General features: G+C 41.1%; 41 protein-coding genes, 4 tRNA genes and 1 rRNA gene (1 of these 46 cut by a window edge). 11 read left to right on the forward strand and 35 right to left on the reverse strand.

The window, feature by feature from the left end; translation table 11 throughout:
* Nucleotides 1-60: the 3' portion of a heme oxygenase gene (locus ACQKIC_RS03830; RefSeq protein WP_402869999.1), read on the forward strand. 273 nt of this gene lie to the left of the window's left edge; only the last 60 of its 333 coding nucleotides appear in the window; the start codon falls outside the window, past its left edge; it ends in the stop codon at nucleotides 58-60.
* 138 nt (nucleotides 61-198) lie between these two features.
* Here ACQKIC_RS03830 and rlmN read toward each other — a convergent pair whose 3' ends face one another.
* From rlmN to ACQKIC_RS03955, 25 genes are all read right to left on the reverse strand, one after another.
* Entirely contained in the window at nucleotides 199-1,266 is a 1,068-nt protein-coding gene (gene rlmN / locus ACQKIC_RS03835) for a 23S rRNA (adenine(2503)-C(2))-methyltransferase RlmN (RefSeq protein ID WP_402869997.1), read from the reverse strand.
* 77 nt (nucleotides 1,267-1,343) lie between these two features.
* Complete coding sequence (rlmH, locus tag ACQKIC_RS03840; RefSeq protein ID WP_402955073.1) at nucleotides 1,344-1,823, reverse strand: 23S rRNA (pseudouridine(1915)-N(3))-methyltransferase RlmH; 480 nt, start codon at nucleotides 1,821-1,823, stop codon at nucleotides 1,344-1,346.
* A 323-nt stretch (nucleotides 1,824-2,146) separates the two neighbouring features.
* Entirely contained in the window at nucleotides 2,147-2,308 is a 162-nt protein-coding gene (locus tag ACQKIC_RS03845; RefSeq protein WP_402869992.1) for a CxxH/CxxC protein, read from the reverse strand.
* 169 nt (nucleotides 2,309-2,477) lie between these two features.
* Nucleotides 2,478-3,686 carry a S1C family serine protease gene (locus ACQKIC_RS03850; RefSeq protein WP_402869987.1) on the reverse strand — a complete coding sequence of 403 codons (1,209 nt, stop codon included), beginning with the start codon at nucleotides 3,684-3,686 and terminating at the stop codon, nucleotides 2,478-2,480.
* A 255-nt stretch (nucleotides 3,687-3,941) separates the two neighbouring features.
* Complete coding sequence (locus ACQKIC_RS03855) at nucleotides 3,942-4,736, reverse strand: MBL fold metallo-hydrolase (protein WP_402869984.1); 795 nt, start codon at nucleotides 4,734-4,736, stop codon at nucleotides 3,942-3,944.
* Nucleotides 4,737-4,742: 6 nt separating this feature from the next.
* Nucleotides 4,743-5,537, reverse strand: coding sequence for a two-component system regulatory protein YycI (locus ACQKIC_RS03860; protein ID WP_402869982.1), 795 nt, complete (start codon nucleotides 5,535-5,537; stop codon nucleotides 4,743-4,745).
* The gene (locus ACQKIC_RS03865) at nucleotides 5,524-6,849 is read right to left on the reverse strand and encodes a YycH family regulatory protein (protein ID WP_427591670.1); all 1,326 of its coding nucleotides are present in this window, start codon (nucleotides 6,847-6,849) and stop codon (nucleotides 5,524-5,526) included. The genes ACQKIC_RS03860 and ACQKIC_RS03865 overlap by 14 nt, the downstream gene beginning before the upstream one ends.
* Nucleotides 6,846-8,678 carry a cell wall metabolism sensor histidine kinase WalK gene (walK, locus tag ACQKIC_RS03870; protein WP_402869978.1) on the reverse strand — a complete coding sequence of 611 codons (1,833 nt, stop codon included), beginning with the start codon at nucleotides 8,676-8,678 and terminating at the stop codon, nucleotides 6,846-6,848. The genes ACQKIC_RS03865 and walK overlap by 4 nt, the downstream gene beginning before the upstream one ends.
* A 5-nt stretch (nucleotides 8,679-8,683) precedes the next feature.
* Entirely contained in the window at nucleotides 8,684-9,391 is a 708-nt protein-coding gene (gene yycF, locus ACQKIC_RS03875) for a response regulator YycF (RefSeq protein WP_402869975.1), read from the reverse strand.
* A gap of 274 nt (nucleotides 9,392-9,665) precedes the next feature.
* Complete coding sequence (locus tag ACQKIC_RS03880; RefSeq protein ID WP_427591669.1) at nucleotides 9,666-11,087, reverse strand: peptidoglycan DD-metalloendopeptidase family protein; 1,422 nt, start codon at nucleotides 11,085-11,087, stop codon at nucleotides 9,666-9,668.
* 421 nt (nucleotides 11,088-11,508) lie between these two features.
* A tRNA-Phe gene (locus ACQKIC_RS03885) sits at nucleotides 11,509-11,581 on the reverse strand.
* Between the two features lie 45 nt (nucleotides 11,582-11,626).
* Nucleotides 11,627-11,702: transfer RNA gene (locus ACQKIC_RS03890), tRNA-Asp, on the reverse strand.
* Between the two features lie 26 nt (nucleotides 11,703-11,728).
* Nucleotides 11,729-11,800: transfer RNA gene (locus tag ACQKIC_RS03895), tRNA-Glu, on the reverse strand.
* 8 nt (nucleotides 11,801-11,808) lie between these two features.
* Nucleotides 11,809-11,884: transfer RNA gene (locus ACQKIC_RS03900), tRNA-Lys, on the reverse strand.
* A gap of 221 nt (nucleotides 11,885-12,105) precedes the next feature.
* Nucleotides 12,106-13,398 carry an adenylosuccinate synthase gene (locus ACQKIC_RS03905; protein ID WP_402869971.1) on the reverse strand — a complete coding sequence of 431 codons (1,293 nt, stop codon included), beginning with the start codon at nucleotides 13,396-13,398 and terminating at the stop codon, nucleotides 12,106-12,108.
* 333 nt (nucleotides 13,399-13,731) lie between these two features.
* Entirely contained in the window at nucleotides 13,732-15,096 is a 1,365-nt protein-coding gene (gene dnaB / locus ACQKIC_RS03910; protein ID WP_402869969.1) for a replicative DNA helicase, read from the reverse strand.
* Nucleotides 15,097-15,252: 156 nt separating this feature from the next.
* Nucleotides 15,253-15,702 (reverse strand): 50S ribosomal protein L9, encoded by a 450-nt coding sequence (gene rplI, locus ACQKIC_RS03915; protein WP_402869967.1) that lies wholly within the window; start codon nucleotides 15,700-15,702, stop codon nucleotides 15,253-15,255.
* Nucleotides 15,699-17,669: a DHH family phosphoesterase gene (locus ACQKIC_RS03920; protein WP_427591668.1), complete on the reverse strand. Its 1,971-nt coding sequence runs from the start codon at nucleotides 17,667-17,669 to the stop codon at nucleotides 15,699-15,701. Before ACQKIC_RS03920 ends, rplI begins: the two co-directional genes overlap by 4 nt.
* A 33-nt stretch (nucleotides 17,670-17,702) precedes the next feature.
* Nucleotides 17,703-18,644, reverse strand: a complete 942-nt coding sequence (locus ACQKIC_RS03925) for a YybS family protein (RefSeq protein ID WP_402955085.1) — start codon at nucleotides 18,642-18,644, stop codon at nucleotides 17,703-17,705.
* A gap of 335 nt (nucleotides 18,645-18,979) precedes the next feature.
* Nucleotides 18,980-19,219 carry a 30S ribosomal protein S18 gene (gene rpsR, locus ACQKIC_RS03930; protein WP_053348323.1) on the reverse strand — a complete coding sequence of 80 codons (240 nt, stop codon included), beginning with the start codon at nucleotides 19,217-19,219 and terminating at the stop codon, nucleotides 18,980-18,982.
* 45 nt (nucleotides 19,220-19,264) lie between these two features.
* Complete coding sequence (gene ssb, locus ACQKIC_RS03935; protein ID WP_427591667.1) at nucleotides 19,265-19,795, reverse strand: single-stranded DNA-binding protein; 531 nt, start codon at nucleotides 19,793-19,795, stop codon at nucleotides 19,265-19,267.
* A gap of 68 nt (nucleotides 19,796-19,863) precedes the next feature.
* Nucleotides 19,864-20,148, reverse strand: a complete 285-nt coding sequence (rpsF, locus tag ACQKIC_RS03940; RefSeq protein WP_402869958.1) for a 30S ribosomal protein S6 — start codon at nucleotides 20,146-20,148, stop codon at nucleotides 19,864-19,866.
* 172 nt (nucleotides 20,149-20,320) lie between these two features.
* The gene (gene ychF, locus ACQKIC_RS03945; RefSeq protein ID WP_402869955.1) at nucleotides 20,321-21,421 is read right to left on the reverse strand and encodes a redox-regulated ATPase YchF; all 1,101 of its coding nucleotides are present in this window, start codon (nucleotides 21,419-21,421) and stop codon (nucleotides 20,321-20,323) included.
* A gap of 167 nt (nucleotides 21,422-21,588) precedes the next feature.
* Nucleotides 21,589-21,786: a DUF951 domain-containing protein gene (locus ACQKIC_RS03950; RefSeq protein WP_402869952.1), complete on the reverse strand. Its 198-nt coding sequence runs from the start codon at nucleotides 21,784-21,786 to the stop codon at nucleotides 21,589-21,591.
* A 22-nt stretch (nucleotides 21,787-21,808) separates the two neighbouring features.
* Nucleotides 21,809-22,648: a mechanosensitive ion channel family protein gene (locus ACQKIC_RS03955; protein WP_402869949.1), complete on the reverse strand. Its 840-nt coding sequence runs from the start codon at nucleotides 22,646-22,648 to the stop codon at nucleotides 21,809-21,811.
* Nucleotides 22,649-23,040: 392 nt separating this feature from the next.
* Here ACQKIC_RS03955 and yyaC point away from each other — a divergent pair, with 392 nt between their 5' ends.
* On the forward strand, nucleotides 23,041-23,673 hold the full coding sequence (yyaC, locus tag ACQKIC_RS03960; protein ID WP_402869946.1) for a spore protease YyaC: 633 nt from the start codon (nucleotides 23,041-23,043) through the stop codon (nucleotides 23,671-23,673).
* Nucleotides 23,674-23,766: 93 nt separating this feature from the next.
* On the opposite strand, the gene ACQKIC_RS03965 is transcribed toward yyaC, so the two are convergent.
* The 10 genes from ACQKIC_RS03965 to rpmH all read right to left on the reverse strand — a co-directional run bounded on the left by ACQKIC_RS03965 (nucleotide 23,767) and on the right by rpmH (nucleotide 33,386).
* The gene (locus ACQKIC_RS03965) at nucleotides 23,767-24,627 is read right to left on the reverse strand and encodes a ParB/RepB/Spo0J family partition protein (RefSeq protein WP_402869943.1); all 861 of its coding nucleotides are present in this window, start codon (nucleotides 24,625-24,627) and stop codon (nucleotides 23,767-23,769) included.
* Complete coding sequence (locus ACQKIC_RS03970; RefSeq protein WP_402871289.1) at nucleotides 24,620-25,381, reverse strand: ParA family protein; 762 nt, start codon at nucleotides 25,379-25,381, stop codon at nucleotides 24,620-24,622. Before ACQKIC_RS03970 ends, ACQKIC_RS03965 begins: the two co-directional genes overlap by 8 nt.
* 232 nt (nucleotides 25,382-25,613) lie before the next feature.
* On the reverse strand, nucleotides 25,614-26,480 hold the full coding sequence (gene noc, locus ACQKIC_RS03975; RefSeq protein ID WP_402869940.1) for a nucleoid occlusion protein: 867 nt from the start codon (nucleotides 26,478-26,480) through the stop codon (nucleotides 25,614-25,616).
* Between the two features lie 351 nt (nucleotides 26,481-26,831).
* Nucleotides 26,832-27,548 carry a 16S rRNA (guanine(527)-N(7))-methyltransferase RsmG gene (rsmG, locus tag ACQKIC_RS03980; RefSeq protein WP_427591666.1) on the reverse strand — a complete coding sequence of 239 codons (717 nt, stop codon included), beginning with the start codon at nucleotides 27,546-27,548 and terminating at the stop codon, nucleotides 26,832-26,834.
* A 31-nt stretch (nucleotides 27,549-27,579) separates the two neighbouring features.
* A complete protein-coding gene (gene mnmG / locus ACQKIC_RS03985; protein ID WP_427591665.1) occupies nucleotides 27,580-29,466 on the reverse strand; it encodes a tRNA uridine-5-carboxymethylaminomethyl(34) synthesis enzyme MnmG in 1,887 nt (628 codons plus the stop codon).
* 21 nt (nucleotides 29,467-29,487) lie between these two features.
* The gene (gene mnmE, locus ACQKIC_RS03990) at nucleotides 29,488-30,873 is read right to left on the reverse strand and encodes a tRNA uridine-5-carboxymethylaminomethyl(34) synthesis GTPase MnmE (protein WP_402869932.1); all 1,386 of its coding nucleotides are present in this window, start codon (nucleotides 30,871-30,873) and stop codon (nucleotides 29,488-29,490) included.
* A 376-nt stretch (nucleotides 30,874-31,249) separates the two neighbouring features.
* Complete coding sequence (gene jag, locus ACQKIC_RS03995; protein WP_407406703.1) at nucleotides 31,250-31,870, reverse strand: RNA-binding cell elongation regulator Jag/EloR; 621 nt, start codon at nucleotides 31,868-31,870, stop codon at nucleotides 31,250-31,252.
* The gene (gene spoIIIJ, locus ACQKIC_RS04000) at nucleotides 31,867-32,655 is read right to left on the reverse strand and encodes a YidC family membrane integrase SpoIIIJ (protein WP_402869925.1); all 789 of its coding nucleotides are present in this window, start codon (nucleotides 32,653-32,655) and stop codon (nucleotides 31,867-31,869) included. The genes jag and spoIIIJ overlap by 4 nt, the downstream gene beginning before the upstream one ends.
* Nucleotides 32,656-32,816: 161 nt before the next feature.
* Nucleotides 32,817-33,170, reverse strand: coding sequence for a ribonuclease P protein component (rnpA, locus tag ACQKIC_RS04005; protein ID WP_402955098.1), 354 nt, complete (start codon nucleotides 33,168-33,170; stop codon nucleotides 32,817-32,819).
* A gap of 81 nt (nucleotides 33,171-33,251) precedes the next feature.
* Nucleotides 33,252-33,386 carry a 50S ribosomal protein L34 gene (gene rpmH, locus ACQKIC_RS04010; protein WP_402869919.1) on the reverse strand — a complete coding sequence of 45 codons (135 nt, stop codon included), beginning with the start codon at nucleotides 33,384-33,386 and terminating at the stop codon, nucleotides 33,252-33,254.
* Between the two features lie 963 nt (nucleotides 33,387-34,349).
* Between rpmH and dnaA the strand changes: the two genes are divergently transcribed.
* The 9 genes from dnaA to ACQKIC_RS04055 all read left to right on the forward strand — a co-directional run bounded on the left by dnaA (nucleotide 34,350) and on the right by ACQKIC_RS04055 (nucleotide 46,665).
* Nucleotides 34,350-35,699, forward strand: a complete 1,350-nt coding sequence (gene dnaA / locus ACQKIC_RS04015; RefSeq protein ID WP_402869917.1) for a chromosomal replication initiator protein DnaA — start codon at nucleotides 34,350-34,352, stop codon at nucleotides 35,697-35,699.
* A 191-nt stretch (nucleotides 35,700-35,890) separates the two neighbouring features.
* Nucleotides 35,891-37,027 (forward strand): DNA polymerase III subunit beta, encoded by a 1,137-nt coding sequence (gene dnaN, locus ACQKIC_RS04020; protein WP_402869915.1) that lies wholly within the window; start codon nucleotides 35,891-35,893, stop codon nucleotides 37,025-37,027.
* Nucleotides 37,028-37,239: 212 nt separating this feature from the next.
* Nucleotides 37,240-37,452, forward strand: coding sequence for a S4 domain-containing protein YaaA (gene yaaA / locus ACQKIC_RS04025; protein ID WP_402869913.1), 213 nt, complete (start codon nucleotides 37,240-37,242; stop codon nucleotides 37,450-37,452).
* Between the two features lie 21 nt (nucleotides 37,453-37,473).
* Complete coding sequence (gene recF / locus ACQKIC_RS04030; RefSeq protein WP_402869912.1) at nucleotides 37,474-38,592, forward strand: DNA replication/repair protein RecF; 1,119 nt, start codon at nucleotides 37,474-37,476, stop codon at nucleotides 38,590-38,592.
* A 12-nt stretch (nucleotides 38,593-38,604) separates the two neighbouring features.
* Nucleotides 38,605-38,856 (forward strand): extracellular matrix regulator RemB, encoded by a 252-nt coding sequence (gene remB / locus ACQKIC_RS04035; RefSeq protein ID WP_402869910.1) that lies wholly within the window; start codon nucleotides 38,605-38,607, stop codon nucleotides 38,854-38,856.
* A gap of 73 nt (nucleotides 38,857-38,929) precedes the next feature.
* Nucleotides 38,930-40,855, forward strand: a complete 1,926-nt coding sequence (gene gyrB, locus ACQKIC_RS04040; protein WP_402871286.1) for a DNA topoisomerase (ATP-hydrolyzing) subunit B — start codon at nucleotides 38,930-38,932, stop codon at nucleotides 40,853-40,855.
* A gap of 95 nt (nucleotides 40,856-40,950) precedes the next feature.
* Complete coding sequence (gene gyrA, locus ACQKIC_RS04045; RefSeq protein WP_402991096.1) at nucleotides 40,951-43,530, forward strand: DNA gyrase subunit A; 2,580 nt, start codon at nucleotides 40,951-40,953, stop codon at nucleotides 43,528-43,530.
* Between the two features lie 278 nt (nucleotides 43,531-43,808).
* A complete protein-coding gene (locus ACQKIC_RS04050) occupies nucleotides 43,809-44,804 on the forward strand; it encodes an HD-GYP domain-containing protein (protein WP_427591664.1) in 996 nt (331 codons plus the stop codon).
* Nucleotides 44,805-45,114: 310 nt separating this feature from the next.
* Nucleotides 45,115-46,665 (forward strand): 16S ribosomal RNA (locus ACQKIC_RS04055).
* The last annotated feature ends 61 nt before the right edge of the window (nucleotides 46,666-46,726 follow it).

Here is a 46,726-nt window from a genome sequence, read left to right on the forward strand (position 1 = left end):
ATTATCGGTAGCGAAATTGTCACATATGAAATCGCTTCTGTAAAAGAAATCGCTAAATAATCAACTTCTCATTTAAATGAGGCTGTATCCTTACAGCCCCATTTTTCTTGTTTTTAGAAGCATGGCCGTTCATCTTTCAGCATAAAAAAACAGTATGTGTGCAAAAACATACTGTTTTTTCTATACATGGGGCCTTTCTCAGTTGGCCTCTGCTTTTTTGATTTGTTTACTTCTTAACTGACCACAGGCAGCATCTATATCCGTACCATGTTCCTGACGGATTTTACAATTCACGCCTCGTTTTTTCAGCGTATCATAAAATGCTAGCACTGACTCCTTCTCGCTTCTTTGATATTGACTGTGTTCATCTACAGGGTTATATGGAATCAAGTTTACATATAAACGATGTTTCTTGTCATCAAGCAATTCGGCAAGTTGTTCGGCTTCTTCTCGATGATCGTTGACGTCCCTCAATAGGATATACTCAATCGTAATTCTACGATTCGTTTTTTCCAAGTAATAATCCAATGACTTCATTAATTTTTCGATTGGAATGCCACGATTTATTTTCATGATTCTCGTTCTTAGTTCATTATTCGGGGCATGTAAAGAAATGGCCAAATTAACCTGTAATTGAGTATCGGTGAATTCATAGATTTTATTAGCCAGCCCACTCGTGGAAACAGTAATGCGTCTTGCTGCAATAGCCAACCCTTTATGGTCCATGATGACCTTCAAAAAGTCGATCATATTATCGAAATTATCAAAAGGCTCGCCAATCCCCATTACGACTACATGACTGACGATATCCCCTTGTCCCAACTGATCAAGATGGAGTTGAACATTCATGATCTGTTCCACTATTTCTCCAGCAGTTAAGTCACGGCTCTTCGCTAATAAACCGCTTGCGCAAAAACTACAGCCTATATTACAGCCTACTTGGGTAGTGACACAAACGGATATCCCATACTTATGGCGCATCATGACCGTTTCAATCAGGTTACCATCCAGTAATTTGAATAGAAACTTGATTGTCCCATCCGCCGACTCCTGTTTAACATGTTCAGTCAAAGTCTGGATGACAAAGTTTTCTTCCAGCAGTTGAATGCACTCTTTATTAACATCTGTCATATCAGAGAAATCCGTAACGCGCGTCCGATAAAGCCATTCCCAGACTTGGGTTGCCCGGAATTTTTTATGGCCATGCTCCAAAAGCCAAGCTGTCAATTGTTCAAATGTTAATCCATAAATGGACTCTTTATTCATATGGTTACCCTCTTTTCATAACGTTAAGATTAAATTCTTTACCTAGCTAACGCTACCACCCATCATCGATTGGGTGATTATTTATGGTATGGCTCATTTCTATTTATCCGAAACGCCCGATAGATCTGTTCCAACAAAACTAACTTCATGAGTTGATGCGGAAAGGTCATTTTAGAAAAAGAAAGGGCATAATCGCTTCTAGAAATCACATCGGCACTAAGCCCCAGTGAACCACCAATAATAAAGGCAAGTTTGCTTTTTCCATAAGTGGCAAGTTGGTCAATATGGGTCGCAAGTTGCTCAGAAGTGAGCTGCTTCCCATTGATTTCAAGCGTAATCACATAAGTATCCTGGCTGATTTTCGCCAAGATCCGTTCACCTTCTCTTTGCTTGACGATATCCATATCCGCTGCACTCAAGTTTTCTGGTGCCTTTTCATCAGGCACTTCTATAAAATCTATATTAGCATAGGCTCCTAGCCGTTTTGTATATTCGGCCATTCCTTGCTTTAAGTATTTTTCTTTGAGCTTGCCAACCGTAATGATCGTTATCTTCATATATATCCTCTGACTTTCCATATGTTTTTAGTTCAATTGTTGGAAGTACCTCCTATTATCATACCTTAGAGAGACCCATAAACAAAACAAGCAAATCCTTTCCAATATCCAAAAGTTAAGATTTAAGAGACTTACCTATAAAGAATATTGGACTATATTTGCTTCCTAAATAACAAAAAACCAGCCCTTCTAAAAGAAAGTGCCGGTGGTTTTTCATCATGACTTTTTCCAGTATTTTAGTCTTTCCAAATAGGTTACGAACAGGTTATCCACAAAACTTATCCACATATCCACAATTTCTATCCACATCTTGTATGGGAATATTAGTTCCCTACTAGATATATTGCCACGTTTCGACAATATTCACAGGTTGTTGATAACTTATTTTCTTCTGAAACCAGCGTTAATAACGGATACGTTTCACACTCATATACAACTTCATCGAGCGCCATATCAACGTGTTCCTGACAACAATATAGGTTCATTCCTCATTCTCCTTTTCATTTTTTATTGGCCAATCTATTGATGCCACTTATCCACAATTCGTTTAGTATTCATCATATTCGGCAAAATATCCACAAGTAATGGTATCAAACGATAATAAAAACACAAGCAAAAAAACAGGGAAAGCAAAACTCCCCTGCTTTATTGCTTTTAGATTTCTCCACTTGAAAGCTTAATTTCTGCGGTTTCCTTTTTCCCATCTCGGTAATAAGTGATTTTTACAGTGTCGCCAATTTTCTTTTCATTGTACAGGTACTTCCTCAATTCAACGATATCATGAATTTTTTCATTATCCATACCAACAATTACATCAAATTCCTCTAGGCCTGCTTTTGCCGCTGGTGAGTTACTTTGAACGCCAGTCACAGCCACACCAGAGGTTACTTTGTTTGGCAATTTTAATGTATTCTGCTGATGATACTGTGAAATTTCCTCAACTGATGCCAGATTGACACCTAAGTAGGCACGTTTCACTTCACCATATTTCTCAATATCACTGATAATAGGAATCGCTGAATCAATCGGGATGGATAGACCAATGCCTTCTACGGCATTTTCCGCAATCTTCATGGAATTGATCCCAATGACCTGACCGGACATGTTTACGAGGGCCCCGCCACTATTTCCTGGGTTAATCGCCGCATCGGTTTGGATAACTTCTGCATTCCAGTCTACCTGACCGTCCTCATCGATATCCACTTCAATGGTACGCTCTACTCCTGAGATGATTCCTTGTGTAACGGATCCAGAGAATTGAAGTCCTAACGGGTTACCGATCGCTATGACGGGTTCACCTGGCTTTAATTTTTCGGTTGTGCCAAACTCTGCTACCGTCTTAACTTTATCCGCTTCCACTACCACGACAGCTAAATCCGTCCATGGGTCACTTCCTTGTAGCTCGGCAGGTAGCTTGGTTCCATCACTTAACGTGACCTCTAACTCATTAGCATTCTCGATAACATGATTGTTCGTGACAATATAGGCTTTGCCACCATCCTTTTTATATACGACTCCAGATCCAGTACCCGCTTCGGCTGAACTGCTTTCGTTGCCTTTTCCGCCCCAGAAGGAAGTTTCCTGAATATTGGAGATGCCAACAACTGCATCGCTTGCCTTATCAACCGCACCCGTGACAGCACTTGTGACCTCTACGGAAACTTTCTGCTGAATTGGCTTGGCCTCTTCACCATCCGTTGAATTTTCCGTCTGGTTTGGGTTTGTTTCATCATTTAATACCCCACCGCCCGGGAATGCTAATAAAATCAGCAGGGCCCCAATGATGGCGCCTCCTAAGCCTGATAGAAAATAACCTGTACGGCTTCCTTTTTTCTGTTTATTTTGGTTCTCTTCGTTCTCCAAGACCGCTCCATCCTCTCTTTTTAGGAATGAATTATAGCAATTACTAGTGTTTGATATCCACCCTTAATTATACTCAATTAACAAGAAATATCTAAAAAAATGTATGCCATATTTAGCTTACTGCCTCTTTTTTTATCATCATTTTTCTATTCATTCAGTACTAACCAACCAATACCCTTTTTAATCCCCTTACTAACTAACCCATTAAAAATAAAAAAGGAATGAAGCAGGTTTCCCCACTCATTCCTTTACTCATTATAGTGTAACAAGCTCTGTTGGTCTTTTGGGATCCGTATCGTAGAGCGAAAACTGCTCGCCAACAATAATCCCTTTCGTTTTTAAGGTTTGCTCCACTGACATTCTTGCAAGGTCTTTCATATTATTATCCATACTTAAATGGGCCAAGTATATCCGTTTCGTCTTGTCCCCTGCCACTTCACTCATGGCAAGGGCAGCATCTTCATTGCATACATGTCCAACATCGCTTAAAATCCGGCGCTTGATGCTCCATGGATATCGACCCATCCGAAGCATGGACACATCATGGTTGCTCTCAAACACATAGGCATCAGCATTCGTGATGATGCCTTTCATCCGATCGCTGACATAACCTGTGTCGGTTATGACCACAAGTTTTTTTCCTCCCTGATGGAACACATAAAACATCGGCTCGGCAGCATCATGAGATACACCAAACGATTCAATATCAAGGCTTCCAAAGGTTTTGACTTGTTCCATTTCAAAGGCGAATTTCTGTTCAGGAGAAATCTCCCCGATGGAACGCTCCATTGCTTGCCATGTCTTTGTATTCGCATATATGGGGAGCTTATGTTTTCTAGCGACGACTCCCAGACCTTTAATGTGGTCGCTATGTTCATGCGTAACCAGGATTCCAGAAAGCTTGGACATATCTCGGCCGATATCCTGAAATAATCCTTCCAAGGCTTTCCCACTCAATCCCGCATCGACAAGGAAAGATTGGTCCTCCGTCTCCACGAACAAGGCATTTCCCGTACTCCCACTTGCGAGTACACTAAAATGCATAGTCATCTATACTCACTCCAGTATTTTTTCTTCTGTATTTAACTCAATCACTTCGCCATCGAACGCATTTACGAATAAATCCGTTTCATCGTTCACGACTACCCACCATGTCGGTACAAGAAGATGTGAGAACGATGTGGTTTGCAACGAATTATAAAACCCAAGCTTTACGTCCGTAACTTCGTCTTTTGATACGATATCACCATGACTATATAAGGCATAAACAGCATCCAGGTCGGAATACAGCTCCTTCGGTTTATTGAACTTTTCAATTCCCACTAAATATGTCTGCTCATAGGAGGTCACTTCGGCTTCCTTATTCAGATACAAAGTGACCTTTCCTTTACTGTTGTTAAAAAACATCTTATTGTCGGAAACCTGATAGCAAATGATGGTTTGATTATCCTTATCATAGCTCCAAAACCCATATTCACTTCCGTATAAAATGTGATCCTTCAGGAATATGGTAACATCCGCGGGATGAATTTCTTTGCCTAAACTGATGGGCGTTTTTAATGAACCGACCAGCTTATTCCCATCTATAATATTTACTTTCTGGTTGTTTAGATTCTTTAGTTCTTTCTTATCAAATGTTTTACTTTTTGCAATTAAGAATTGATCCTTTACCTTTTGCTTCGAGAGCGGAATGGTTTTGATCTCGTCTTCTTTTAGAACTTCCTCATAGGAAGACTCTGCAATGAATTCATATTGGTTATCATTGATTTTCTCAAGAAACTGATACAGTAAAAATATATTCAATATGAAAAATACCATTATGAATATGGATTTTGTATTATTCCAATCCATCGTTATCGCCTCCTGCATTTTCGTCAACAGGCGCAATCAACCACTTTTCACCGGAACGGTAATACCAAGTTGGTTCCAGTGTAACGAGAGTAACGAGTTTAGAGTCCAACGATTTGTTTAACTTATAACCTATTGAAATATCTTGCACACTATCGAGATCGATGTTCCCGTTCTCTTCCAGCTGGTTCAACACTTCATTTCCTGTAGGCAAGGTCACTACAGATCCTTCTGATGGCAAGACGGAAGCCAATGAGAAGTAGGGACGTTGATAACTATAAATATCTTCCTTCCCCCAAATCTGCTCGATTTCAGTCATTCCATATTCGTTGAAAGCTGGATAACCATCTATAAATAAACGGAATACCACACGCTGCTCATTTTCCGACATATAATCAAATCGGTAATTACTACCTTCCCACCCGGCATGATCATTGATGAAATCAATGCTTTTTTCCAACAGCTCACTAGAACTGCTGAACACTTTACTCTTTTGGGCAGGGTTTATATACGAGAGAATATAATTTTCATTGTTGACTGACAACAGTCTTGTTCCGTCGGAGTATTCCTCGCCTCGGGTTACCGTTTCTTGACGAACATATTTAGGATTACTGAATAAGGCATCTTTCAGATTCTTAACGTCCAGATAATCTATATAATATTGATATCGGTTGACTTCCACGGGCTTTTCCGGAACAAAAATCGTCCTTTTATCATGTAACGTATGAGCTGTATAGGTAGGATAACTTTTATTATAGAACTTCTCACTGAACTTTCTAAGGTCCTTAGTAGGGACCATTCCTTGATGGATTTGTTCATGTTCATAAGAAACGAAATAAACGGCTGATTGGTCACCGCTGATATCCTTCTGCTTGATCACGATCCGGTCAAAGGTAAAGCTCGCCATATCTTCGTCCTTTACATCCAGTACCGTTTTATATAAAGACATCGGTACATCATCGGAAAAGTTGATCTCGATTGATCTATCCTCATGGACGAAATCATCGAAGTCCCTTTGAATCATCTTCAATGACATCTGCTTTATATCACTAAACGTCCATTGGGAAAACTCTTTCTCCATTCTTTCGATTTTTTCGGGATCGATTGTCTGGAAATGCTGTCCGTTACGATGAAAAAGAACACTGACGGGTTTTATGACATCACTGACAATTTGTTCATCACTCTTGATTTTAATCAGATCGGATTCATCGATTTTTTTATATTCAGGCTCGTACGTCCAAATACTCCATGTCAAGAAAACGCTTGTCCCAACTAAAATAATCAGTATGATACTTTTCGCACGTTCAAAATTCATGCCCAATCATCCTCTTCTTCCTGTTCGTAAGGAAGTGTAAAGAACACTGTAGTTCCTTTTCCATCCACACTTTCCGCCCAAATTTTTCCTCCATGGGCAACGACCATTTCCTTTGCAATCGCCAGCCCAAGTCCAGTCCCTCCAAGATTCCTTGCCCGCGCTTTATCCACTCGGTAAAATCGGTCAAAAATCTTATCGATCACTTTCTTAGGGATACCGACACCTTGATCGGTTACGCTAATCACGATAAAGTTTTCCTTTGGCCTGATACGGAATGTCACTTGACCTCCTTCAGGAGAATACTTCAAGGAATTCGAGATGATATTATAAAGAACCTGGGTGATCTTGTCTTCATCAATGTCGACAAAATACGCGTCTTTTGGTATGTCTCTTTTAAAAGTAATATCGTCATTTTTCGTCATTTCAAAACGATCGATAATATGGTCATAGAACTTATTCAGATTCACCCATCCGGTTTTAAGCCGGTAATCTTTACTGTCCATTTTTGAAAGCTGTAACAGGTCATTTACAAGCCTGATCATCCGCTCCGTTTCATTTTGTGTGACACTTAAAAAGGCAGGGGCAATCTCTTCATCTTTCCAGGCACCTTCAGCCAATGCCTCGAGATAGCTTCTCATCGTCGTGAGCGGCGTACGCAACTCATGGGATACATTAGCGACAAACTCTCTTCGCTCCCCTTCTATCTTTTCCTGCTCCGTAATATCATGGAGCACTGTAATCAAACCATTAACGAAGCCCGTTTCCTTTTGGATGACGGAAAAATTCCCTCTTAAAATAAACGGTTGACCCTTTTTGCTGTAATCAAGGATGATGGACTCCCTTTCTTCCAGTAAATCTTCGAATTTATATTCTTCCTCAAGTCCCAACAATTCGATGATTGGTTGGTTCATGACGGCTTCACGTGAGACATTCAAAAGCTGTGCGGCAGGTTCATTTATCAAATTCACCCGGCCACGCCTATCCGTCGATATAACGCCATCCGTCATGTTGGTGAGAACAGATGAAAGCTTCCGTCTCTCCCCTTCCGTACTCGATTGCGACTCTTGAAGTTTCTTAGTCAAGTTATTGAAGGTAACGGCTAGCTGCCCTATTTCGTCATCGCCATATACTTTTACCTTTCGTGAGAAATTCCCTTTGGCCATCACCAACGCCTGTTTCCTCATATCAGACATTGGCCGTGTGATGGTCCGCGCAAGCAGAATCCCCAAAATGGCTGTTATGGCCAGAGCGATGGCCGTGCCAGTCATGAAAATGGCGTTGATTTCATCCATTTGTTCGAAGACATTCTCCATCTCCGCAATGACATAGACCGCTCCTATCACCGTACCATTCGCTTCAATGGGTGTTGAAAGGACCCATACACGCCTGCCAGTATTCGGATCTCTATATATTTCATGATCCTCGCCACCATAAGTCAACGTGTTCTTGATGATCGGCAGTGTCGTTTTCTTTCCTACAATCTCTTGGTTACCGGGATCGGACGTCCCAATCACCCGCCTGCTGCGGGTATCGATAACGCGCACTTCCGAAATATCATTCGTTGAGTTGTCGCGATCTTTCAATACCGTATTAATGGCTTCTTCGAGGGTAGGGTCTTCCTCCCCCCTCGATTTCTCCATTTCTTCCCCAATGCTATAGGTAAGCAGGTTAACATGGCCCTTGATCGACTTTGTGAAATTCCCGACGAGATTTTCTTCCAATTCCCCGACAAAATACACCCCAATTATTTGCATGGCTACGAAAATAAGCAACACATAAATCAGGACGAATTTAAAATGAATTGAACGAAAAAAACCAACCTTTTTCATAGATATTACTCCTGTTCAGGGTTACGCAGGTAATAACCGACCCCTCGTCTAGTTACGATCCAACCTGGGTGACTTGGGTTATCCTCAATCTTTTCACGGAGGCGTCTAACGGTTACATCGACAGTTCGGACATCGCCAAAGTAATCATATCCCCACACAGTTTGCAATAAGTGCTCCCTTGTCATGACCTGGCCAATATGTTTAGCTAAATAATGAAGCAGCTCGAATTCTCGGTGCGTTAACTCGATCGTCTCTCCACGCTTAGACACGACATATGCATCAGGATGGATGGTAAGATTGCCTATTGTAATTTCTTTTGGCTCATTTTCTTGATCTGGCACCGGAACGGCTTGTTGACGTCTTAAGTTTGCCTTTACCCGAGCAATTATTTCCCGGGTACTAAACGGCTTCGTCACATAATCGTCCGCACCAAGCTCTAATCCTAAGACTTTATCGATTTCCGAATCTTTTGCTGTTAACATGATGATTGGCGTTTCATATTTCTTTCTTACTTCTCTGCAAACTTCCATCCCATCACGCTGTGGAAGCATGATATCGAGTAAAATCAAATCAGGTTGAAGCTCTTCCACCATTTTTAGAGCTTCATTGCCATCATATGCACAGGAAACATCGTACCCTTCCTTTTTTAAATTGAATTGTAAAATATCTGCAATCGGCTTTTCATCGTCCACTACTAGAATTTTCTTATCCATCTACCTATCTCCTTTTAAAGCATAACTTTACTCTATAAAAAACATGTCCTTATCCGGGACGTTTATTCGTATTGTCCTGATGTTCATACTGACCTTCGTACTAGTAATGCAAATCCTCACACTATATATTCCCTAAAAAACGGTCAAAACACCTAAATCGAGCACATTGTACCTCTTCTACTTTATCATTTTACAGGCATTAAATCATCTTTTACCTATTATTCTCATCTATGAAGATAGCAGAAGAAGTCTTCGAAAAATGTCTCGAAGACTTCTATTGGCTTATATAATCTAACGGGTTTGCGAGAACACCATTTTTATAGATTTCAAAATGAAGGTGAACGCCAGTGGAGTTGCCTGTCGAGCCCATTCTACCAATAGGCATTCCTTTTTCAATCTTCTGTCCTGCTTCGATGTCTATTGATTCTAAGTGAGCATAATCCGTCTTGTACCCATTGTTATGGTTGATGGTCACCTTATTACCATAACCCCCGGCGTTACCGGCAAACTCAACAGTGCCATGATCAGCTGCCGTAATAGTTCTGGTGGTTGGCCTAGCAATATCTATTCCCTTATGAAGCTTGCCCCAACGATGTCCTTGTTTGCTTGAAATATAGCCCCCATCAGCAGGCCATGCAAAGGTTCCGCTCCCTTCTGAAGGAATGATTTTCGTGCCTTTTCTAGTTATCTCATTTTGTGTTGCCGCGGTAATTTCCTTTTTCACGATCGTTTCACTTAAGAGCTCACCGTTTGTTTCAGTGAGTTTATACGTGAATGCCTGAACGCCTTCCTGTCCTTCTTGCTCAACGACAGATTCTTCCTTCAATAGGTTCTTATCCTTTATTACTTTTCTCTCGAAAGGAATTTCAGTTTCTTTCAATACTTCTCTTTCTACCAGCACATTCACAAAAGGAGCTACCTCCGTCACACGGACCTTTTGCCCTTTATGAAGCCTCTTGCCCTCTTCTAGTTCTGAATTAAGCTGTAAAAGCTGTCCTAGGGACATATCATACTGATCGGCAATCTCCTCAAGTTCTTCATCTCCAGTTGCCTCATAGATGACTTTTTCCTTCTTTCCTTTTTCTATCAAGGAAATGGCATCCTTCACAGTCATGAGCTTATCCGGTTCCATAATCGTTTCCTTCCAGGAGATCGGCTTTGAGTATTCAATGGACAGTATCCTGCTTCCTTGCTCGTATAGAGCCATGGGCTGATTTAAAACTCCAGCTTCCTGACTCTCTTCATATTCGGCCAATTCACCCTCATCTATATATAATAGGTGAATCTCTTTTAAAACCTCCTGTGCATCCTCCTTGGAGGGAACGTAAGCAACTACTTGATTATCAATGGCGATTTCATAAGCCTCCGCTTTTACAGCAAACTCTTCCTCGAGTACCTTTAAGGTTTCTTCATCATCTATTTCTGCATTAAATACATTCTCTTGCACATATGTCATCTGTGCTTCCTTATCGAATGTGTATTCGGGATAATCCGCCTCTGCTTCGACTATTTTAGCTAGTATCATTTTTTCTATTTCGGATTCATCACTCACGCTGCCAATGAACTCGTCATCAACATATACATGCTGAATGGAGGAGATTTTTTGAATTTCCGCAGCCGTAGCACGATTCCCTGCAAGCAATAAGATGATGGAAACCATCAACAGGAAACTTCCTTTGCCTTTTGAGCTGAACATTTATTGTCCCCCTTAACGGCCCGTGGGCCCCTTAAGAAACTAATCAAAAAATTAAGATAAATTACCTTGTTTTCAAAATTTATATACACATGATTAATTTCTTTTTTTCCACTCATAACTTTACCATAATGAAAAAAAAATCAAGAAATAGACTTCGTATTGTAATATAAATGTATAAATAGTGACAACAAGTGCCAAATCGCTCTTTTTGCAAAAGAGCAGCGAAGGTATGGTTTCCACGTGGAAAGTAGGTCCTGGTTGGGGTGACGAGTCGATGGTTACTAAGGGTGGCATTAACATTGTTACAATCTAATAACAAACACTTAACAGAAGTGCCATCAAAGAGATTTCCTTTAAAGGGCTAAGACAGTTTAATTTTAAAGCAAACAAAAAAAGCGCCCTAGGGCACTTTACAAAAGAATGGCTCAGGACGGAATCGAACCGCCGACACAAGGATTTTCAGTCCTTTGCTCTACCGACTGAGCTACTGAGCCAAATATTCCATTTTTCATTATGAAAGAATCATGTAAAAAATAAAATGGCGGTCCCGACGGGAATCGAACCCGCGATCTCCTGCGTGACAGGCAGGCATGTTAACCGCTACACCACGGGACCATCAAACATATAATTAAGAAGAAAAGTGACCCATACGGGATTCGAACCCGTGTTACCGCCGTGAAAGGGCGGTGTCTTAACCGCTTGACCAATGGGCCGAGAAAAATGGTGAGCCATGAAGGATTCGAACCTTCGACCCTCTGATTAAAAGTCAGATGCTCTACCAACTGAGCTAATGGCTCGTACTAATGAATGTAATCCGTATGTCTTGCAATGTCGCTTAACGTTGTTCTACTGTGACGACGCTTTTTATATTATCATAGTATTTATGGTTTGTGCAATAGTATTTTAAAATAAATTTAAATTCATATATTTTTATATATATCTAACTCCAATTAAACAGGTCTTTTTTTACCAACTAAGTAAAAAAAGAAGCCGCACTTAGTCGACTTCTTTATACCTCTTATGCTAAACGCCAAGGGCTTCTTACGATGTTTGTTTGATTGCGGTCAGGACCGACGGAGAATGTAGTCAACGGAATGCCTACTAATTGAGATACGCGCTCCACATAGTGACGGGCGTTAGCAGGTAATTCATCCAATGATTTGCATCCTGTGATGTCTTCTGACCAACCTGGTAGCTCTTCATAAACGGGCTTACATTCTCCGATTGCTTTCAAAGTAGCCGGCACTTCATGAATGATTTCACCTTTATAATCATAAGCTACACAAATTTTCACCGTTTCAAGTCCTGAAAGCACGTCAATGGAATTTAACGATAAATCAGTGATTCCACTTACACGACGGGCATGGCGAACGACTACGGCATCAAACCAACCGACACGACGTGGTCTACCCGTAGTTGTTCCGTACTCACGTCCAACTTCACGGATTTGATTGCCAATTTCGTCTTGTAGTTCTGTCGGGAAAGGACCATCGCCAACACGGCTTGTATAAGCTTTACACACACCGACAACATGGTTGATTTTCGTTGGTCCAACACCTGAACCAATTGTTACTCCACCTGCGACTGGATTCGAGGAAGTAACGAAAGGATATGTTCCTTGATCGATATCAAGCATGACTCCTTGAGCCCCTTCAAACAAGACGCGTTTCCCTTCATCAAGTGCATCATTCAATACAACGGAAGTATCACAAACATACTTTTGCACTTGTTGTCCGTACTCATAATATTCTTCAAGAATATCCTCGATTTTAAAACCTTCCGTTTCGTAAAAACGTTCAAACATGCGGTTTTTCTCCACAAGATTTTGATTCAGTTTTTCCTCGAAAATTTCACGGTCCAAAAGATCTGCCATACGGATACCATTACGAGCGGCTTTATCCATGTAAGCAGGGCCGATTCCTTTTTTCGTCGTTCCAATTTTATTTGCACCCTTGCGATCTTCTTCCACTTCATCCAATTTAATATGGTAAGGAAGGATGACATGAGCACGGTTCGAGATGCGAAGATTATCCGTGCTTACACCATGACTATGTAAATAAGCAAGCTCTTCTACAAGTGCTTTCGGATCGACTACCATTCCGTTCCCGATGACACAAATCTTATCACTATAAAAAATTCCAGAAGGAATTAAATGCAGTTTATATGTTACTCCGTTAAATTTAATCGTATGTCCTGCATTATTACCACCTTGGTAACGAGCTATGGCTTCTGCATTCTGGGATAAAAAGTCCGTTATCTTACCTTTACCTTCGTCTCCCCATTGTGTACCAACTACTACAACTGATGACATCTGAAAAAAGCACCTCCAAAGGTTCACGTAATACCGATTCTTAACCGGTTCTTATCAAACAAACCTATTTTATCAATAATCCCAAAGGGAAGTCAACATAAAATACGAACATTACATAAATTAATAATAAATTTGTTCGTTATTAAGTGACTTTCATACTTTACTTATACACTTTTTCATCCCCAAATAAGGAATCCGTGCAACTTTAGCAAGGATTCACTTTCTCCCTTGGCGGTTCTCCTTATTCTTTGCCCAAACTCCTTTAAACTTTCACCTTATTGTAAAAAAAGCCCACCAGAGATAGTGGGCTTTGTTCCAAATATAGAAAGTCAATTAGGCTCCTGGAGACATCGAATCATCATCGAATCGCCGTTCGAGGTTCACGAATTTATTGTACTCTTTGACGAATGCCAGTGAAACCGTGCCAACTGGGCCATTCCTTTGTTTTGCAATGATAATCTCAATGATATTTTTATTCTCGGACTCTTTATCATAATAATCATCACGGTACAGGAATGCTACGATGTCGGCATCCTGCTCTATACTTCCTGATTCCCTAATATCCGACATCATCGGACGTTTATCCTGCCGTTGTTCCACTCCACGGGATAATTGGGAAAGGGCAATGACAGGCACTTGAAGTTCACGGGCCAGGGCCTTCAGTGAACGGGAAATTTCCGATACTTCCTGCTGTCGGTTATCGCCTGAACGACCATCTCCTTGAATCAATTGTAGATAGTCGATCAATATCATCCCAAGACCATGTTCCTGCTTCAAACGACGGCTTTTAGAGCGGATTTCCCCAATACGGACTCCTGGGGTGTCATCAATATAGATACCGGCATTCGACAAACTTCCCATTGCCATAGTCAGCTTGCGCCAGTCTTCATCTGTTAAGGCACCAGTCCTTAAATTTTGAGCATTGATATTTCCTTCGGCACAAAGCATACGCATGACGAGCTGTTCGGAACCCATCTCCAAACTGAAAATCGCGACGTTTTCATCCGTTTTGGTTGCGACATTTTGGGCAATGTTCAAAGCGAAAGCCGTTTTACCAACAGAAGGACGGGCTCCAACAATGATGAGGTCATTCCGCTGGAATCCCGCCGTCATTCTGTCCAGTTCAGCAAAACCCGTCGGGATTCCAGTTACATCCCCTTTGCGGTTGGTCAGGATCTCGATGTTATCATAGGTTCGAACCAAAACGTCCTTAATATTTTGAAATGAACCGGCGTTTTTACGCTGTGCCACTTCCATGATCGTCTTTTCCGCTTCCCCGAGCAGCTCCTCGACTTCATCCTCACGGCTATAGCCTTCCTGGGCGATGTTCGTTGCTGTCCTGATCAAACGACGGAGCAATGACTTTTCTTCCACGATTCGGGCATAATATTCGATATTGGCTGCAGTAGGGACCGATCCAGCCAGTTCGCTTAAATAAGACACTCCACCCACTTCTTCAAGATTCTTCGTGGCGGAAAGTTCTTCCGTTACCGTAATCAAGTCAACGGCTTTACCTTCGTCATTCAACTTGATCATGACGTTAAAGATTTTTTGATGCGAACTTCTATAAAAATCCTCTGGAATCAACAATTCCGAAGTAACGGTCAGCGAAGATGGCTCCAAGAAGATGGCCCCTAGCACCGCTTGTTCCGCTTCTATGTTTTGAGGGGGAATTCTATCCTGAAATTGCTCTATCATATCTTAAAACCTCCCAATCTAAGAGGATATATTTTCATTAATTAATTCGTAGATTTAGTTGAAAAAGAAAAAAAGTGACAGGACAACATAGCCCAATCACATTTTTTTCGTCTCTCTCTATTCTATCAATTTTTTTCAGATATGAAACCACTAAAATTAGTTAATTTCTTTCACTTGCACAGTTAAAGTCGCTGTAACCTCTGGATGTAGCTTCACAGGAACCTTCGTATGCCCCAATGAGCGAATTCCTTCGGCAAGCTCCATTTTACGTTTATCGATTTTAATACCATGCTTTTTCTGAAGTTCTGAAGCTATTTGCTTCGTCGTGATAGAACCGAATAAACGCCCGCCTTCACCGGCTTTAGCGGATAATTCGACAGTCAATTTTTCAATTTCCACCTGCAAGTCTTTTGCATGCTGAAGTTCTTCGGCAGCCAGGGAATCTTCTTTGTTTTTCTGAGCTTCCAATGTTTTTACATTGGAGTTATTCGCCTCGATTGCCAATCCTTGTTTAATCAGGAAGTTATGGGCATACCCATCCGCAACGTTTTTGACTTCCCCTTTTTTCCCTTTACCTTTAACGTCTTTTAAAAATATAACTTTCATTCTTTTCGTCCTCCTTCTAAATATTCATCAATTGCTGCTTTCAACTGGCTCTCCGCTTCTTCAATGGAGCAGACCATCTGTGTGGCGGCATTCGTTAAGTGACCGCCGCCATTCAATGTTTCCATGATAACCTGTACGTTGACATCACCTAGGGAACGGGCACTTATGCCAACTGTATCCTCAGACCGTTTAGCCACAACGAAGGAAGCGGTAACACCATCCATCATCAGAAGCGTATCAGCGGCCTGGGCGATCAGGACCTGATTATGGTTCTGTTCGGATTTTGCGGAAGCAATCGCAAGACCCTTTTTATAAAACGCAACTTCTTTAATTAAATTGGATCGCTTGATATACGTGTCCACATCTTCCCTAAGAAATTTCTGTACCAGTACCGTGTCCGCTCCGTGGGCCCTTAAATAAGAAGCTGCATCGAAGGTACGTGAACCGGTTCTTAAAGTGAAACTTTTCGTATCGACAATGATCCCAGCAAGTAGCGCCGTCGACTCCAGCATATCAATTTTACTGCGTTTTGGCTGATATTCAAGTAGCTCCGTCACCAGCTCAGCTGTCGAAGATGCATAGGGCTCCATATAGACAAGCAGGGAGTTTTTGATGAATTCCTCACCACGACGATGGTGATCAATGACGACCACCTTATCAATCCGATTCAATAATCTTTCTTCTATCACCATTGTAGGCTTGTGGGTATCGACGACGACGAGTAGCGTCTCGTCCGTGACCATCTCGAGTGCATCGTCAGGGCTTATAAATCGCCCATATAAATCCTCTTTATTTTTGATTTCTTCCATCAAACGCAAGACGCTACTATCTAGCTCGTTTGTATTGATTACTATATACCCATCACGTTCATTCATCTGTGCCACTTTCAAAATGCCTATGGCAGAACCTATGGCATCCATATCGGGATTTTTATGGCCCATGACAATGACTTTATCGCTATCTAGGACGATATCCTTTAAGGCATGAGAAATGACGCGTGCACGCACCCTCGTACGCTTTTCCATAGGGTTGGTTTTACCGCCATAGAATTTCACTTTCCCGCTTGCCTGTTTAATCGCTACTTGGTCCCCACCGCGGCCCAGGGCCAAATCGAGGCTCGATTGAGCAAGCGTCCCCAGCTCTGGAAGGGAGGAAACAGCAGATCCCACTCCAATGCTAAGCGTCAAAGGGACATTCTGTTTAGCGGTCGTTTCCCTGATTTCATCCAGGATTGAAAATTTATCATTTTCCAGCTGCTGCAGGATATGTTCATTAAAGACCGCAATAAACCGTTCAGAAGAAACCCTCTTGAAAAATACCCCATTATCCCTTGCCCACTTATCCAGCAACGAGGTAACCAAGCTATTTATACTACTTTTACGTTGGTCTTCCATTCCCTGCGTCAAATCATCGTAATTATCCAGCAGAATAATCGCAATGGCCGTTCTCTCTTCTTCATATTGTTTTTCGATTTCCACTTGCTCCGTTACATCGAAAAAGTAAAGAAGGCGTTCCTCGCGTTTATGGACCACTTTGAATTTCCGGTCATAAAGCGTAATCGTCTCTGTTTCAATCTCCTGCTTTATGAGCGGGACAAGTGAATCCGCCATATCATAAAGAGACCTTCCTGCCAGTGAGTCTTCACTAAAGCATGAGGCGAGGAATGGATTGGTCCACTCAATATAAAAATCATCATTAAAGAGCATGATCCCGATCGGCATTTCCAATAAGGCTTCCTCTCCCACCTTTTTTAACCGGTAGGATAACGTCGTGATGTATTCTTCGGTCTTGATTTGTTTTCTTTTTTCCATTTTCAATATTAAATAAAACAAACCGGCTTGAATCAACAATCCAATTAGTGCAATAACCCAATTATAGTAAGCCAGTACGCCCAAAAATATCAATCCTGCAACGAGCAACCCGTATAGCAGGGCCTTAACCGAATAATCCTTTAAATAAGATGGCATATTTTCAGCTCCTAAAAGCATCTGTTTAACAGACTATTCCTTTTTCTTGATCGTCTCCCGAAAAGGGAATCCTAAATCTATTATACCTAAAAAACGGATGAGGATTGCGAATATCGGCAGCAACAATGAGGCAACCACTATCAAAACGGGTATAGCCTTAGCCCAGCCCTTGACATCGCTGAAATAAAATATGAGTGAGTAGCCTTGAATCATGATGAAAAATTGAAGAATGAAAAATAGGTTCGTTATGGCCATATATACAAAATCTTTGTTGTCCATATTCACAAAAAGAGCCAAAAGCATTGTAATTAAATAATACCATAAAAGGCTTTTTGGAAGGCGAAGATCTTGGAAACGAGGCCAATTCAGGGATTTATCACTGAACCTTTTAAGTATGGGGTGGGCCGCTAAGAATATCAATAATACCATGATGATAGATGTAATCACGAGCAAGCTCGGAATCAGCGTAGTCAAGGTACTTATCGAGTCGTGCATGCCTTGGATTATCTTTTCAGTTGGGGCCTGACCAAATGATTCCATGATTTTCGCAGAAGAATCAATGGATTCCTCCATTACCGTCATGGTTTCTTCTATGTAATTAACTCCAAATAACACTACTGTGGCAGCATAGGTCACTAATATCCCACCTAGGAACGTAAGGACAGCACTGATGAACATAGGGGTCATCGGTTTATCCCTTTTCAGGAAGGAACCAATCACAATGCCCGTCGCCCCCATTAGCAAGGTCATTGGCAAGGATAAGACGCTACCGATTAAAATGGTTAATAACGATCCAACAAACAAGAATCCAACTGACCACGAAAGCTTTTGCTTACTGGTCACCAGAATGAAAGGAATCGGCAAAAAGAAAAAAGTTATAAATCCCAACAAAGGAATATATATTGTAATGAGTAATAATATACAATATAACGCTAAAAGAGCACCGCCCTCAGCGATTTTTCTACCACTATTCAACCGAATCCCCCCTATCATAAAATCATGAAGTATCTTTCTCAACATATTGTATCCGTTAAGCCCAGGATATTTCAAACTTCCCATTCTTTTTTCCAGATAAATCAGCTTTAAAAATAGGAGTTCTCTTCATTGTTAGTTAAATTTTTTTTGCAAAACAGGCCGATCACGAATTTTAAATACAATAACTAGCTAAAATGAAGCAAATCACGTAGAAACTGTAGAACGAAGATGAAGGAAGTTGGGGCTCGCATCGTTTTTTCAAATGAAAAAGGACCATTTGGGCAAATATACAAAAAAGCACATCAAGGATTTCTCCTCAATGCGCTCCGTTGTTATTATTCACCTGATACGTATGGAAGTAATGCCATAGTACGTGAGCGTTTAATAGCAATCGTTAATTTACGTTGATATTTAGCGCTAGTGCCAGTCACACGACGTGGTAAGATTTTACCGCGTTCTGAGACGAATTTTTTAAGAAGGTCTGTATCTTTGTAATCAATTTTAGTGATACCGTTTGATGTGAAATAACAAACCTTTTTACGCTTACCGCGTCCTTTACGTCCACCCATTGCCATAATAATTTCCCTCCCTGCTTTAGGATTTTCGTTTTAAACAGCTGTTTAAAACGGAAGATCGTCATCTGAAATGTCGATGGTTTTACCGTCATTTGCAAATGGATCATCGTCTACACGAGTGTAGTTGTTGTTATTCCGTTGATTCTGATTAGGATTTTGTCCATACGAATTTTGATCATTGCCGCCATTATTGTTGTTATAGCTTTTTTGACCGCCACCGTAAGAACCGCCATCATTTCTTTCACCCGCTGAACTGCTTCGTGGTTCAAGGAACTGAACACTCTCAGCCAGAATCTCCGTCACATACACGCGTTTGCCGTCTTGTCCTTCATAATTACGCGTTTGGACACGTCCATCCACGCCAGCTAAACTACCTTTTTTCAAGAAGTTAGCCACATTTTCTGCCGGTTTACGCCAAACTACACAATTAATGAAGTCCGCTTCACGTTCACCTTGTGCATTCGTAAAAGTACGATTCACTGCTAAAGTAAAGGTAGCCACTGCAACTCCATTAGGTGTATATCGTAATTCAGGATCTTTAGTTAAGCGTCCTACCAAAACTACGCGATTCATCATCAGAATCAACCCCTAGTTTTCAACCTTGCTTACAAGAAGCTAGATTAGAATTTATATTAAATATTGAATTAAACGTCTTCTCTAGTAGCCATATGACGGATAATGTCTTCACTGATTTTAGCAAGACGATCGAATTCTTGGATCGCAGCACTTTCAGCGTTAACTTTAAGAAGCATGTAGTAACCATCACGGAAATCATTGATTTCGTATGCAAGACGGCGTTTACCCCATTCTTTTGCTTCTACTTCCGCACCATTATCAGTAAGGATTGTGTTGAAACGTTCAACTAAAGCTTTTTTAGCTTCTTCCTCAATGTTTGGACGGATGATATACATAATTTCGTATTTTCTCATCACTGTCACCTCCTTTTGGTCTAAGCGGCCCATTTGGGCAAGGAGCAATTTTTTATAATTACTCACAAGAATAAATTATAGCATAGTTAAACTAGGTTTGCAACGAGTGTCGAATGTATCTTCCTATAGTATAAAGAGACTCCGCAGAATGAATCTGCGGAGTCTCTTTATATTATACGTTAAAGCGGAAGTGGACAACGTCTCCGTCGTTCACTATATATTCTTTACCTTCTAGTCGTACTTTTCCTGCTTCTTTTGCTGCACTATGGCTACCTGCTTCTAGCAAATCATCATAAGCGACGACTTCGGCACGAATGAAGCCACGTTCGAAGTCTGTATGGATGACACCCGCACATTGAGGAGCCTTCATACCTTTACGGAACGTCCAGGCACGCACTTCCTGCACTCCAGCCGTAAAGTAAGTGGCCAACCCTAATAGATTGTATGAAGCACGGATCAATTTATCAAGACCTGACTCTTCGATGCCTAGCTCAGATAAGAACATTTCCTTTTCTTCACCTTCAAGCTCGGCTATTTCCTCTTCGATTTTGGCGCAAATTACGATAACTTCTGCATTTTCCGTCGCGGCGTATTCCCGGACTTGTTGCACGAACTCATTATCAGTCGCATTTGCCACTTCATCCTCACTTACATTTGCCACGTAAAGCATTGGTTTCGCTGTTAGGAGGTGCATGCCTTTCACGATTTTCAACTGTTCCTCAGTGAATTCGACTGAGCGTGCAGGCTTTTCAGCTTCTAAAGCTTCTTTCAATGCAACAAGAATCTCATGTTCGGCCACGGCACCCTTATCTTTTTGTTTAGCCATCTTTCCAACACGATCGATGCGCTTGTCCACAGATTCAAGGTCAGCAAGAATCAATTCAAGATTGATGACTTCGATATCATCAATCGGATTTACTTTTCCTGAAACGTGAGTGATGTTATCATCAGCGAAGCAACGAACAACCTGACAAATCGCATCTACTTGGCGGATATGGGATAGGAATTTATTGCCTAGACCTTCCCCTTTACTCGCTCCCTTTACAATCCCAGCAATATCTGTAAACTCAAATGCCGTTGGCACGGTTTTTTTCGGTTGGACCAGTTCAGTCAATTTTTGCAGACGATAATCGGGTACTTCTACAATTCCGACGTTTGGGTCGATTGTACAGAAAGGGTAATTCGCCGATTCAGCACCTGCCTGAGTAATTGCATTAAACAAAGTGGATTTACCTACGTTAGGCAAACCGACTATACCAGCTGTTAAAGCCATTTATATTTCACTCCTTCAAGATAATTCGTTCATAAGTGTTACTAGATAAATCATTACTAAAGATACACCCAATACCTAAACCTTTCCCAATTATAGATTTCACTTCCTGAAAAGACAAGTAAATCATTGAGAGACAGAAATGCCATCTATACATGGAAAAAGCATGATCACTCCTCATGCTTTAGTAAAACTTTTTTCATTTTCTTGGAAAACTCACGCCGGGGCAACATTACGCTGTGTCCACAACCTTCACATTTAATCCGGATATCCATGCCCAATCGGATGATTTTCCACTTATTGATTCCACATGGGTGTGGCTTTTTCATTTCGACAACATCATTCAATGCAAATTCTTTTTCTTCCATAAACATGTGGCCCCCCCAGCTTTTATGACTCACTGCCTTTGTAAGTAGATTGGATTCCACTTTCTTCAAGGGCAGTACTGATTTCTTTCCTCAATATCCTACTCATTTCAGAATGGCGCATTGGCTTTGTTTCAGCCGTCACACGCAATACGATTTCTTCTGGAGTAATTGTCTCGATTCCCAGTAACTCAGGGTTTCTGACTAAATCATCATATTTTTTCGCTAAACCACCTAAGTGTCGGATTAATACCTTTTCAGCAAGTTCAACGGATCCGTCATGAGGGATGGTCACATCCACCACAGCCTTACTGTTCAATATGGAGTAGTTTGTTACTTGCGTGATGCTCCCATTCGGTATGAGATGCAATTCCCCTTTACTACTCTTAATCTTGGTTGTGCGTAGCCCAATTTCAAGGACTTCACCCTCAAAAGTATTGATTTTAATATAATCACCGACAGAGAAATGATCCTCGAAAATGACGAAGAATCCTGTAATAATATCCTTGACCAAACTTTGGGCTCCAAACCCTACTGCGAGTCCAATAATTCCAGCCCCAGCAAGTAAAGCCTTCACATCGAGTCCGCAAATTTCAAGGATCATAATCAAGGATATGAAATTCACAACATATGTAATGACGTTCTCGAGTAACTTAATGAGCGTCGTTTCTCTCCGCTCCGAGACACGGAGGGGGGTTCTGGTTCGGACCAGAAAAAATTTATTTAGCACCGTCTTTCCTATTCTTATAATAATACGCGATAAGAGGAGAACAAGGAAGATTTTAATAATTCCCTCACCTAACATCAGCCATACTTTTTCATCCAAAATTTCTTCTGTAATTTTACTATATGTAGCGTTTTCCATGCTTTCCTCCTACTCTATCTTTTGCAAATTACTAAAGGGCCCACCGTTTTTCCTGTTGAACTTATTCTCTCTACCCTACGGCCGAGGATGTAATCCAGTATAGGAGAAGTTTTGTTTGTAATATCATTAAATTAAAGGTTTCTGTATAAAAATAACATGGGTATATAGTAAAGAAATTAGAAATTTTTTTCCATTTCAAAACATGATCTTTTTACTATAAATCGCTATGCAACTAGCAACGAGGTAGAGGAAAGGACAGAATCACATTTGCCCTTCAGCCAATTAGCTGTTCTTAATAATTAATTCCCCCCTCAATTTAACCTATATCCCGTATATTTTTTCCTTTTCAACCGTATACTGTTAACACAAAACAAAGTAAAGGAGTGGAGCCGATGAATCTTAATTCTAATCTATTTAATAACAAAACTAGATTAAGTCGTATCCTGCATGAAGATGCGGACGCAACCAATCAAATTTCCCAGGAATTACTCAATCTCTTGCCTTCAGGAAAGCTTCAGCCTATCGTTTTTGTCTGCATTGGCACAGATCGTTCTACTGGTGATTCCCTCGGTCCACTTGTCGGTACCCTACTTCAAGAAAAATCCGAACTAGGTGCTTCTTCATTCCATGTGTATGGGACACTCGATAACCCTATACATGCGATGAACCTGCAGGAAAAGTTAGATGAAATCAAAAAAGTCCATGTGAATGCATTTATCGTTGGCATAGATGCCTGCTTAGGTAAACTAAAGAGCGTGGGGATTGTCCAACTCGGTAAAGGACCAGTGAAACCTGGTGCTGGTGTCAATAAAGACCTACCAGCCGTTGGGCATGCCCATATTACAGGCATCGTGAATGTCAGTGGGTTCATGGAATTCATGGTCCTACAGAACACACGGCTTAACCTGGTTTTAAAAATGGCCAAAACTATAGCCGAGGGCATTCATGAAGCACAACGACATTATCCTGCCAAGCCATCCATCACCCCATTTACCTGGTCATTCAAAAAGGAAAAAACACTTTAATAATGATACTTATAAAAAATAAAGGAAGGGACATCCCTTCCTTTATTTTTTATGCATACATAGTGGGACAAGAAACATTAGAGTCCATGGTTCCTATGAGGAGATGTTTTCTTGGTCGATTAAGTCTAGTATTCTATCTAAGTCTTCTTTTGAAAAGAATTCTATTTCTATCTTCCCTTTTTTCTTGCTTTGTTTTATGGTCACGCTGGTCCCAAGTTTCTCCCGTAGTATGGACTCTCTTTGTTTGATGAATATATCTTTTTTTGGTTGTTTGGCATTCTTCGTTTCACGTGAAACAGTATCATTCAACTGATGGATATAATTCTCCAGCTGCCGAACGTTCATCGTTTCTTTGAGGATTTTATCTATGACAGACTTAAGCAGCTCTTTTTTCTTTAATCCTAGCAATGCACGCCCATGCCCCATGGAGATCGTGCCCTCTGATATATAGTTCCTGATCTCTTCAGGCAAAGAGAGCAAGCGGACATAGTTAGCTATGTGAGGCCGGCTTTTTCCAAGACGGTGTGCTAATTGCTCTTGAGTGAAATTTAACTTTTCGAGCAACGTTTGATAAGCTGCCGCTTCCTCAATCGGATTCAAATCTTCCCTCTGTAGGTTTTCCAATATCGCCAGTTCCATCATCTGCTGTTCATTTAACTCCCTGACAACGACAGGAACCGTTTTTAAACCGGCTTCCTTAGCCGCACGGCATCGTCTTTCTCCAGCTACAATTTCAAATCCTCTAATACTTTTCCGGGCAATAATCGGTTGAAGGATCCCATGCTCCAAAATTGACTGCTTAAGTTCTTCAATCGCTTCGGGGCGGAAGTTTTTTCGCGGCTGATGGGGATTGGGCCTTAATTCCCTCAATTTGATTTCCTGAACAGTTTCATCCTTGCTGACTTCCACATTAGGAAAGAGTGCGTCGAGTCCCTTTCCAAGTCCTTTAGCCATTTGAGACCACTTCCTTTGCCAATTGTAGATAGACCTCCGCACCGCGTGATTTCGGATCGTAAATGATAATCGGTTCCCCATGACTCGGTGCTTCACTCAGACGAACATTTCGGGGAATGATAGTTTGATATACCTTATCCTGAAAGTATTTTTTCACTTCCTCAATCACTTGAAGACCTAGATTCGTTCTGGCGTCCAACATCGTCAGCAAAACACCTTCGATCTTTAAATCATGATTTAAATGCTTCTGCACGAGACGGACCGTATTCAACAGCTGGCTCAATCCCTCCAATGCGTAATATTCACATTGTACGGGAATCAAAACGGCATCGGCTGCCGTCAAGGCATTCAGTGTGAGCAAGCCCAGTGAAGGTGGACAATCGATGACGATGTAATCGAACTGACTTTGCACCTCTTCTAATGCACGCTTCAATCGAATTTCCCTGGAGATGGTAGGTACCAACTCAATTTCCGCACCCGCTAATTGGATTGTGGCAGGTATGGCATATAAGTTTTCAACCTTTGTTTCCAAGATTACGGTACTGGCTTCGACATCATCTACCAATACATCATAAATACACTGTTCCACATCTGCTTTATCAATACCAGTGCCGCTAGTCGCATTACCCTGAGGGTCTATATCGACCAACAAGACTTTCTTTCCTATATATGCAAGGCAAGCACTGAGGCTGACCGAAGTTGTCGTTTTTCCAACACCGCCCTTTTGATTGGCAATGGCAAGAATCTTCCCCACGAATTCACCTGCTTTCAACAATCTCATCTATCTTAAACGTACTATATTTCTTCTATTTTATCATGAATAATGATGAAGGAACTCGAATTCTTAAATTCGACGAAAAATTCGGTATTCTTTTAAATTAGTCAAAAAATGCAGTTTTTGGAGATAAATATTTCGTTTTTTTCACTGCGAATCACAAGAAAAAAGCTTGGTAATCGATGACTACCAAGCGGGGGATGATACCAGATTAAGACTTTTTCTTTGGAATTTTTATCGTAAACTGATAATATTCCTCGAATTCCTCTTCTTCTGCATCCAGGTTTATGCCATTATCCGTTACCATGGTCAGCGATTGGCGAATCGTGTTAACCGCAATCCTCATGTCCCTACTAAATGCCTTGCGTTTCGGCTTTGGCTTTGAATGATCCTTTGTACCAGTAAGAAGCTTGACAACCAGCTCTTCCGTCTGCTTGACGTTTAAACCTCTTTCAATGACTTCTTGAAGCAGCTTGACTTGATTTTCCGGGTTTTTCAACGGAATCAGCGAACGGGCATGACGTTCCGTAATCTGTTTTTGAAGCAGTGCTTCTTGGACTTCCTGTGGCAATTTTAACAACCGAAGTTTATTGGCAACCGTCGATTGGCCAATTCCCAATCTTTGAGCGAGTGCTTCCTGCGTTAAGTTATGGAGCTCAATTAATTTCCCATATGCTAACGCTTCTTCAATCGGTGTCAATTCTTCACGTTGAAGATTCTCTATCAACGCTACTGAAGCCGTTTCTGTATCCGTGAAATCTTTAATTATGGCTGGTGCCAACTCCCAACCAAGCTTTTGCATAGCACGAAAACGACGCTCACCTGCAATGATTTCATACTTTCCTTGACCATATGCCCTAACTACAATCGGTTGAATGATACCATGTGTATGAATCGTCTGAGCTAGTTCCGAGATTTTATCGTCGTTAAATACAGTCCTTGGTTGAAATCGATTTGGCACAATATCAGAAATGGAAATTTTCCTTATTTCTTCATTATTATTGCTTGGTGCCTCCATCTCAAGTTGCTGTTCTTCTTTTTCGCCAAACCTTAAGAAACGCGAAAAAGGATGCTTCATCTTCCTACACCACCTTTTAAAACTCCCAAATAACATATTCTCTATGGAAAGAACAAGTCCTCCATACATTTCCCGACATGAAAATACATATCGACCATTGCTGTATAACCATGTCGACTGGCGTCACCAATGCATTTCCATAGCCTAAATGTCTTGCTAATATTAATAGTAGACGCCTGTCTAAGATTATTTCCCCGCCGATTTAAGAGTCCCCAACTTTTTCCCACCAAACTGGTTCACTGGGACAGCTTACATTAAATAAAATGGAAATTATATTATTTATAGTAAAGGAAAGGATCGTAAAGTGCTAGTCGTGTATGAATCGTGATAAACAGACTATTCACGTACCGGTCATTCTATAGGTTGTTTATTCGGTGTACCTGGTTTTCTTGGATATTTTTTTGGAGTCTTCTTCACTTTTTTCACCGTAATGATATTTCGCTCACTATTCTCTTCTGGCAATATGAACGGGTATATTTCCTCAATTTTCCCACCTAATGTGAAGATTGCCTTTTTTCCTGTATCCATCTCATCATGGGCACTGGCCGCTTTCATCGCAATGAATGTCCCATCCGTTTTAACAAGGGGTAAACATAGCTCGCTCAAAACAGACATTCTTGCCACCGCTCTTGCCATAACAACATCATAGGTTTCACGATGTTCCGGTTTCTGAGCAAATGTTTCGGCACGATCATGATAAAACGATACGCCTGACAATTGTAAAGAGTCAGCAAGATGGTTTAAAAAAGAGATGCGCTTATTCAAAGAATCAACGATTGATACATGAATATCCGGGAAACAGATCTTCAAAGGGATACTCGGGAAACCAGCTCCGGCACCCACATCGCAAATACGATGAGGCTTGTTGAAATCGAAGTAAAAAGCTGCGCTGATCGAATCATAAAAATGCTTTAAATAGACTTCTTCTTTATCGGTTATGGCCGTTAGGTTCATCTTTTCGTTCCATTCCACCAATAAATGATAGTACATATCAAATTGCTCAAGCTGGCGTGGAGAAAGTTCAATGCCTTTCTCCTGCAGCGCTTGTTGGAATTGCTCAATATTCATGATTACTTCAATCCTTTTCGGGTATTTCCGTTTACTTAGAAATTCTAGCGATCTTTCCTTGTTCTAAATAAACTAGCAAAATAGAGACATCAGCAGGGTTCACACCTGAAATCCGTGAAGCTTGGGCAACGGATAGAGGGTGTACCTGTTTTAATTTTTGGCGAGCTTCCGTAGCCAATCCATTGATTGCATCGTAATCGATGTTTTCTGGGATTTTTTTATTCTCCATTTTCTTGAGGCGGTCAACCTGCTGTAAGGATTTTTCAATATATCCTTCATACTTGACCTGGATTTCGACTTGTTCCTTCACTTCATCACTTAGGTCGACATCACTTGGAGCAAGCTTTTGAATGTGGGAATAATCCATTTCTGTCCGCTTCAATAAATCCGAAGCGCGAATCCCATCTTTTAGTTCGCTCCCACCACTTGCGATGATAATCTCCTGCACCTCTTGAGTAGGTTTAATGAAGGTGGATTTCAACCGTTCTCGTTCTGCCTCCACGGCCTCTCTCTTTATATGGAAACGATTATATCGCTCTTCTTTGATCATTCCAATTTTAAAACCGATTTCGGTCAGGCGTAAGTCTGCATTATCATGACGTAACAGTAAGCGGTATTCTGCACGAGAAGTCAGCAGGCGATAAGGCTCATTCGTACCTTTTGTCACAAGATCATCGATTAAAACGCCAATATATGCATCTGACCGGCTTAGAATCAGTTCTTCTTTTCCCAATGCCTTCAAGCCAGCGTTAATACCAGCCATTAATCCTTGGCCCGCCGCTTCTTCATAACCTGATGTCCCATTGATTTGACCTGCTGTATACAGGTTTTTCACTTTTTTCGTTTCCAATGTTGGCCAAAGTTGTGTCGGCACGATCGCATCATATTCAATCGCATATCCTGCACGCATCATCTCAGCCTTTTCAAGACCTGGTATGGTCTGAAGGATCCTAATTTGGACATCTTCGGGAAGGCTCGTAGACAATCCTTGTACATATACTTCTTTGGTATTGCGCCCTTCCGGTTCCAAGAATATCTGATGGCGTGGCTTGTCATTAAAGCGTACAACTTTGTCTTCTATCGATGGACAGTAACGAGGGCCAGTCCCTTTAATCATCCCAGAATACATTGGGGAACGGTGTAGATTCGCATCAATGAGCTGGTGAGTTCCTTCATTTGTATACGTTAACCAACATGGCAATTGGTCGGTGATGTATTTTGTCGTTTCAAAGGAAAAAGCACGTGGAACTTCATCACCCGGCTGTATTTCCGTTTTACTGTAATCAATAGAAGAACTATTGACGCGCGGAGGCGTTCCTGTTTTGAACCGGACCAAATCAAAGCCCAACTCTTCCAAATGCTCGGAAAGCCTGATGGATGGTTGCTGATTATTAGGACCACTTGAATATTTTAGTTCCCCTAAAATGATTTCACCCCGTAAATAGGTCCCAGTCGTAATAACGACAGTTTTCGCACGGTAAATGGCACCCGTTTTTGTGATGACACCTTTACAAACGCCATCTTCAACAATCAATTCCTCAACCATTCCTTGAATTAACGTTAAATTCGGCTCATCTTCTATCGTCTTTTTCATTTCTTGCTGATAAAGAAACTTATCTGCTTGTGCACGTAAAGCACGAACGGCCGGACCTTTCGCTGTATTTAACATTCTCATCTGAATGTGCGTTTTATCGATATTTTTACCCATTTCGCCGCCTAAGGCATCAATTTCCCGGACCACAATCCCTTTTGCCGGTCCTCCAACAGAAGGGTTGCATGGCATAAAGGCAACCATATCTAAGTTGATGGTGATCATCAATGTTTTGGCACCGACTCTAGCAGATGCAAGACCCGCTTCACTACCTGCATGGCCTGCCCCAACTACGATGGCATCATAGTTTCCTGCTTCATATTGCATATCATTTTCCTCCCTCTACGCTTACTTTCCTAGACAAAATTGTGAAAACAATTGATTGATTAAATTATCCTGGACACTTTCACCAATAACTTCCCCGAGTAATTCCCATGCCTTTGTGAAATCGATCTGAACTAAGTCAATCGGCGTTCCCATCTCGATTGCTTCCATGGAATCCTCGATCGATTGCAAGGCCTGTCCGAGCAGCGCAATATGACGGGCGTTGGAAACATAGGTAATGTCCCCCGCTTCCAAAGAGCCCTCGAAGAATAAAGAAGCAATCGCTTCTTCCAATTCATCGACACCTTCATCTTCCAGTAAAGATGTAGTGACTATTTTGTGTGCTGCTGCCTTTTCCTTAACCTGCTCCATATTGATTTTCTGTGGCAGGTCCGTTTTATTGATAATGACGATGACATCCATTCCTTCGACTGCTTGGAACAGCTTTTCATCTTCCGGCGTAAAGTCATCGGAGTAATTTAAAACGAGTAAAATCAGGTCCGCATCTTTTAATACCGCCCGGGAGCGTTCCACGCCAATCCGCTCAACGATATCTTCCGTTTCACGAATACCAGCTGTGTCGACAAGTTTTAGCGGCACCCCACGCACATTGACATACTCCTCAATAACGTCTCGAGTTGTCCCTGGGACATCGGTAACGATTGCCTTATTTTCATGCACTAAGCTGTTTAGCAAAGACGATTTTCCGACATTCGGACGCCCGATGATAACCGTCGCCAAGCCATCCCGCAAAATTTTTCCTTGCTGGGCCGTCCTGAGAAGTTTTTCAATCTCTGCCTTGACATAACTGCCCTTTTCCAAAAACAATCGATGTGTCATTTCTTCAACATCATCATATTCTGGGTAATCTATATTCACCTCGACCTGTGCGAGAGTCTGTAATATTTCGTGTCGCAGCTTTTGAATTAATTTCGAAAGCCGCCCTTCCATTTGACCCAACGCAACATTCATCGCTTTATCCGTTTTAGCTCGGATTAAATCCATGACAGCTTCTGCCTGAGAGAGATCGATTCTCCCATTCAAAAAAGCTCGTTTCGTGAATTCACCAGGCTCTGCCAAGCGTGCTCCCTGTGAGAGGATAAGCTGTAAAACCCGATTAACCGAAACGATTCCACCATGACAATTTATTTCAACGACATCTTCTCTCGTAAACGTTTTAGGACCTTTCATGACAGAAACCATAACCTCTTCTATGACTTCTCCAGTTTTAGGTACAACCAAGTGCCCGTAATGAATGGTATGTGAATCCACTTTCCGTAAACTTTTACCGCTTGGTCCTTTAAATATTCTATCGGCTATTTCTATGGCCTCATCACCGCTGATTCTTACGATGGCAATTGCCCCTTCCCCTAAAGGAGTTGAAATGGCGGTGATTGTATCGAATTCCATGCTTTCACCTCTTGTATATTAATGTTTCTCTAATTTATTTGATAAACAAAAATCTTGAATCCCTAAATTACAACAATAACACAGTATAATCATGAAAAAAAGTAGATACTCCTTCCTTTCAAGAGTTATCCACATGCCTTAAAACCTTATATTTCTGTACCCTTCATTTTAACTTATCCACATGTGAATAACAAATAAAGCCTGACTTTCTTTCCATGTCCCTTTTTTAAGAGTCAGCCTTAGAAATTGAAGGGGAGGAATGAAAGGATAATATGTGATCAGGATTTAGTTAAAGGAGCATTTGATAATGTCGACATTCCTTTCGGTTCGCCTCTATATAAAGCAAAAAAAAACCTCCGCTTAATTAGCAGAAGGTTTATTTAACCGGAGTGATGACCAAATGGCGATATGGTTCTGTACCATTGGAAGTCGTCTTGATTTTCGGATAATGAAGCAGAGCCTTATGTATTACCTTCCGTTCATATGACGGCATCGGCTCCAATGCAACAGTTTTACCAGTTTTCAGGGATTTATTGGCCATTCTTTCAGCTAATTGGATTAAAGTATCCGTTCGACGGTTGCGATAATCCTCTGCATCTACAATCACATTCAAAAACTGCTTCGAATAGCGATTGGCTACCAATTGTGTTAAATACTGAAGGGAATTTAACGTTTGACCCCGTTTACCAATTAATAAGGCAATTTTTTCACCTGACAAATGGAACGTTACGTTCTTCCCCTGGCGTTGAACCCTGATTTCCGACTTAACTCCCATTTTTTGAGTGATATCCTGCAGGAACTTTAGGGATTCTTCAACGGGATCAGCAGGCAATGTCACGTGGACGATTGCTTGCCTGGCCCCAAACAAACCCAAAAATCCTTTTTTTCCTTCATCCTCAATTTCAATTTCCACGCGATCTCTTGTGCTGTTAAGTTGAGCTAAAGCTGAATTGACTGCTTCTTCGACAGATTGTCCTGTAGCAGTTATCTTTTTCACTTTTTCTTTGCTCCCTCCGCGTTTTCCGCAGCTGCTTTTCTAAGATCTGGACCTTTGATGAAATATGTTTGAACGATGCCGAAAAGGTTACCCACTACCCAGTAAAGTGAAAGAGCAGCTGGAAAATTAATTGCAAAAATAACAATCATGACTGGCATGATGTAAAGCATCATTGTCATTTGTGCCGCCATTTGCGGATTTGAGTTCATTCCCGCCATTGACAACTTTTGCTGAATGAAAGTTGTAATACCCGCTATGATCGGCAAGATATAATAAGGATCCGGAGAACCTAAATCGAACCAGAGAAAACTATGCAGGGAAATCTCATGCGTACGGCTGATTGCATGATAAAAACCAATCAAAATTGGCATTTGAACCACTATCGGTAAACATCCTGCCAATGGATTCACATTATATTTTGAAAATAACGCCATTGTTTCTTTTTGTAGTTTTTGTTGTGTGGCAGCGTCTTTTGAGCTGTATTTTGCTTGAAGTTCTTTCATTTCTGGTTGAATGGCTTGCATTGCTTTTGAACTTTTCACCTGTTTAATCATAAGTGGAAGTAATATCAAGCGTATGATTAAGGTAACCGCAATGATTCCCAAACCGTAGCTTCCGCCAAATAATTCAGAAATATAAATAATGAGGGATGATAACGGATAGACAATATATGAATTCCAGAACCCTTCACTATCTGCCGTTATCGGTTCTTTGATCTCCGTACATCCTGATAGCAACATCATTATCGAAGCTAATCCAATGATGAGTAATATTCGTTTCTTCAACCGTTTTTTCCTCCTAACTTCAATCAATCTTTTTGAATAAATGTAACCCGTTCACAAGTGAACTACAAGGAAAAGTCACCCACTTATCAACTTTTAACGATGAAATTCTATTTTTTCAAAGCATAATTAATAACTATGTCGAAAAAGGAGTTTTTAAGGGTTTATTTTATTTTTTTGAAATTTAGCGATTTAGAACGCTTCAGGACATGGATCAAACTGCTTTTCACTTGAGAAAAGTCCATTTCTGCCGCTGGTTTTCTAGCAATCACAATATAGTCTTTTCCCTCTTCTATATCCTCTTTCAATTCTAAAAATGCTTGCCGTATGTATCTTTTAATTTGATTCCGAACAACGGCATTCCCAATCTTCTTACTGACAGAGAGGCCTATGCGGAAATATTCCTGCTCGGGCTTTTGAAGGACATAGATAACGAATTGTCGATTGGCAGAGGATTCTCCCTTTTTAAAAACGAGTTGGAATTCGTCCTCTTTCTTTATCCTTAACTTTTTTTTCATCTTTACACCTTCATTAGAATGAATTGAGTCTCAGTAAATCCTTTATTTAGCGAAAAAAAACCACTGAGACTTTTCAGTGGTCTATGCAGATAGTACTTTTCTTCCTTTACGGCGACGTGCAGCGATTACGTTACGTCCGTTTTTCGTGCTCATACGTGCACGGAAACCGTGAACTTTACTATGTTTGCGATTATTCGGTTGATAAGTTCTTTTCATTATATGACACCTCCCTGAGGAATAACAGTTAAAGACAGTCCTTACAATTATATAGATGTTGCTTTCTACTTGTCAACTACATCTAGAAAAATATTTACTTTTTGCTTAATGTCCAGTGGGTTTTTTACTACCTAGCCTATTGTAAATGATTTTGCCTATAACTGATATAGAAATTTTTGGTCAGAGGGTACATTTCATGAATTTTAACCTAATTGATCCCTCTTCATACTACTTTACCATGCATATAACGAATCGACAAAAACATTTGTGAACTTCCGCTTTCGTTTTATAGAGGAACTAGGGACACCTGAATGGCATAAATGCAGTGATGGGGAATCAGTATACAACCTGTTTTAGTTCCATCCATCAATAAAATAATTTAGAGGAATTCGACGCCATCACTCCATCTGTGGATAAAATTCGACATGTTTTTTTCTATCCACAGCCCATTTCGTATAGTTTTACACAAAAAAGAAGCCTGTGGAAAAGTTTTTCCCACAGGCCCTTTGAGTTGTGGATAAAGTTCACTAAGCCATTGCAAGACGTCCAAATTTCTGATATTATATTTGTGTTTTCACTCTGAATAACTTTATCAACAGATAACGGTTATCCACAGACTGTGCATAACTTGTGGATAGTTTATTCGACCTGTGAATATTAATCTGTCCACAAACAGTGGATATTGTCGAAAAACCTATTATCTTCTTATTATATATTTCAAGACATGCCTGTTGATGAATAAACATACGGACCTGCATCTTATTACAAGATGTTATTTATACAAAGGTTGTACAATGCGCGATATCGTTCCAGGGACCTCACCTTTTAGTGACATCCAACATCCCTTATACAGCTCACCGAACTTTTGCTGTCCAAATTTTTTTAAGACAGCGATCGATGAGTTTATTTGTGCCTAGACCTTTTAATACTTATAGAAAAATATTTTGCAAAGGAGGGATAAGTTTGGATAACATCGATAGCCTCTGGAATCAGGCACTCGGAAAAATTGAGAAAAAGATCAGTAAACCAAGCTTTGAAACTTGGCTTAAATCAACTAAAGCTTATTTACTTCAAGGTGACATCTTAACAGTCACCGCTCCCAATGAATTTGCTAGGGATTGGCTTGAGGAACGTTATTCTCACCTTATTTCTGATGTTTTATTCGAACTGACCGGCGAAGAATTGGAAGCGAAGTTCATTATTCCGCCCAATCAGGAAGATGATGACTTTTCCGCTCCCGTTCAGCCTAAAAAGATAAAAAAACAGGATAAGGAAAACAATCCATTTCCACAGCATATGCTTAACTCGAAAAATACCTTCGATACGTTTGTCATTGGCTCCGGCAATCGTTTTGCCCATGCTGCGTCTCTCGCTGTCGCAGAAGCACCCGCCAAAGCCTATAACCCGTTGTTTATATATGGAGGAGTAGGGCTTGGTAAGACTCATTTAATGCATGCCATTGGTCATTACGTACTTGAGCATAATCCAAAGGCAAAAGTCGTTTATCTATCCTCTGAAAAATTCACGAATGAATTCATCAATTCGATCCGGGATAATAAGGCCGGGGAATTTCGTGATAGATATCGTACGGTAGATGTTTTATTAATTGATGATATTCAATTCCTAGCAGGAAAAGAACAAACTCAAGAAGAGTTTTTCCATACATTCAATGCCTTGCATGAAGAAAGTAAACAGATCGTCATCTCGAGTGATCGTCCACCCAAAGAGATTCCAACACTTGAAGATCGTCTCCGTTCCCGCTTTGAATGGGGCTTGATTACGGATATTACGCCACCTGACTTAGAAACGAGGATTGCCATTTTACGTAAAAAGGCCAAGGCGGAAGGACTCGATATTCCGAATGAAGTAATGCTTTATATAGCCAACCAAATCGATTCGAACATCAGGGAGCTTGAAGGTGCACTTATTCGTGTTGTCGCCTATTCTTCGCTGATCAATAAAGATATTAATGCTGATTTAGCTGCTGAGGCTTTGAAAGACATCATTCCAAGCTCAAAACCTAAAATAATCACGATCTTGGAAATTCAAAAAACGGTCGGTGAGCATTACAGCGTAAAACTTGAGGACTTCAAAGCGAAAAAGAGGACTAAATCCGTAGCTTTTCCAAGACAGATTGCTATGTACCTCTCCCGGGAAATGACCGACTTTTCGCTGCCTAAAATAGGCGATGAATTCGGAGGGCGAGACCATACGACCGTCATCCATGCCCATGAAAAAATCTCGAAACTTATGCAAACGGATACCCAGCTGCAACGTCAGGTCAAGGAAATCCAGGATCAATTGAAGGTATAATAGATTCTGGATAATGTGTATAACTGATGACTACTTACACACAGTCTGTCCACATGTGGATAGACTGTTTTATCTTAGCTTCAACCGGGTTATCCACATATCCACAAGCCCTACTACTATTACTACTATCTTTTTTAAATAAAATTATTAATAAATATGCCATTTAGGCAATTAAAATTGGAGGATGGAACATGAGATTCGTAATTCAAAGAGATCGATTAGTTCATAGTGTCCAAGAAGTAATGAAAGCTATCACATCGAGAACGACGATTCCTATTTTAACGGGGATAAAAATAAGTGTGACAACAGAAGGAGTTACCTTAACAGGAAGTGACTCGGATATTTCCATACAGTCATTTATTCCAGCTGAAGTAGATGGTGATGAAATCGTCGAAGTTAAAAGCAGCGGTGGAATTGTCCTTAATGCACGCTTTTTCAGTGAAATCGTCAAAAAACTACCGATGGATACAGTAGAAATCGAGGTCCAAAATAATTTTCAAACGATCATCCGGTCTGGTAAAGCTGAATTTAACTTAAATGGATTAGATCCTGAAGAATATCCTCATTTACCGATCATTGAAGAAGAAAATATCTTCAAACTTCCAACGGATCTTTTAAAAACACTGATTCGTCAAACCGGGTTTGCAGTGTCCACCTCAGAAACACGACCTATCTTAACAGGTGTAAACTTGAAGGTTCAGGATGACGAATTAACCTGTATTGCAACAGATAGTCATAGATTGGCCATGAGGACAGCTAAAATTGAGAACAAGATTAACGGAGCTTATAGTGTCGTCATTCCAGGGAAAAGCCTAAGCGAGTTAAGTAAGATTCTGGATGATACGAATGAACTTATAGAAATCGTCATCACGGATAACCAAGTCTTATTCAAAGCAGAAAACCTATTGTTCTTCTCACGTCTACTTGAAGGAAACTACCCGGACACTTCCCGATTGATTCCAACCGATAGCAAAACGGATGTGACAGTCCATACAAAAGACTTCCTGCAAGCGATTGATCGGGCATCTTTATTAGCTCGAGAGGGAAGAAATAATGTGGTTAAACTAACAACCATAGAGGGTCGCATCATCGAAGTGTCTTCCAATACACCAGAAATAGGTAAAGTGAGCGAGGAAGTACAAGCTGAAGCCATCGAAGGGGAAGACTTGAAAATATCCTTCAGTGCAAAATTTGTCATGGATGCATTAAAGGCATTAGAAGGATCCGATATCAAAATAAACTTTACTGGTGCTATGCGTCCATTTGTCATCCGACCGTTACATGATGAATCAATGCTCCAATTAATCCTGCCAGTAAGAACTTACTAAAATAATATTTCACAAAATTAAAGACCTGCTACCGGGTCTTTAATTTTTTAGCTCAAATGTATGGGGAGACAAGGATTAGCCAAGACTGCAACCTATGCAAAGAAGGTACAATCTGTTAAATAAAGGATAAGCAAAAGCTATACTTTGTCTTAATCCAATTTATTTAGTAAAATAAAGTATTAAAGACTACTTAGAAATGAGTGAGGCACCTAATGGACTCAATAAAAATAAGCACGGAATATATTACGCTAGGACAATTCTTGAAGTTGGCCGATTTAATTCAAAGCGGCGGCATGTCAAAATGGTTTTTAAGCGAATATGAGGTTTTCATCAACGGCGAATTAGATGTGAGACGAGGCAGAAAGTTACGGTCAGGTGATAAAATCGAAATCCCTGAATTCGGCACCTTCACAATAACAAGCTAAAACATAAGGGAAGAGCGGATTATGTACATTGAAAAAATAAGTTTGAAAAACTACCGCAACTATACCGAATTAGACCTTACCTTTGAAAATAAGGTCAATGTAATCCTTGGGGAAAATGCCCAAGGAAAAACAAATGTAATGGAATCCATTTTCGTATTAGCAATGGCAAAATCCCACCGTACCTCAAATGACAAAGAACTTATTCGCTGGGATGAAGAGTATGCTAAAATAGAAGGCAGAGTAAGAAAGAGAAATACATCAATCCCACTTGAGCTGACCATTTCGAAAAAGGGTAAAAAGGCGAAGTGCAACCATATTGAACAGAGAAAATTAAGTCAGTATGTCGGCAATATGAATGTGGTCATGTTTGCTCCTGAGGACTTGAATCTCGTAAAGGGAAGTCCTCAAGTCAGACGCCGTTTTATAGATATGGAAATTGGCCAGGTTTCTCCTGTATACCTTCATGATATGAGCCAATATCATAAAATACTTCAACAAAGAAATCATTACTTAAAGCTTCTGCAGACCCGTAAACAAAAGGACGAGGCGATGCTTGATGTATTAACTGACCAGATTATTCAGTATGCAGCGAAAATTGTCGAAAGAAGGTTTCACTTTCTTTCTAAGCTTCAGCAATGGGCAGAGCCGATTCATTCAGGGATCTCCAGGAATCTAGAAGTATTGAAAATCCAATATAAGCCGTCGCTTGATGTATCAGAATCCATGAATTTGACGAAAATAATAGAAGTATACACAGAAAAATTTGATAAAATAAAGGCAAGAGAAATTGAGCGGGGCGTAACCTTGATAGGACCTCACCGGGATGATTTGACTTTTTATGTAAATGACCGTGATGTCCAGACCTATGGTTCCCAGGGACAGCAGCGTACGACTGCGTTATCTTTGAAACTTGCTGAAATTGAATTGATTCATGAGGAAATCGGTGAGTATCCGATTTTACTATTGGATGATGTGTTATCGGAACTTGACGATTATCGTCAAACTCATTTACTAAATACGATACAAGGAAAAGTGCAGACGTTTGTGACGACACCTTCTATCGATGGAATCGATCATCAAACCCTCAGAGAAGCGTCCACCTTTTATGTGAGTCAAGGCAGTATAAAAAAGCTTAAATAACGAGGTGAAAGCATGTATCTCCATATTGGTGAGGATATTCTTGTGAAAACGGATGATATCATAGCTATTTTAGATAAAAAGATGCTTCACTCCTCTCCCATAATCGATGAATTCTTGGAGAAAAGGGTAGATGTGATCTCTCATTTAACAAAAAACTCGATTAAATCGATTGTAGTGACAGAAAAGCAGGTCTATTATTCACCGCTTGCCTCGGTCACCCTGAAAAAACGCTCGCTGCAGTCACCTTCCTTAATCGATGAATAAATGCTCTATAGATTATTGTTATCCTTTAAAGTGATAAATGCCAAAAGAAAAGTGTAGGTGGATACGTATGACAATGGAACAAAAAGAAGTACAAGCTCAGGCATACGATGAGAATCAGATACAGGTTTTAGAAGGCTTAGAAGCAGTACGTAAGCGTCCCGGCATGTATATCGGTACCACATCTGCAAAAGGACTTCACCATCTTGTTTGGGAAATTGTCGATAATAGTATTGATGAAGCGCTAGCAGGTTTTTGTGATGAAATAAAAGTGACAATTGAAAAGGACAACAGTATTACTGTTGTCGATAATGGTCGTGGTATACCAGTGGGTATACATGAAAAAATGGGTCGTCCTGCAGTAGAAGTAATCATGACTGTACTTCATGCTGGTGGGAAGTTCGGCGGCGGAGGCTATAAGGTTTCCGGAGGTCTGCATGGTGTAGGTGCCTCAGTCGTAAATGCCCTATCGACAGTGTTAGAAGTATTTGTTCATCGTGACGGAAAAATACACTATCAACAATTTAATCGTGGTGTACCTAAAGAGGACCTAAAGGTTATCGGAGAAACTGACCATACGGGTACAACGGTCCACTTTGTTCCGGATAAGGAAATATTCACGGAATCCATAGAATATGATTTTGATACGCTGGCAACTCGTATCCGAGAGCTCGCTTTCCTAAATAAAGGATTGAAGCTGATCATTGAAGATAAGCGTGAAGAAGAGGAAAAAATCAAGGAATTCCACTATGAAGGTGGAATTAAGTCATATGTAGAGCATTTGAACCGTTCTAAAGAAGTACTCCATGAAGAACCCATTTTCATGGAAGGCGAAAAAGATGGCATTTCTATCGAGTTAGCTCTTCAATACAATGATAGCTATATTAGTAACCTTTTTTCTTTTGCCAATAATATTCATACCTATGAAGGCGGTACGCATGAATCAGGTTTCAAGACTGCGTTGACCCGCGTAATCAATGATTACGCTAGGAAAAACGGACTTTTGAAGGAAGCGGATAATAATTTCTCTGGTGAAGATGTGCGTGAAGGATTAACCGCAATCATATCGATTAAGCACCCTGAGCCCCAATTCGAAGGGCAAACGAAAACAAAACTGGGGAACTCTGAAGTCAGGACTGTAACGGATTCCATTCTTTCCGAAAGGTTGGATTCCTTCTTATACGAAAACCCTGCAGTCGCCAGAAAAATCATAGATAAAGGGCTTATGGCTGCAAGGGCAAGAATGGCTGCCAAGAAAGCACGTGAGTTAACAAGAAGAAAAAGTGCATTGGAAGTCTCCAATCTACCGGGTAAACTGGCGGATTGTTCGTCCAAGGATCCTAGTATCAGCGAATTGTACATCGTGGAAGGAAACTCTGCCGGAGGATCTGCCAAACAAGGCCGTGACCGCCACTTCCAAGCTATTTTGCCACTACGGGGTAAAATTTTAAACGTTGAAAAAGCGCGATTGGATCGAATTCTTCATAATGAGGAGATTGGTACGATTATTACTGCACTTGGAACGGGTATTGGCGATGAATTCAATATTGAAAAGGCAAGATATCATAAAATTGTCATCATGACCGATGCGGATGTAGATGGTGCCCATATTAGAACGTTGATGCTGACATTCTTCTACCGCTATATGAGAAAAATCATCGAATATGGTTATATCTATATCGCCCAGCCACCTCTTTTCAAGATTCAACAGGGGAAAAAGGTGGATTATGCCTATAATGACCGGGAGCTTGAAACAATAATGGCAAGCCTTCCAAGCACACCGAAGCCTAACCTACAGCGCTATAAAGGGCTGGGGGAAATGAATCCAGAACAACTATGGGATACGACCATGAGCCCTGACACGAGAACATTGCTTCAGGTTAGTTTAAAAGATGCCGTTGAAGCGGATGAAACGTTCGAGATGCTCATGGGGGATAAGGTTGAACCACGTCGAAATTTCATTGAAGAAAACGCGATTTATGTAAAAAATCTAGATATTTAATTTGTTTAACAGGATGATCTTATATCCTGTTCTTTACATAGTTCACGACCCGATCCAAAAATGAAAGTATAAGCTTTATAAAGGAGGTTGGCTCCATGTCAGAAATAGAAAGATCAGGTGTGCAAGAGATAAATATAAGCAAGGAAATGCGGACGTCCTTTTTAGATTATGCCATGAGTGTTATTGTAGCTCGGGCTTTGCCTGATGTAAGGGATGGCTTGAAACCGGTGCACCGGAGAATTCTTTATGCAATGAATGATCTTGGGATGACGTCGGATAAACCATTTAAAAAATCAGCCCGTATTGTAGGTGAAGTAATCGGTAAGTATCATCCTCATGGTGATTCTGCTGTGTATGAAACGATGGTCCGGATGGCGCAGCCCTTTAACTATCGTTATATGCTTGTCGACGGTCATGGGAACTTCGGATCTGTCGATGGTGACCAAGCGGCTGCAATGAGGTATACGGAAGCAAGGATGTCGAAAATATCGATGGAATTGCTTCGTGATTTAAACAAAGATACAGTTAGCTTCCAAGATAACTATGATGGTTCGGAAAGAGAGCCTGCTGTTATGCCGGCTCGTTTCCCAAACTTATTAGTGAATGGTTCTTCAGGGATAGCTGTCGGAATGGCAACCAATATCCCTCCTCACCAATTAGGTGAGGTAATTGATGGCGTATTGGCATTAAGTAAAAATCCAGAAATTACGATTCCAGAGTTGATGGAACACATTCCTGGACCCGATTTCCCGACTGCAGGGCTTATATTAGGCCGGAGTGGTATCAGGAAAGCCTATGAAACAGGAAAAGGTTCAATCATTCAACGTGCTAGAGTTGAAATCGAAGAGAAAGCCAATGGTAAACAAGTCATTATCGTTAAGGAAATCCCTTATCAAGTGAACAAGGCAAGATTGATAGAAAAAATTGCCGAGCTTGCTCGGGATAAGAGGATTGAAGGCATAACCGATCTACGGGATGAGTCGGATCGTAACGGTATGAGAATTGTCATGGAGCTTAGGAAAGACGTAAATGCGAATGTCCTCCTAAATAATTTATACAAACATACTGCCATGCAAACGACTTTTGGAATTAACCTGCTTGCTTTGGTAAACGGGCAGCCTAAGGTCTTGAACTTGAAGGAATGCCTGTATCATTACTTGGAACATCAAAAGATTGTCATTCGTCGTAGAACGGAATTTGAACTGCGTAAAGCGGAAGCTCGGGCCCATATACTAGAGGGATTACGAGTAGCACTTGATAATTTGGATGCAGTCATTGCATTAATACGTGGTTCACAGACTACTGAAATAGCTAGAGAAGGGTTAATGACTCAATTCTCGCTTTCAGAAAAGCAAGCCCAAGCTATTTTGGATATGCGTTTACAACGCTTAACTGGTTTGGAACGAGAAAAAATTGAAGAAGAGTATCAAGCCTTGATGGCATTGATCGCAGAATTCAAAGCGGTCTTGGCCAATGAAGAGAAGGTTCTTGAAATCATTCGTGAAGAGCTTCTAGAAATAAAAGAGCGTTTCAATGATAAGAGGAGAACTGAAATTACATTAGTAGGTTTTGAAAGTCTGGAAGATGAGGATTTAATCCCTGAAGAAAATATTATCGTGACCCTAACGCATAATGGATATATCAAACGGTTACCTGCCACTACGTATCGTAGTCAAAAACGTGGAGGGCGAGGCATACAAGGTATGGGTACAAATGCTGACGACTTTGTCGATCATCTGTTAACGACATCGACTCACGATACATTATTATTCTTCACCAATAAAGGGAAAGTCTATCGTTCTAAAGGATATGAAATACCTGAATATGGACGGACAGCAAAAGGGCTCCCTCTTATCAATCTGTTAGAAGTTGATAAAGGAGAATGGGTCAATGCAATCATTCCAGTGAGGGAATTCACTAATGATTGGTACTTGTTCTTCACAACAAGACACGGTATATCTAAGCGTACACCGTTGTCATCCTTCGCTAATATCCGAAATAATGGATTGATAGCTGTAGGTCTCCGTGAAGATGATGAACTGATTTCGGTTCGACTCACGAATGGCGAAAAGCAAATTATCATCGGTACTAAAGCGGGAATGATGATTCGTTTCCCAGAAACCGATGTCCGTACAATGGGACGTACAGCTGCTGGGGTAAAAGGAATTTCCTTAAGAGCCTCCGATGAAGTAATCGGCATGGAGATTTTGGAAGAAGATGAAGAAGTACTGATTGTTACGAAAAATGGTTATGGAAAGCGGACAAACGCTGAGGAATACCGTATCCAAAGCCGTGGTGGTAAAGGTATCAAAACTTGTAATGTCACAGAGAAAAACGGTGAGCTTGTTGCCGTGAAAACCGTTACAGGGGAAGAAGAAGACTTGATGCTGATTACAGCTGCCGGTGTATTGATCCGAATGGAAGTTGAAGGAATTTCTAAGACAGGTCGTAATACACAGGGTGTTAAGCTCATCCGTCTTGAGTCTTCGGAAAATGAATATGTTTCGACTGTGGCTATCGTTGGACGTGAAGAGGAAGAAGAAGAACTTCTTGAACCAGTAGAAGGCATCGATGAAGATGCTCCTGTTGAGGAGTCAGTTCAAGACGCTGGTGAAACTGCAGTGAACGATGAAACTGAAATAGATGTAGATACAGATACAGATACGGAAGAATAAAAAGGTGTAGCAAAGGGGACCCAGGCTAATTTAGCTGGGCCTTTTTTTGTTGTACATACACCAATGTGGTTATAAATACCTAACTTATTTTTTGAATCATTGAATGATTAATAGGTAATTTATCATAAAAAAGATGGATATCTCCATAATTTTCTAGTAAAATAGTCTGTGTTAAATAACTGTTACAGAGGTGAACAGTTTTGCTGGTGAAAACCGACTTTTTAGTAGAAGGTTGCATACTTTCAAAAGATATTAAGGGATACATGGGCCACCCTATCATGAATAAGAAAACGATATTGACTTCTGAATTGATAGAAGTCTTGAAAGTCTTCTTAATGCAAGAAGTTAGTGTTGAAAAGATGTTGATTGACGGAGAAAGATTTATCCCGAAGGAAATCATTGATAAGGAACTAGACGATACAGAAGATTCCTCCGACTTCATCACCCACTATTTAAAAACTGTCCAAACCTATAAGCAGCTTTTTAAAAATTGGCAGGCAGGTAGTAAAGTCGAAGTGTCCATCATTCGGTCGCCTCTTATCCCTCTAGTGGTTAAAGCATTGGAAGAACCGAGTGCTATCCTGAAGCTTCATCATTACAGCAATAAAGAAGATTATATCTATCACCATGCTATATCAACTGGCTTAATAGGAGCACTCATCGCGTTTAAAATGAAATGTGAGTTAGCTGATATCTACCAAGTAGCTCTTGGTGGGTGCTTGGCTGACTGTGGGATGGCCAAACTCCCCCCCAGCATTTTCAATAAAGCCACAAGCTTGTCTTTGGAAGAGAATGAAGAGGTCCAGAATCACCCCATTTTCAGTTATCAAATGATTAAAGATAGTTCAATCATTACGGATAGCGTGAAGCTAGCAGTACTAGAGCATCACGGGAGGGTGGATGGGAGCGGGTATCCTCACAAGATGAGAGCGAAAACCATGCATCTATTCTCGAAAATAATAGCAGTGGCGGATGTTTTTCATGCAATGACATCCGAAAGAGTCTATAGAAAGAAACAGCCGCCGTTCAAAGTAGTGGAAATGATTCTCCATGATAGTTTTGGCCAATTTGACATTACGGTCGTTCAAGCGCTTTTAGCTTGCTTCTCCAGTTTTGCGGTTGGGACCAAAGTCAAATTAAATGATGGTTCCATAGCTGAGATCATGTTCATAAATGCTAATTCACAAACTAGGCCACTGGTTCGTTTATATGATAATGGTGATATAATTGATTTGGGATCCAATAGGGAAATATATATAGAGGAAATCCTATAATTTATGGGTAGCTTACTAGATTAATTAGTAAGCCTCCTTATAAAAGGGTGACGATTCAAGGTGAACCTATTGGTCATTTTATTTTATTTTAAAATAACACTTGCAATTAGTAGCGATAATAGATATACTAATTAAGTCGACAGCGAGTTAATAAAAAGTTGTTGACAACAAACAATATATTTGATATATTGTTAAAGTCGCTTCAGGGCGATTGAATAATTGCTCTTTGAAAACTGAACAAAACAAAGCGCCAACGTAAATTTTGAGTGAGCACACACTATAAAAAAGCAAAATGAGCAAGTCAAACATTTCTTCGGAGAGTTTGATCCTGGCTCAGGACGAACGCTGGCGGCGTGCCTAATACATGCAAGTCGAGCGAATCGATGGGAGCTTGCTCCCTGAGATTAGCGGCGGACGGGTGAGTAACACGTGGGCAACCTGCCTATAAGACTGGGATAACTTCGGGAAACCGGAGCTAATACCGGATATGTTCTTTTCTCGCATGAGAGAAGATGGAAAGACGGTTTCGGCTGTCACTTATAGATGGGCCCGCGGCGCATTAGCTAGTTGGTGAGGTAATGGCTCACCAAGGCGACGATGCGTAGCCGACCTGAGAGGGTGATCGGCCACACTGGGACTGAGACACGGCCCAGACTCCTACGGGAGGCAGCAGTAGGGAATCTTCCGCAATGGACGAAAGTCTGACGGAGCAACGCCGCGTGAACGAAGAAGGCCTTCGGGTCGTAAAGTTCTGTTGTTAGGGAAGAACAAGTACCAGAGTAACTGCTGGTACCTTGACGGTACCTAACCAGAAAGCCACGGCTAACTACGTGCCAGCAGCCGCGGTAATACGTAGGTGGCAAGCGTTGTCCGGAATTATTGGGCGTAAAGCGCGCGCAGGTGGTTCTTTAAGTCTGATGTGAAAGCCCACGGCTCAACCGTGGAGGGTCATTGGAAACTGGGGAACTTGAGTGCAGAAGAGGAAAGTGGAATTCCAAGTGTAGCGGTGAAATGCGTAGAGATTTGGAGGAACACCAGTGGCGAAGGCGACTTTCTGGTCTGTAACTGACACTGAGGCGCGAAAGCGTGGGGAGCAAACAGGATTAGATACCCTGGTAGTCCACGCCGTAAACGATGAGTGCTAAGTGTTAGAGGGTTTCCGCCCTTTAGTGCTGCAGCTAACGCATTAAGCACTCCGCCTGGGGAGTACGACCGCAAGGTTGAAACTCAAAGGAATTGACGGGGGCCCGCACAAGCGGTGGAGCATGTGGTTTAATTCGAAGCAACGCGAAGAACCTTACCAGGTCTTGACATCCTCTGACACTCCTAGAGATAGGACGTTCCCCTTCGGGGGACAGAGTGACAGGTGGTGCATGGTTGTCGTCAGCTCGTGTCGTGAGATGTTGGGTTAAGTCCCGCAACGAGCGCAACCCTTGATCTTAGTTGCCAGCATTCAGTTGGGCACTCTAAGGTGACTGCCGGTGACAAACCGGAGGAAGGTGGGGATGACGTCAAATCATCATGCCCCTTATGACCTGGGCTACACACGTGCTACAATGGATGGTACAAAGGGCTGCAAACCTGCGAAGGTAAGCGAATCCCATAAAGCCATTCTCAGTTCGGATTGTAGGCTGCAACTCGCCTGCATGAAGCCGGAATCGCTAGTAATCGCGGATCAGCATGCCGCGGTGAATACGTTCCCGGGCCTTGTACACACCGCCCGTCACACCACGAGAGTTTGTAACACCCGAAGTCGGTGAGGTAACCTTTATGGAGCCAGCCGCCTAAGGTGGGACAGATGATTGGGGTGAAGTCGTAACAAGGTAGCCGTATCGGAAGGTGCGGCTGGATCACCTCCTTTCTAAGGATAATACGAGAGCGCTTTTGTTTTGTTCAGTTTTGAATGAGTAATTCATTCAACC

Origin of the sequence: Peribacillus sp. NPDC046944, from assembly GCF_050272735.1 — a bacterium.
Taxonomy (GTDB): Bacteria; Bacillota; Bacilli; order Bacillales; family DSM-1321; genus Peribacillus.

Bases quoted from the DNA above. Each gene is read 5' to 3' on its own strand.
- ACQKIC_RS03855 (WP_402869984.1), bottom strand. From the start codon at position 4,736: ATGACTATGCATTTTAGTGTACTCGCAAGTGGGAGTACGGGAAATGCC.
- ACQKIC_RS03950 (WP_402869952.1), bottom strand. From the start codon at position 21,786: ATGGAAGAAAAAGAATTTGCATTGAATGATGTTGTCGAAATGAAAAAG.
- yyaC (WP_402869946.1), top strand. From the start codon at position 23,041: ATGAATCTTAATTCTAATCTATTTAATAACAAAACTAGATTAAGTCGT.
- dnaN (WP_402869915.1), top strand. From the start codon at position 35,891: ATGAGATTCGTAATTCAAAGAGATCGATTAGTTCATAGTGTCCAAGAA.
- rplI (WP_402869967.1), bottom strand. From the start codon at position 15,702: ATGAAAGTTATATTTTTAAAAGACGTTAAAGGTAAAGGGAAAAAAGGG.
- ACQKIC_RS03905 (WP_402869971.1), bottom strand. From the start codon at position 13,398: ATGTCATCAGTTGTAGTAGTTGGTACACAATGGGGAGACGAAGGTAAA.
- rlmH (WP_402955073.1), bottom strand. From the start codon at position 1,823: ATGAAGATAACGATCATTACGGTTGGCAAGCTCAAAGAAAAATACTTA.
- ychF (WP_402869955.1), bottom strand. From the start codon at position 21,421: ATGGCTTTAACAGCTGGTATAGTCGGTTTGCCTAACGTAGGTAAATCC.
- yaaA (WP_402869913.1), top strand. From the start codon at position 37,240: ATGGACTCAATAAAAATAAGCACGGAATATATTACGCTAGGACAATTC.
- yycF (WP_402869975.1), bottom strand. From the start codon at position 9,391: ATGGATAAGAAAATTCTAGTAGTGGACGATGAAAAGCCGATTGCAGAT.
- ssb (WP_427591667.1), bottom strand. From the start codon at position 19,795: ATGATGAATCGCGTAGTTTTGGTAGGACGCTTAACTAAAGATCCTGAA.
- ACQKIC_RS03865 (WP_427591670.1), bottom strand. From the start codon at position 6,849: ATGAATTTTGAACGTGCGAAAAGTATCATACTGATTATTTTAGTTGGG.
- remB (WP_402869910.1), top strand. From the start codon at position 38,605: ATGTATCTCCATATTGGTGAGGATATTCTTGTGAAAACGGATGATATC.
- ACQKIC_RS03880 (WP_427591669.1), bottom strand. From the start codon at position 11,087: ATGTTCAGCTCAAAAGGCAAAGGAAGTTTCCTGTTGATGGTTTCCATC.
- ACQKIC_RS03860 (WP_402869982.1), bottom strand. From the start codon at position 5,537: ATGGATTGGAATAATACAAAATCCATATTCATAATGGTATTTTTCATA.
- noc (WP_402869940.1), bottom strand. From the start codon at position 26,480: ATGAAGCATCCTTTTTCGCGTTTCTTAAGGTTTGGCGAAAAAGAAGAA.
- ACQKIC_RS04050 (WP_427591664.1), top strand. From the start codon at position 43,809: ATGAATAAGAAAACGATATTGACTTCTGAATTGATAGAAGTCTTGAAA.
- ACQKIC_RS03920 (WP_427591668.1), bottom strand. From the start codon at position 17,669: ATGCCATCTTATTTAAAGGATTATTCGGTTAAGGCCCTGCTATACGGG.
- gyrA (WP_402991096.1), top strand. From the start codon at position 40,951: ATGTCAGAAATAGAAAGATCAGGTGTGCAAGAGATAAATATAAGCAAG.
- gyrB (WP_402871286.1), top strand. From the start codon at position 38,930: ATGGAACAAAAAGAAGTACAAGCTCAGGCATACGATGAGAATCAGATA.
- walK (WP_402869978.1), bottom strand. From the start codon at position 8,678: ATGAAAAAGGTTGGTTTTTTTCGTTCAATTCATTTTAAATTCGTCCTG.
- mnmG (WP_427591665.1), bottom strand. From the start codon at position 29,466: ATGCAATATGAAGCAGGAAACTATGATGCCATCGTAGTTGGGGCAGGC.
- recF (WP_402869912.1), top strand. From the start codon at position 37,474: ATGTACATTGAAAAAATAAGTTTGAAAAACTACCGCAACTATACCGAA.
- rpmH (WP_402869919.1), bottom strand. From the start codon at position 33,386: ATGAAAAGAACTTATCAACCGAATAATCGCAAACATAGTAAAGTTCAC.
- ACQKIC_RS03955 (WP_402869949.1), bottom strand. From the start codon at position 22,648: ATGGAAAACGCTACATATAGTAAAATTACAGAAGAAATTTTGGATGAA.
- ACQKIC_RS03965 (WP_402869943.1), bottom strand. From the start codon at position 24,627: ATGGCTAAAGGACTTGGAAAGGGACTCGACGCACTCTTTCCTAATGTG.
- rlmN (WP_402869997.1), bottom strand. From the start codon at position 1,266: ATGAATAAAGAGTCCATTTATGGATTAACATTTGAACAATTGACAGCT.
- rpsF (WP_402869958.1), bottom strand. From the start codon at position 20,148: ATGAGAAAATACGAAATTATGTATATCATCCGTCCAAACATTGAGGAA.
- rpsR (WP_053348323.1), bottom strand. From the start codon at position 19,219: ATGGCAATGGGTGGACGTAAAGGACGCGGTAAGCGTAAAAAGGTTTGT.
- rnpA (WP_402955098.1), bottom strand. From the start codon at position 33,170: ATGAAAAAAAAGTTAAGGATAAAGAAAGAGGACGAATTCCAACTCGTT.
- dnaB (WP_402869969.1), bottom strand. From the start codon at position 15,096: ATGATAGAGCAATTTCAGGATAGAATTCCCCCTCAAAACATAGAAGCG.
- rsmG (WP_427591666.1), bottom strand. From the start codon at position 27,548: ATGAATATTGAGCAATTCCAACAAGCGCTGCAGGAGAAAGGCATTGAA.
- ACQKIC_RS03845 (WP_402869992.1), bottom strand. From the start codon at position 2,308: ATGAACCTATATTGTTGTCAGGAACACGTTGATATGGCGCTCGATGAA.
- mnmE (WP_402869932.1), bottom strand. From the start codon at position 30,873: ATGGAATTCGATACAATCACCGCCATTTCAACTCCTTTAGGGGAAGGG.